This window comes from Cognatundibacterium squillarum, from assembly GCF_014652435.1.
Lineage (GTDB): Bacteria > Pseudomonadota > Gammaproteobacteria > Burkholderiales > Burkholderiaceae_D > Undibacterium > Undibacterium squillarum.
In genome coordinates, this window is record NZ_BMYU01000003.1 from 113,910 (window position 1) to 171,580 (window position 57,671).

The 57,671-nt window shown below is 53.9% G+C and carries 53 protein-coding genes (2 of these 53 cut by a window edge); 19 read left to right on the forward strand and 34 right to left on the reverse strand.

All coding sequences use genetic code 11. From position 1 onward, the window contains the following. From IE092_RS07630 to IE092_RS07650, 5 genes are all read left to right on the forward strand, one after another. A protein-coding gene (locus tag IE092_RS07630) for a peptidoglycan DD-metalloendopeptidase family protein (protein WP_189356817.1) crosses the window boundary here: on the forward strand, window positions 1-93 show its 3' portion. 1,260 nt of this gene lie to the left of the window's left edge; the window shows 93 of its 1,353 coding nt (coding positions 1,261-1,353); its start codon lies beyond the left edge, outside the window; it ends in the stop codon at window positions 91-93. Between the two features lie 14 nt (window positions 94-107). Continuing rightward, window positions 108-1,622 (forward strand): S41 family peptidase, encoded by a 1,515-nt coding sequence (locus IE092_RS07635; protein WP_189356463.1) that lies wholly within the window; start codon window positions 108-110, stop codon window positions 1,620-1,622. Between the two features lie 63 nt (window positions 1,623-1,685). Further along, window positions 1,686-2,456, forward strand: a complete 771-nt coding sequence (locus tag IE092_RS07640) for a HesA/MoeB/ThiF family protein (protein ID WP_189356464.1) — start codon at window positions 1,686-1,688, stop codon at window positions 2,454-2,456. Window positions 2,457-2,490: 34 nt separating this feature from the next. Beyond that, window positions 2,491-3,138, forward strand: coding sequence for a glutathione S-transferase family protein (locus IE092_RS07645; RefSeq protein ID WP_189356465.1), 648 nt, complete (start codon window positions 2,491-2,493; stop codon window positions 3,136-3,138). Then, entirely contained in the window at window positions 3,135-3,926 is a 792-nt protein-coding gene (locus tag IE092_RS07650; RefSeq protein ID WP_189356466.1) for a class I SAM-dependent methyltransferase, read from the forward strand. The genes IE092_RS07645 and IE092_RS07650 overlap by 4 nt, the downstream gene beginning before the upstream one ends. 29 nt (window positions 3,927-3,955) lie before the next feature. Here IE092_RS07650 and pabB read toward each other — a convergent pair whose 3' ends face one another. After that, window positions 3,956-5,815 (reverse strand): aminodeoxychorismate synthase component I, encoded by a 1,860-nt coding sequence (gene pabB, locus IE092_RS07655; RefSeq protein WP_189356467.1) that lies wholly within the window; start codon window positions 5,813-5,815, stop codon window positions 3,956-3,958. A gap of 285 nt (window positions 5,816-6,100) precedes the next feature. On the opposite strand from pabB, the gene IE092_RS07660 reads away from it, so the two are divergent. Beyond that, window positions 6,101-7,411 carry a sensor domain-containing diguanylate cyclase gene (locus IE092_RS07660; RefSeq protein ID WP_189356468.1) on the forward strand — a complete coding sequence of 437 codons (1,311 nt, stop codon included), beginning with the start codon at window positions 6,101-6,103 and terminating at the stop codon, window positions 7,409-7,411. Here IE092_RS07660 and IE092_RS07665 read toward each other — a convergent pair. From IE092_RS07665 to argB, 5 genes are all read right to left on the reverse strand, one after another. Then, complete coding sequence (locus tag IE092_RS07665) at window positions 7,408-7,863, reverse strand: Mpo1 family 2-hydroxy fatty acid dioxygenase (protein ID WP_189356469.1); 456 nt, start codon at window positions 7,861-7,863, stop codon at window positions 7,408-7,410. The two genes, IE092_RS07660 and IE092_RS07665, sit on opposite strands and share 4 nt — an antisense overlap. Before the next feature lie 520 nt (window positions 7,864-8,383). Continuing rightward, entirely contained in the window at window positions 8,384-8,959 is a 576-nt protein-coding gene (slmA, locus tag IE092_RS07670) for a nucleoid occlusion factor SlmA (protein ID WP_189356470.1), read from the reverse strand. Window positions 8,960-9,163: 204 nt separating this feature from the next. Further along, complete coding sequence (locus tag IE092_RS07675) at window positions 9,164-10,003, reverse strand: PhnD/SsuA/transferrin family substrate-binding protein (protein WP_189356471.1); 840 nt, start codon at window positions 10,001-10,003, stop codon at window positions 9,164-9,166. 232 nt (window positions 10,004-10,235) lie between these two features. Further along, window positions 10,236-10,955 (reverse strand): pyrimidine 5'-nucleotidase, encoded by a 720-nt coding sequence (locus IE092_RS07680; protein ID WP_189356472.1) that lies wholly within the window; start codon window positions 10,953-10,955, stop codon window positions 10,236-10,238. Between the two features lie 42 nt (window positions 10,956-10,997). Beyond that, window positions 10,998-11,918, reverse strand: coding sequence for an acetylglutamate kinase (argB, locus tag IE092_RS07685; protein WP_189356473.1), 921 nt, complete (start codon window positions 11,916-11,918; stop codon window positions 10,998-11,000). A gap of 100 nt (window positions 11,919-12,018) precedes the next feature. Here argB and IE092_RS07690 point away from each other — a divergent pair, with 100 nt between their 5' ends. From IE092_RS07690 to IE092_RS07705, 4 genes are all read left to right on the forward strand, one after another. Continuing rightward, window positions 12,019-12,576 (forward strand): sigma-70 family RNA polymerase sigma factor, encoded by a 558-nt coding sequence (locus tag IE092_RS07690; protein WP_189356474.1) that lies wholly within the window; start codon window positions 12,019-12,021, stop codon window positions 12,574-12,576. A gap of 2 nt (window positions 12,577-12,578) precedes the next feature. Then, window positions 12,579-12,791 (forward strand): zf-HC2 domain-containing protein, encoded by a 213-nt coding sequence (locus IE092_RS07695; RefSeq protein WP_189356475.1) that lies wholly within the window; start codon window positions 12,579-12,581, stop codon window positions 12,789-12,791. A gap of 96 nt (window positions 12,792-12,887) precedes the next feature. After that, window positions 12,888-13,595, forward strand: coding sequence for a GTP cyclohydrolase I (gene folE, locus IE092_RS07700; protein ID WP_189356476.1), 708 nt, complete (start codon window positions 12,888-12,890; stop codon window positions 13,593-13,595). A gap of 17 nt (window positions 13,596-13,612) precedes the next feature. Then, window positions 13,613-14,038: a BLUF domain-containing protein gene (locus tag IE092_RS07705; RefSeq protein ID WP_189356477.1), complete on the forward strand. Its 426-nt coding sequence runs from the start codon at window positions 13,613-13,615 to the stop codon at window positions 14,036-14,038. A gap of 102 nt (window positions 14,039-14,140) precedes the next feature. Here the strand turns inward: IE092_RS07705 and IE092_RS07710 are convergent, their stop codons facing one another. From IE092_RS07710 to IE092_RS07740, 7 genes are all read right to left on the reverse strand, one after another. After that, entirely contained in the window at window positions 14,141-14,458 is a 318-nt protein-coding gene (locus IE092_RS07710; RefSeq protein ID WP_189356478.1) for a hypothetical protein, read from the reverse strand. A 169-nt stretch (window positions 14,459-14,627) separates the two neighbouring features. Beyond that, window positions 14,628-16,910, reverse strand: coding sequence for a TonB-dependent receptor plug domain-containing protein (locus tag IE092_RS07715; RefSeq protein ID WP_189356479.1), 2,283 nt, complete (start codon window positions 16,908-16,910; stop codon window positions 14,628-14,630). A gap of 272 nt (window positions 16,911-17,182) precedes the next feature. Then, on the reverse strand, window positions 17,183-19,168 hold the full coding sequence (locus IE092_RS07720) for a M48 family metallopeptidase (protein WP_189356480.1): 1,986 nt from the start codon (window positions 19,166-19,168) through the stop codon (window positions 17,183-17,185). Window positions 19,169-19,185: 17 nt separating this feature from the next. Then, entirely contained in the window at window positions 19,186-19,776 is a 591-nt protein-coding gene (locus IE092_RS07725; protein ID WP_189356481.1) for a LemA family protein, read from the reverse strand. Window positions 19,777-19,929: 153 nt separating this feature from the next. Beyond that, window positions 19,930-20,586, reverse strand: a complete 657-nt coding sequence (locus IE092_RS07730) for a BON domain-containing protein (protein ID WP_189356482.1) — start codon at window positions 20,584-20,586, stop codon at window positions 19,930-19,932. Then, the gene (locus IE092_RS07735; protein ID WP_189356483.1) at window positions 20,579-21,172 is read right to left on the reverse strand and encodes a phosphoheptose isomerase; all 594 of its coding nucleotides are present in this window, start codon (window positions 21,170-21,172) and stop codon (window positions 20,579-20,581) included. Before IE092_RS07735 ends, IE092_RS07730 begins: the two co-directional genes overlap by 8 nt. A gap of 22 nt (window positions 21,173-21,194) precedes the next feature. Further along, window positions 21,195-21,623, reverse strand: coding sequence for a YraN family protein (locus tag IE092_RS07740; protein WP_229793090.1), 429 nt, complete (start codon window positions 21,621-21,623; stop codon window positions 21,195-21,197). On the opposite strand from IE092_RS07740, the gene rsmI reads away from it, so the two are divergent. After that, window positions 21,622-22,545, forward strand: coding sequence for a 16S rRNA (cytidine(1402)-2'-O)-methyltransferase (gene rsmI / locus IE092_RS07745; RefSeq protein ID WP_189356484.1), 924 nt, complete (start codon window positions 21,622-21,624; stop codon window positions 22,543-22,545). The two genes, IE092_RS07740 and rsmI, sit on opposite strands and share 2 nt — an antisense overlap. A 37-nt stretch (window positions 22,546-22,582) precedes the next feature. Here the strand turns inward: rsmI and IE092_RS07750 are convergent, their stop codons facing one another. The 6 genes from IE092_RS07750 to IE092_RS07775 form a co-directional block, all read right to left on the reverse strand. Further along, window positions 22,583-23,653 (reverse strand): septal ring lytic transglycosylase RlpA family protein, encoded by a 1,071-nt coding sequence (locus IE092_RS07750; protein WP_189356485.1) that lies wholly within the window; start codon window positions 23,651-23,653, stop codon window positions 22,583-22,585. After that, complete coding sequence (rodA, locus tag IE092_RS07755) at window positions 23,650-24,762, reverse strand: rod shape-determining protein RodA (protein ID WP_189356486.1); 1,113 nt, start codon at window positions 24,760-24,762, stop codon at window positions 23,650-23,652. The genes IE092_RS07750 and rodA overlap by 4 nt, the downstream gene beginning before the upstream one ends. 1 nt (window position 24,763) lies before the next feature. Continuing rightward, window positions 24,764-26,752, reverse strand: a complete 1,989-nt coding sequence (gene mrdA, locus IE092_RS07760) for a penicillin-binding protein 2 (RefSeq protein WP_189356487.1) — start codon at window positions 26,750-26,752, stop codon at window positions 24,764-24,766. Window positions 26,753-26,770: 18 nt separating this feature from the next. Next, window positions 26,771-27,289 (reverse strand): rod shape-determining protein MreD, encoded by a 519-nt coding sequence (gene mreD, locus IE092_RS07765; RefSeq protein WP_189356488.1) that lies wholly within the window; start codon window positions 27,287-27,289, stop codon window positions 26,771-26,773. Next, window positions 27,286-28,395: a rod shape-determining protein MreC gene (gene mreC / locus IE092_RS07770; protein WP_189356489.1), complete on the reverse strand. Its 1,110-nt coding sequence runs from the start codon at window positions 28,393-28,395 to the stop codon at window positions 27,286-27,288. Before mreC ends, mreD begins: the two co-directional genes overlap by 4 nt. Before the next feature lie 175 nt (window positions 28,396-28,570). Next, on the reverse strand, window positions 28,571-29,614 hold the full coding sequence (locus IE092_RS07775; protein ID WP_189356490.1) for a rod shape-determining protein: 1,044 nt from the start codon (window positions 29,612-29,614) through the stop codon (window positions 28,571-28,573). Window positions 29,615-30,016: 402 nt separating this feature from the next. On the opposite strand from IE092_RS07775, the gene gatC reads away from it, so the two are divergent. From gatC to IE092_RS07800, 5 genes are all read left to right on the forward strand, one after another. Then, window positions 30,017-30,319 (forward strand): Asp-tRNA(Asn)/Glu-tRNA(Gln) amidotransferase subunit GatC, encoded by a 303-nt coding sequence (gatC, locus tag IE092_RS07780; RefSeq protein WP_189356491.1) that lies wholly within the window; start codon window positions 30,017-30,019, stop codon window positions 30,317-30,319. A gap of 17 nt (window positions 30,320-30,336) precedes the next feature. After that, window positions 30,337-31,791, forward strand: coding sequence for an Asp-tRNA(Asn)/Glu-tRNA(Gln) amidotransferase subunit GatA (gene gatA, locus IE092_RS07785; RefSeq protein WP_189356492.1), 1,455 nt, complete (start codon window positions 30,337-30,339; stop codon window positions 31,789-31,791). Window positions 31,792-31,858: 67 nt separating this feature from the next. After that, window positions 31,859-33,319 (forward strand): Asp-tRNA(Asn)/Glu-tRNA(Gln) amidotransferase subunit GatB, encoded by a 1,461-nt coding sequence (gene gatB, locus IE092_RS07790; RefSeq protein WP_189356493.1) that lies wholly within the window; start codon window positions 31,859-31,861, stop codon window positions 33,317-33,319. A 12-nt stretch (window positions 33,320-33,331) separates the two neighbouring features. Further along, a complete protein-coding gene (gene pyrE, locus IE092_RS07795; RefSeq protein ID WP_189356494.1) occupies window positions 33,332-33,997 on the forward strand; it encodes an orotate phosphoribosyltransferase in 666 nt (221 codons plus the stop codon). An 89-nt stretch (window positions 33,998-34,086) separates the two neighbouring features. Beyond that, complete coding sequence (locus IE092_RS07800; RefSeq protein ID WP_189356495.1) at window positions 34,087-34,863, forward strand: exodeoxyribonuclease III; 777 nt, start codon at window positions 34,087-34,089, stop codon at window positions 34,861-34,863. Window positions 34,864-35,196: 333 nt separating this feature from the next. On the opposite strand, the gene IE092_RS07805 is transcribed toward IE092_RS07800, so the two are convergent. The 13 genes from IE092_RS07805 to IE092_RS07865 form a co-directional block, all read right to left on the reverse strand. Next, window positions 35,197-37,158, reverse strand: coding sequence for an acid phosphatase (locus tag IE092_RS07805; protein WP_189356496.1), 1,962 nt, complete (start codon window positions 37,156-37,158; stop codon window positions 35,197-35,199). Between the two features lie 527 nt (window positions 37,159-37,685). After that, window positions 37,686-39,365: a bifunctional metallophosphatase/5'-nucleotidase gene (locus IE092_RS07810; RefSeq protein ID WP_189356497.1), complete on the reverse strand. Its 1,680-nt coding sequence runs from the start codon at window positions 39,363-39,365 to the stop codon at window positions 37,686-37,688. Between the two features lie 90 nt (window positions 39,366-39,455). After that, window positions 39,456-41,834 carry a TonB-dependent receptor gene (locus IE092_RS07815; protein WP_189356498.1) on the reverse strand — a complete coding sequence of 793 codons (2,379 nt, stop codon included), beginning with the start codon at window positions 41,832-41,834 and terminating at the stop codon, window positions 39,456-39,458. Window positions 41,835-42,484: 650 nt separating this feature from the next. Continuing rightward, on the reverse strand, window positions 42,485-43,372 hold the full coding sequence (locus IE092_RS07820) for a M48 family metallopeptidase (RefSeq protein ID WP_189356499.1): 888 nt from the start codon (window positions 43,370-43,372) through the stop codon (window positions 42,485-42,487). Window positions 43,373-43,403: 31 nt separating this feature from the next. After that, complete coding sequence (metW, locus tag IE092_RS07825; RefSeq protein ID WP_189356500.1) at window positions 43,404-44,015, reverse strand: methionine biosynthesis protein MetW; 612 nt, start codon at window positions 44,013-44,015, stop codon at window positions 43,404-43,406. Further along, a complete protein-coding gene (metX, locus tag IE092_RS07830; RefSeq protein ID WP_189356501.1) occupies window positions 44,012-45,163 on the reverse strand; it encodes a homoserine O-succinyltransferase MetX in 1,152 nt (383 codons plus the stop codon). The genes metW and metX overlap by 4 nt, the downstream gene beginning before the upstream one ends. Window positions 45,164-45,400: 237 nt before the next feature. Continuing rightward, on the reverse strand, window positions 45,401-47,167 hold the full coding sequence (ptsP, locus tag IE092_RS07835; RefSeq protein ID WP_189356502.1) for a phosphoenolpyruvate--protein phosphotransferase: 1,767 nt from the start codon (window positions 47,165-47,167) through the stop codon (window positions 45,401-45,403). A 114-nt stretch (window positions 47,168-47,281) separates the two neighbouring features. Beyond that, a complete protein-coding gene (locus IE092_RS07840) occupies window positions 47,282-47,551 on the reverse strand; it encodes an HPr family phosphocarrier protein (protein WP_189356503.1) in 270 nt (89 codons plus the stop codon). A 24-nt stretch (window positions 47,552-47,575) separates the two neighbouring features. Then, window positions 47,576-47,974 (reverse strand): PTS sugar transporter subunit IIA, encoded by a 399-nt coding sequence (locus IE092_RS07845; RefSeq protein ID WP_189356504.1) that lies wholly within the window; start codon window positions 47,972-47,974, stop codon window positions 47,576-47,578. A gap of 124 nt (window positions 47,975-48,098) precedes the next feature. After that, a complete protein-coding gene (gene gshB / locus IE092_RS07850; protein WP_189356505.1) occupies window positions 48,099-49,043 on the reverse strand; it encodes a glutathione synthase in 945 nt (314 codons plus the stop codon). Window positions 49,044-49,091: 48 nt separating this feature from the next. Beyond that, the gene (gshA, locus tag IE092_RS07855; protein ID WP_189356506.1) at window positions 49,092-50,390 is read right to left on the reverse strand and encodes a glutamate--cysteine ligase; all 1,299 of its coding nucleotides are present in this window, start codon (window positions 50,388-50,390) and stop codon (window positions 49,092-49,094) included. 138 nt (window positions 50,391-50,528) lie between these two features. Then, window positions 50,529-50,831, reverse strand: coding sequence for an antibiotic biosynthesis monooxygenase family protein (locus IE092_RS07860; protein WP_189356507.1), 303 nt, complete (start codon window positions 50,829-50,831; stop codon window positions 50,529-50,531). 135 nt (window positions 50,832-50,966) lie between these two features. Continuing rightward, window positions 50,967-51,995, reverse strand: coding sequence for an AI-2E family transporter (locus IE092_RS07865; protein ID WP_189356508.1), 1,029 nt, complete (start codon window positions 51,993-51,995; stop codon window positions 50,967-50,969). 342 nt (window positions 51,996-52,337) lie between these two features. Between IE092_RS07865 and IE092_RS07870 the strand changes: the two genes are divergently transcribed. Further along, window positions 52,338-52,883 carry a glycine zipper 2TM domain-containing protein gene (locus IE092_RS07870; RefSeq protein WP_189356509.1) on the forward strand — a complete coding sequence of 182 codons (546 nt, stop codon included), beginning with the start codon at window positions 52,338-52,340 and terminating at the stop codon, window positions 52,881-52,883. A 327-nt stretch (window positions 52,884-53,210) separates the two neighbouring features. On the opposite strand, the gene IE092_RS07875 is transcribed toward IE092_RS07870, so the two are convergent. Continuing rightward, the gene (locus IE092_RS07875) at window positions 53,211-54,776 is read right to left on the reverse strand and encodes a methyl-accepting chemotaxis protein (RefSeq protein ID WP_308427121.1); all 1,566 of its coding nucleotides are present in this window, start codon (window positions 54,774-54,776) and stop codon (window positions 53,211-53,213) included. A 257-nt stretch (window positions 54,777-55,033) separates the two neighbouring features. On the opposite strand from IE092_RS07875, the gene IE092_RS07880 reads away from it, so the two are divergent. Next, the gene (locus IE092_RS07880; RefSeq protein ID WP_229793091.1) at window positions 55,034-56,494 is read left to right on the forward strand and encodes a sensor domain-containing diguanylate cyclase; all 1,461 of its coding nucleotides are present in this window, start codon (window positions 55,034-55,036) and stop codon (window positions 56,492-56,494) included. Here the strand turns inward: IE092_RS07880 and IE092_RS07885 are convergent. Then, on the reverse strand, window positions 56,479-57,309 hold the full coding sequence (locus IE092_RS07885) for a Rossmann-like and DUF2520 domain-containing protein (protein WP_189356511.1): 831 nt from the start codon (window positions 57,307-57,309) through the stop codon (window positions 56,479-56,481). The two genes, IE092_RS07880 and IE092_RS07885, sit on opposite strands and share 16 nt — an antisense overlap. Window positions 57,310-57,492: 183 nt before the next feature. Between IE092_RS07885 and IE092_RS07890 the strand changes: the two genes are divergently transcribed. Beyond that, a protein-coding gene (locus IE092_RS07890; RefSeq protein WP_189356512.1) for a (2Fe-2S)-binding protein crosses the window boundary here: on the forward strand, window positions 57,493-57,671 show its 5' portion. 292 nt of this gene lie beyond the right edge of the window; only the first 179 of its 471 coding nucleotides appear in the window; the start codon lies at window positions 57,493-57,495; its stop codon lies off the right edge, out of view.

The following is a 57,671-nucleotide window of genomic DNA, read 5'->3' on the forward strand; positions in this document are numbered from 1 at the left end:
AGCAGCGGCGCGAACGAAGAATCAGGTTTATACTTTGAGATCCGTCGTGAAGGACGGGCATTCGATCCTTTAAACTGGATCTCTGTTAAATAAGAATCAGGTGAAACATGGGCAGTAAATTTAAAAACTTAGGCTTGATCGGGCTCGGCATGGTAGCCGGTGTTGCTGTCTCCATGCAGTTTTCCGCGCTGGCACAAAAAGAAGCCACGCAACCTATTCCGTTGAAGGAATTGCAAAGCCTGTCCAATGTGTTCGGACTGATCAAATCGTCTTATGTGGAACCGGTTGAGGATTCCAAACTGATTTCCGACGCGATTTCCGGCATGGTGACTTCGCTGGACCCGCACTCTGCTTATCTTGATAAGAAATCGTTCAAAGATCTGAATGAAAGTACGCAAGGCCGCTTTGTCGGTCTGGGTATCGAAGTCGGTATGGAAGACGGCTATGTGAAAGTCGTTTCGCCGATTGAAGATTCTCCGGCTTACCGTGCCGGACTGAAACCGGGTGACCTGATCACACGCCTGGACTCGCAGCCAGTCAAAGGGCTGACACTGGACGAAGCCGTCAAAAAAATGCGCGGTGAACCAAACACTAAAATCACCCTGACGATCGCGCGTAAAACCGAAGACAAACCTATCGTTGTCACCATTACACGCGAAGTCATTAAACAGCAAAGCGTGAAAGCGAAAATCGTCGAGCCGGGTTACGCATGGCTGCGTATTTCTCAGTTCCAGGAACCGACCGTCGACGATATGGTGAAGAAATTGCAGGGACTGTACGCACAAGACCCGAACATCAAAGGTCTGGTACTGGATCTGCGCAATGATCCGGGCGGCGTGTTGCCGGGTGCAATCGGTGTTTCTGCCGCCTTCCTGCCAAAAGATGTGGCCGTGGTATCGACCAAAGGTCAGATGGATGATCAGAATGTGACTTACTACGCACGCCGCGAATACTACAGTGGCCGCACACTCAGCGATCCTTTGTCCAAACTGCCGGAAGCTGTAAAAAACGTCCCGATGGTGGTATTGATTAATACTGGTTCTGCATCGGCATCCGAAATCGTTGCCGGTGCACTGCAGGATTACAAACGTGCGACGATCATGGGTACGCAAAGTTTCGGTAAAGGCTCGGTTCAGTCTATCATCCGCTTCCCGGTAAACGCGAAAGAGCCGGACTTTGCAGTCAAACTGACGACAGCGCGTTATTACACACCGAAAGACCGCTCGATTCAGGCACGTGGTATTGAGCCGGATCTGCTGGTGGAAGAAACCGCAGAAGGCGATGGTCTGAATACCTTCCGTTCACGCGAAGCCGATTTGCAAAAGCATCTGAGCAACGATAAAGACAAGGAAATTTCCCGTCCGAAAGTGGATGAACAGGAAGAAGAGAAAAAACTGCTGGAACTGGCGAAAAAAGTAAAACCGCTGGAATACGGCAGCAAAGAAGACTTCCAGTTATCGCAGGCGCTGAATCATCTGAAAGGTTTGCCGGTGAAACTGGCAGAACGTAAAGAGAAAGATGCCGACGCGAAATCAGAAAAATCCGAAAAAACAGAGAAATCTGAAAAATCAGATAAAACGGATAAATCCCACGGCGGTCACTCCGAACCTAAGAAAAAATAATCACAGGGCCGCAACAGCGGCCCTTTTTCTTGACGCTTCAGCAGCGACAAAGCCTTACAGCATATGGATGATCAGCAATTACTACGTTATTCCCGGCATATTTTGCTGGAAGCCATTGGCATAGAAGGCCAGCAGGCCATTCATGATGCGCATGCGGTGATTATCGGTGCCGGCGGACTGGGATCACCGGCTGCAATGTATCTGGCCAGTGCAGGTACCGGAACAATCACGCTGGTGGACCATGATCATGTAGATCTGACTAATCTGCAACGCCAGATTATGCATAGCAGCGAAAGCGTCGGACAGCCAAAAGTCCAGTCCGGCAAACAAACACTGCATCGTATTAATCCGGATATTCAGATTCATACCATTCAGGAAAAAGCAGATCAGGAACGCCTGTATCAACTGATTTCCGGCGCAACGGTGGTGCTCGATTGCAGCGATAATTTTGCGACCCGTCATGCCGTCAACCGTGCGTGTGTCGCATACAAAGTGCCACTGGTTTCCGGTGCTGCCATTGGTTTTGACGGACAAATCAGCGTTTATGATACGCGGCGTGAAGACGCGCCCTGCTACGCTTGCGTATTTCCGCCTGATGCTGAATTTGAAGAAGTGCTGTGTTCACGCATGGGTGTGTTTGCGCCGCTGGTTGGCATGATAGGCACGATGCAGGCGGCTGAAGCACTGAAGCTGATGATGGGACTGGGTAAAAGTCTGGCCGGACGTTTACTGATGCTGGACAGCATCAGCATGGACTGGACCAGAATCACCACCAAACGTAATCCGGAATGCCCTGTCTGCAAACAGCGACACTCCGCCGCACCACAACAGTGAATTTGAAACGGCATATGCCGGTCAGGAATTAGCTATGTATACCCTGTATTACGCACCGAATACCGCCAGCATGGTTGTGCATCTGGCACTGCTGGAAGCACAGGCTGCTTATCGGCTGGAAAAAGTCGATTTCAGTCTGCGTGCACAAAAAGATCCGGCCTATCTGGCACTGAATCCGCAAGGCGTGGTGCCGACGCTGGTACATGAAGGCGTCGCTTATCAGGAAACGCCGGCGATACTGATGCTTCTGGCGGAACACTTTCCTGATGCAGGCCTGATGCCGGCTGCCGGCAGCATAGCGCATGCACGCTGCCGTGAATGGCTGTTTTATCTGAGCCACAATCTGCATGCTACCTACCGCTTATGGTTTTATCCGGAAACACTGGGGCACACTGAGCTGCCTGCAGCGTTGAGGGAAGCATTGCAGATGCGCATGGCGGGTTTCTGGGATTTTCTGGAAACCCATTTGCAGAACAATGGTCCGTATCTGTGCGGCGATCAGTTATCGGTTGCTGACTTTTATCTGACCGTACTGATGCGCTGGTCGCGCCATATGCCGCGTCCGGCTACCGGCTGGCGGGCTTTACAGCAACTCGCAGCGCGGGTGGCGCAGCGCCCCAGCTGGCAGCTAATGTGTGAACGTGAATCACCTGAGCCGTGGCATCCCGGAGCGCCTGCATGAAGTCGAAAGCAACACAGGCTTACCGCGATCAGTCTGCCGCCATTGCGCTGCCGCCGGTGAACGTGGTTGATAAACACGGCGTGCGCACGCTGCATCTGGGCTCTGAAGCGATTCAGGGCGCGATGCGGCTGGCAGTGCCGGAGCAGATCGAACTGGAGTACGTACAGCAAATGATGCTGTGGCTGCTGTTTCAGGATCAGCCGCAGCATATTGTGCAGTTTGGTCTGGGTGCAGCCGCGCTGACGAAGTTTTGTTATCACCGTTTTCCGCACGCCCGTGTAACAGCGGTGGAACTGAATCCTGCGGTGATTCAGGCTTGCCGCGCGCATTTTTTCCTGCCGGAAGATGATGCACGTTTGCAGGTGCTGGAAATGAATGCACTGGATTTTGCAGCAGACCCGCGCCGCGCAGGCAGCGCCGATATTCTGCAAATTGATTTGTACGATGCGGCGGCAGAAGCACCGGCGCTAGGCAGCATTCCGTTTTATCAGTCGTGTGCGCAATTACTGAATGAACAGGGCATGCTGGTGGTGAATATCTTCGGTACACCGGCCAGCTTCCGTCGCAACTGCGATCAGCATATTGCAATGCTGTCCGAATGCTTTGACGCCGTATGCTGGCTGCCGCTGGTGCATGATGCGAACACCGTGGTGCTCGCCTTCCGTTCCGCACCGGTGATTGATTTTGAAGCATTGTACGAACGCGCTGCAGAGATCCGCGCACAGTACAAATTACCCGCTGCAAAATGGGTTAAAGGCTTACAGCGCTGGATGCAGGAAATCGCTTAAACAGCATCTCTGGCGCAGCATGGCAAGGCTCAGCGCTGCCATTGCACCGCAAAAATACCGCGCAGTGCATTGCACAGACAAACAGCTTCTGCAGCTTCCAGATCATGCAGCGTCAGGCTGCGCTCCTGCGCCTGCCACGGCGCAGTTTCGATTGCATAACGACGCATAGTACCGGCTAACACGCCATCGCTGAGCGGTGGCGTGAACCACTGCCCCTGCAGTTTCACCAGCAGCGTGCTGCGCCCGCCTTCAGTCAGATGTCCATGCTCATTCTGAAACAAGGCATCAAACGCGCCCTGCTGCTCAGCTGCACGCCAGGCATCGTCATACACTGCCCGGAAAGTGGTTTTATGGCGTAGCAGATAGTCCCCGCTGTCCAGTATCTGACCGGCGAGGATGACGCGTGGTAAAGCGTTTTCCGGCGTACTCAGCGGTGCCAGCGGGAAAGTCTGCGCAATGATCTGACCATCCGGCTGCAACTGTATGCGCACCCGCTGCGCTTGCGAACCAGCCATCCTCACCATGTTTTCTGTCTCTTCACGCAATGCGGCAAGCTGCTGATCTGCAAACGGAATCCCGAGTGCGGCAGCGGAATTACGCAGCCTTTGCCAGTGCAATTCCGCCTGCCGGATGTCACCGCCAGCCGCCATCATGGTTTCGATCAGACCGGCCTGCGGCAGCAAGCCGGTGAGGAAGCGGGCTTTTAACTGACATTCTTCAAATTCCAGCTGCGGGTCGCTGTCGAACACAATCCCTGCGCCGACGCCCAGCACACCGCGACGGTAACGGCCTTTGGCATCCTGAATCGCAGGCTGCAATTGCAGCGTACGGATAGGCACAGCGAGACAGAAATCCGGCAGATCGCCTTCTTTGCTGACCGGATCAAACCAGCCGATCGCGCCGGTGTACACATGACGCGCTTCGGTTTCCAGTTCGCGGATAATTTCCATGGTGCGGCGCTTCGGCGCACCGGTAATCGAACCACAGGGATACAGCGCATCCATCAGCGCGCCCAGCGTCAAACCCTGACGGCAGCGCGCTTCGATGGTCGATGTCATTTGCAGCACGCTGGAAAAACGGGTGACTTCAAACAAACGCGGCACCTGCACACTGCCGGTTTCCGCGACACGCCCCAGATCATTACGCAGCAAATCGACAATCATCAGATTTTCTGCGCGGTTTTTGATGTCCTGCGACAGAGCCTGTGCTCTTGCCTGATCTTCCGCTGCATCACCGCTGGCAGCCGCCGTCCCCTTCATCGGACGTGCGCGCAATGTACCCTGCTGATGCTGTACAAACAATTCCGGCGAAAACGATAAGATGGTTTGCTGATCCGGTAAGCGGATCAGCGCGCCGTACGGTACCGGCTGGCGTTCACGCAAACGACGGTATAAATCGACCGGCTCGCCGTAAGCATCAAAATGCAGACGGTAGGTGTAATTCACCTGATACGTATCGCCGGCGCGGATGTAATCGCGGATACGCTGAATCGCGTCGCAGAATGCTTCGCGCTGCACACTGGGGCGAATCTCTGCAACACCGGACAAGGCCGGTTCACGCTTGTTCAGCCAGGCTTCAACCTGGTCACGACTCAGATGATGGCATTCGGAAAACAATAAAATCTGCGATGCCTGCTGATCTGCGCGCGGGCTGACACCCTGCAGCATTGCACCGGTTTCATAAGACAGCACGCTGACCGCATACAAACCGCGCTGCAGCGCCTGCTGCACCTGCTGCCAGCAATCCTGCCACTGCGCAGGACCGGCACATACAACGGTCCCCGCATGTCCCAGATACAGGCGCGATGCCTTACCGTCTGAGCGTGCATCATCAAGTAAAGCGAAACAGGTTTCGCCGGTCAGAACCGTTGCGGAAGGAAGATCAGACATAACACCAGATAACAGCGAGGGAAGTCCGGCAGTTTACCTGCTCCGGCGCGGCTTTGCACAAAGCGCTGTGCAGTGCGTAACACGCAACATGTGAAGAAATATGTACAGATCACCATCGCTTTCCTGCAAAATAGCGGAAATTGTGTCACCACTTCCGCAATGCCGGCAGTTTGCGGGGGATTTTCGTGGCACCGGCATCCTGTATCTGATAGCAGACTGCTGTACAAAATAAGCCGGTACAGCTGCGCCCTTACCGATTGCAGTCTGTTTTTTACGTTTGCCTCCATGAAGACGCCTTCTTTCAGTTTACCGATCAGTACCCGTTTGTATCACCAGCAATTGCGGCTGGCTGCCATCTTTTGTCTTTGTGTTTTGTGCGCACTGACACTGATCAGTACACTGTTTTTCTGGCAGCAGCGTTCCGCTGCGTTGAGGCAGGAAGTGCAGATTCTGGCCAGTAATCTGGGTGATCATTTAATTACCGGCGATTTGCGCGCCATACAGAATCAGACACTGAACGCAAGTAATTACTCACACTGGGAATCCGTCACCGTGGTCGGGCGGGAAGGAAAAACCGTGGTGGCATGGGCCAACGGCAATCTGATTGCGCCGGAATCCGTGCGCCTGACATCGGTCATGAACGGTTTGCGTCTGCGCCAGACTTTCAGCGTACAAGTGTTGCAAACGCCGATTACCGATTCCGGTGGTCTGCGCGGTCAGTTACGGGTGGAAGTCAGCATGCTGCCGGTATGGCAGTTTGCCGGCATTCTGTTTCTGGCCGGATTACCGTTTGCCGGTCTGCTGGGCTGGCTGCTGGTGCGCTGGATGGTGGCACAGCAACTGAAGCTGCTGCAACCGCTGGAAGAAGTGGTCACTACGCTGGAACAGGTCAACAGCCTGTCGAATTACAGCCTGCGCGTCACGCCGGATCGCGAGCGCCTGTTCGGTGCGCTGCAAACCAGTCTGAACCTGATGCTGGCGCGCATGGAAAGCTGGGAAACCGATACCCACAGCGCACTGCGTGAACAGCGTGCGGAAGAAAACCGTCTGGCGATTCTGGAAAATCACGACAGCCTGACCAAACTGCCGAATCGCCATTATTTCCACAAACTGATCACCAACAGCGTGGAACAGGCCATCGACACCGGAGAAATGCTCGCGCTGATGTTTATCGATCTGGATCAGTTCCGCCAGATCACGGATGAACATGGCTTTGAAACCGGCGATCTGGTGTTGCGTGCGATTGCCGAGCGCTTGCGCGAAGTGTTACGCAATACCGACACCTTGTGCCGTGTCAGTGCCGACGAATTTGCCGCGATTCTGCCGAATATTCAGGATTTGGATACGGTGCGTCAGCTGGCAGAGCGTTTATTGCTGGCGATTCGCAAACCGCTGATTCTGCAGGGACGTTCGCTGATGGTGACCGGCAGCATCGGCATTGCCTGCTGCCCTTTACACGCGGTGGAACAGCGTCTGTTCCTGCGCAATGCTGATCTGGCACTGCAATCGGCCAAAGCGGCGGGGCGCAATCACTGGAGTCTGTTCGACCCCAACCTGCATACGCCGTCCGGCACCACGCTGCCGAAAACGCCTTAATACGGTATGCGCAAACGGCGGTACAGCACGCCCAGCACAAACAGCGGACCGATCAGCAAAAAGCGCAGGTCTTCAAAAAAAGACGGCTTTTTGCCTTCGATATGGTGACCAATAAACTGACCAATCCACGCCAGCACAAACACGGCGGCACAGACCGGACGGATCAGCGTCACCGGTAACGCGCCGAGCACGCTCAGAAAACAGGCTGCCATCAGCAACATACCCAGCGCCAGCCGCGAGGATAAAAAGAAATAGTAAATCAGCGCCGTCAGCACCACGGCGTAAGCGGCCAGCGGATGCAGCGACCAGATCATGCCGAGCAGGGTAAAGACGATGGCTGGTACACAAATACAATGAATCAGTTCATTGACCGGATGCCGGTGGCTTTCGGTGTAGCGCCATAGCAAACTGTCAACAGGCCGGCGTCGCGCCGGGCTCTGCGTATTGTTCATGGTGATGTCTCCGCGATTGCCTCCTGAGGAGGTCTGATTGCTGGTGTGATGTGTGCTGAAGGAATCAGCACAGCGGGACATCATACTGCGGAAAGCGATGGTCTGAGAACTGCTTTGTTGCATGCTTGTCAGTGCATAAAAATGCAGCAGAGACAGGGCAGGCTGCCGCTGCCATACCACTGCCGTGACGGCCTGCCTTCTGCCGCTCTTTCATCGTCGCAGACCACATAAAACCAGTCAGCATTGTGCAAGTATCGTCATCTGACATTTTGTGAGGCCCGGACTTTCTGCCGACGACCGCCGGATCGCTGTGCTGAACACCGCATTTGGGGCATTTTCGGGCAATTTCAGGCGTTTTTGAGCGGCTTCAGCGCCACCCGCAGCGCAACGTTGCAGAGTGCTGCGTCCGCTGCAATGAAAAAAGCACCGCAACTAAACTCAGTGGCGGTGCTTTTCTGACTGATTGGTGAGCGGGATAACAGCGTCGTCAGCGCTGCCGCTTACTGCACAGTGATAAAAATCAGTGCAGCAGTAAAGCGATCTGCAGTGCGGCATCGTCTGCCACAGGATACTGGAAACCGGTTTTGGCAAAACGCAGCCAGCGGCCCAGTACCAGATTGCACAGGGCGGAAGAACGGGCGGAAACTTCGGATTCCTGCAACTGCCCCTGCGATGCAGCGATACGCAGCGCCTGGCGGAAAGCCATTTCGATGCGTTCGGCGAACTGGTTCATTCTGGCTTGCAGACGCTCATCTTCATTTACCAGCACATCACCGGTCAGTACCCGGGTCATGCCACGGTTTTTGTCGGCAAAATTCAGCAGCATGGCGGCAATCGCCTGCGCCTGCATCACGCCGTTTTCCTGCTGCTCAGTAATCTGGTTGATCAGCCCGAACACGGTCGATTCGATAAATTCAATCAGGCCTTCGAACATCTGGGCCTTGCTCGCGAAATGGCGGTATAAAGCGGCTTCAGACACTTCCACGCGGGCCGCTAAGGCAGCGGTGGTGATCTTCTCGCCTTTGGGATTTTCCAGCATTGCTGCAAGCGTTTGCAGAATCTGCAGTTTACGCTCGCCGGGTTTGGTACTCGCCATGTTTTTGCTTCGTAAGAGGTGATACAGAAAAAGAGGAAGGCCACCGGCTTTCCTGCGCCGGAAACCAGCGCTGCGGGGTGAGATTCTATGTGAAACCCGCCATTCCTGTGAAGCAATCTGCAAGGATTTGTGGAGAGAAACACAAAAACAGACCCGGGACTGCCAGCGCAGGCCCGGGTCTGTCTCTATTCATACCGCTGCAGATTATTTACCGAGATAGCGCTTGTAGGCATCCAGATACATTTGCGCATTCACATCCTGCACGCTCTGAATACGCAGCGATTGCAGTGTGGATTTCTGTTCCGGATTGTTCATCATAGCCTGCATAGCAACACGCAGCTGATCACGCACTTCGTCCGGCACTTTTTTGCTGGCCAGCACAACCCACGGTGCTTTCTTTTCACTTTCAGCCAGTACGATGTAACCGGCTGTACCCATTTTCGGTGTCACTGTCGCATCCGACTTCACCACACCCACGTCCGCCAGTTTGTTTTCCAGTGCGAATGGAATCGTAGCCTGCAGTTTCACGTTGTAGACCGTCATCTGGTCAGGACGCACGCCCATTTGTTCCAGCATACGCATCGCATCATGCGCCGTTTCGCTGTCTGCCGGTGGCATCGCAAAGCGCAGTTTTTTCAGTTCTTCCGGCGATTTCAGTGCGCGCTTCAGGTTCGCATTGCCCATCATCAGCACTTGTGTTTTGGTGCCGGATTCCAGACCGACGACCGGCACAAAACCCAGGCTCTGAATCGCCATACCGGCGACAGAATTCGGACGTACCAGAAAAATATCGCCCTGACGCATCGGTTCAGGATCGAACTGGCGCAGCGGCGACAAACCCACCACCTGCACTTCACGTTTCAGATAAGCGCTCAGCTGGTTCGCCAGCGGCTGGTATTTTTTGGTGCTGTAGTCAGCTTCACCGCTACTGGAAGTACCTTCCTGCACGATCAGACGCAACGCAGGCGCAGCAGCAACGGTGGAAGAAAACAGGGCAGCGGCAAGTAACAGGCAACACGAAAGCAACAGACGTAATTTCATCATAGGTCTCAGAATCAGATTGAATTGTAAAAACGATGCGCCCCGCTCAAAGGGGGGCTTTGGGCGATCCTCTGGGATCTGCTGGATCAGGACAGCCGGTGGCGAGGGAACATGCCGTCAAACCACGCGGTTTTCAGAAGCTATTTCCATAAGGAAATGAATCAGGCGGAATTCTACGCAAATTGTCGTTTTTATGCAAACCAAATTCGAAATAATTCGTTAAAAAGCTTGACTTTTACAAATTGCCAATGATTTTTCTGTAATTACTTAACCGTCTGATATCGTGTACTGCCACATCCACGCAGGTGGCGGAACGTACGCGACCATCCGGTTTGCGGCCGCTGGCGGGAATGTAATGACGCAGCAACACCGTGCGGATACCCAGTTTGCGGGCCGCACGCAGATTATCGACACTGTCTTCCACCAGCACGCAATCGCGGGCGCGCAAGCGTTCACGGGCAAGGAAATGGCGCAGGAAGCGCACGGAGGGCTTGGGTTGCAACTGGCGGTGCACCCGCATCTGCTCGACCGGCACATGCGCATCGAAATGGGTATGCAAACGCAAATGGCGCAGAACTTTACCGGCGTAACCGGCAGGGGCATTGGTCAGTAAGATTTTTTTGCCGGGCAACTGGCGCAAACGGCGGCGCAGGCCGCGCTCGGCACGGATCATGGATGTCAGGCCATCGATATCATGTGCAGCCTGCAAAAAATGTTCGGCATCCACGCCGTGATGGCGCACCATGCCCAGCATGGTCACGCCGTACTTCAGATAGTATTCCAGCCGCACCCGGTTCACGGTCTCGGCATCGGCCGGGCCGTGATCATCGCCCAGTACACGGGCGATGTAGGCATTCATCAGACGGTTAATTTCCGGGAAAATCGCATGCGACGCATGGTGCAGCGTGTTATCCAGATCGAACAGCCAGACGCGGCGGGAGCGGGAAGCTGCCATCAGACAGCACTCCCGAGGTGATGATCTGTCATGCAGTACAGATCAGTGGCTGCGGATCATGGTACCGAACGCTTGCTCGGTCAACACTTCCAGCAACAGCGAGTGCTCGATACGACCATCGATAATATGCACGGTGTTCACGCCGGATTTCGCTGCATCCAGTGCGGAAGAAATTTTCGGCAGCATACCGCCGGAAATGGTGCCGTCCGCGAACATTTCATCAATTTCACGCGCTGTCAGATCAGTCACCAGATTACCCTGTTTATCCAGTACACCCGGAATATTGGTCATCATGATCAGCTTTTCTGCTTTCAGGATTTCCGCAATCTTACCGGCCACCAGATCAGCATTAATGTTGTAAGCCTGACCATCTTCACCAAAGCCGATAGGCGAAATAATCGGGATGAAAGCGTCGTCCTGCAGCGCTTTTACCACAGCCGGATTAATCGCTTCGATTTCACCGACGTAACCGATATCCAGCATCTGACCCGGGTTTTCACGGTCCGGCATCAGCATTTTGCGGGCACGGATCAGACCACCGTCTTTACCGGTCAGACCCACTGCCTGACCACCGTAGTGGTTAATCAGCATCACGATATCCTGCTGCACTTCACCGCCGAGCACCCATTCCACCACTTCCATGGTTTCTTCGTCGGTGATACGCATACCCTGAATAAAATTGCCCTGTTTGCCCATTTTTTTGAGCGCATTGTCGATTTGCGGACCGCCGCCGTGCACGACGACCGGGTTCATACCGACCAGTTTGAGCAGAATCACATCGCGTGCGAAGCCGTGTTTCAGACGTTCTTCTGTCATCGCATTCCCACCGTATTTCACGACGATAGTTTTGCCGTGGAACTTACGGATGTATGGCAGCGCCTGCGCCAGAATTTCCGCTTTAATAAATGGCTCGACGCCGTCCAGATTGTCCGTCTCTGCCGCGTGCGCTTGTTTTTCGCTCATAATGAGGGCTTCCTGTAATCAAAAAGAAGGAAAAATGTGTGTTGTGCCGGATTTTACCCCGAAACTTTACGATTTCCCGTCTTGAAGAAAGCCTGTCCGCATGAATCTTTTTGCTGAATTGGAAAACCTGCGCCCCGCCCTGCTGCGTTTTGCCTTTTTGCAATTGCGCCAGCAAAGCGCCGCTGAAGATGCCGTGCAGGAAACCCTGCTTGCAGTACTGGAAAAACCGGATGCGTTTCAGGGCAATTCCAGCCTGCGCACCTATGTCACCGGTATCCTGAAATTCAAAGTCATCGACCACTTACGCAGCCTGCAGCGCGAACAGCCGCTGACACCGCTGGATGATGAACATGAAGCCGATGTGATCGACAGCCTGTTTCTGCAAAACGGCCACACCGTACAAATGCCGAATGCCTGGCGCACGCCGGACAGCGAACTGGAACAGCAGGATTTTTTCCGCATCATGGAAATGTGTCTGGAAAAACTGCCGGAAAAAACTGCCCGTGTTTTTCTGATGCGCGAATGGCTGGATATCACCAGTGAAGAAATCTGTCAGGATCTGGGCCTGAGTTCGTCTAATCTGTGGGTGCTGCTGTACCGCGCCCGTCTGCGTCTGCGTGAATGTCTGGATTTACACTGGTTCGGGAACAGGAGTTAAGCATGGGATTACTGATTAAATGCCGCGAGGCACACCAGCTGGTATCGGAAGGCATGGACCGTCCCTTGTCGCTGGGCGAGCGTTCGCAAGTGCGTCTGCATCTGGCGATGTGCGATGCCTGCAGCCGCTTTGAACAGCAAATGCATATGCTGCGTGACAATCTGCGCCAGCTGCCTGAGCATTTGCATACCGGACAAGATAAAGAACAGCCCTGAGCTGCTGTAAAAACCGGCCGCCGGCAACAGACAAGAAGGATTTCAGTTACCATACGCGCTCTGCTCAATCCGCTACTATTTTGTCAGGAACTCAGTATGTCCAACGAGACTTCCACCGCTTACAAGGCGGTCAATATTCCGGTGTCACAACGTATCCGCGAACGCGTCGTCGCCAGCAATACCCGTTTCCATGCCAATGACAATATTGCGGCGTTTATTGAAGACGGCGAACTCCCGGAGCTGCAAGCTGAAGTCGCTGCCAAAATGCAGGAAGTACTGCAAAGTCTGGTGATTGATACCGATAGCGACCACAACACCCAGGATACCGCGCGCCGTGTCGCGAAAATGTTTATCAACGAAGTGTTCCGTGGCCGCTATGTCAGCATGCCTTCGGTGACCGAGTTTCCGAATGCCTCGCATCTGAACGAGCTGATGATCATCGGCCCGATCACCGTGCGCAGCGCCTGCTCCCATCATCTGTGCCCTATCATCGGTAAAGTCTGGATCGGCGTGATGCCGAACGAGCATTCGAATCTGATCGGCTTGTCCAAGTATGCGCGTATTGCCGACTGGATCATGAGCCGTCCGCAGATTCAGGAAGAAGCCGTGGTGCAGCTGGCCGATGCGCTGCAGGAAAAAATGCAACCGGATGGTCTGGCCGTTGTGATGGAAGCCGACCACTTCTGTATGCACTGGCGCGGCGTGAAAGACAGCGATTCCAAAATGATTAACAGCGTGATGCACGGCTCTTTCCTGAAAGACCCGAATCTGCGCCGCGAATTTTTATCTCTGATTAAACGTTAATACGACAGGAGAGCATCATGCTAGTCCGCCTGCTGTACGCCAGCCGTCCGGCTGAACAAAATGTGTGTGATGTCGTGCAATCCATTCTGCAGCAATCGCATGCGCACAATCCGCAAAACGGCATTACCGGCGTGCTGTGCCACACCGAGCAAGTGTTTATTCAGGTACTGGAAGGCGGCCGCGAAGCGGTGAATGCGCTGTACGGACATATCCTGCGCGACCCGCGTCACAAAGATGTGGTGCTGCTCGATTACGAAGAAATTCAGGAACGCCGTTATGCAGGCTGGACCATGGGCCAAGTGAATATGAGCCGCGTGAATCCGTCTATCCTGCTGCGCTATTCCCCGCTGCCGGTGCTGGACCCGCATACTATGTCCGGCAAAATGCTGATGGCACTGCTGGATGAGCTGATGGCTACCGCATCGATTGTTGGCCGCATCTGAATTCTGCCAGCACTGAATCGTCACAAGGCTGCCTGTAGGCAGCCTTTTGTTTTAGCCAGTTGATTGGCCAGTGCGATTTACCGCAGTGATTAACCTCTGCGCTTATTCCGGATTTTCAGAACAAATATCGATCGCATCATCCTTCGCTTTTTGCCGGATACGTGCGATTTCTTTCTGCTCTTTTTCTTTTAATACCCTGAGTTTTTCTTCATCTTTTTCAGCACTGATGTCGGCTTTTATTTGCTTCAGCAGCACCGATCTTTCTTTGTGAAGTTCAGTAAAGCGCACCTCACCCACTTTTTCACATTCCGCACGCGGCCGTGCCTTACGTGAACCCAGATCGATTTGCCCGGCAGCCGAGACCGAAACACTGATCACAACAACGCCCAGTAAAGTTTTCAAAACTGCGGGTAGTGCCATGGATATCTCCTGTTTTTTCTCTGAAAGTTGTTTAACCGAAAAAATGCCTTAAATGCGGTGTTCAGCACAGAAAAAACCAGCAAAATCCCGGATGTCGGCAGAAACACTGGCGCTCCGGGCAGGTGGTTTTTCAGGTGAATGCGGACTTTTGCATAGTCTCCGCGACAAATTACAAGCTGAACTCACCGCGCAGACTGACCCGCATATTCCCGTCGGTGACGGTACGGGTATCGAGCGTACCGGCGCTGGTTTCATAGCGGCTGATACGGTTGCTGTCCTGACGCAGCAGACCGCTCATGTTCAGCACCAGCTTAGCGCGCGGATTAATCGTCCATGCGGCGCTGGCATCCAGCGTGGTCTGATGCGAGCTGTAAGTACGGCGGTTCAGGTTATTGCGCAGCCAGTCGCCAGGCTGCCAGCTGGCATTCATATCCAGTTTCACCGGTGCCGCGGCAAGTTGATATGTCATACCGAGTTTAGCGCGCCACGGCAGACTGCCATCAACACGGTTATCCGGCCCCGGCCAGTCTTTCAGTTCAGATCTGGCCCAGCCTGCACTGCCGCGCACATCCAGCTTCGGTGCATCCTGCAGCCAGTCTTTCGCACTCAGTCGCCATTCCAGATTCACGCCGGTCACATCCGCATCGCCCAGATTGGCCGGACGCTGCACCCAGCGCGGTACCGTTGCCCACGCCACCGGCATTTGCACTAACTCTGTGCCGGTCTTTCCCTGAATCTGGCGCGTGTAGGCTTCCAGCGTCAGTTTGCTGTCACCCTGCAGCGGATGTTCGTAACTGAGGTTCAGCGCCAGTGCTTTTTCCGGACGCAGATTCGGGTTGCCGGTGCTGTCCGGCGTATCTATCGTGTTGGCGCCGCAAGCTGCGCCGGGCACACACGGTGCCAGTGAATTTACCGAGGGGTGCATCAGCAGGGTGTCGGTCTCCACTTCTTTTAAACTGCGTGCCAGCGACAAACGGAACTGTTGTTTAGGATTGCCGGCCAGCTTTTTTGCGATGTGCAGCGATGGCGACACCACGCGGAAACTGACACTGGTATTGCCCGATACTTCCTGCCCCTCGCTGCGCTGCTCCGCCACCGATACACCGGCATTCACTGCCAGCAAAGGATCCGCCCGCCAGTCATCCTGAATAAACACGCGGCGCTTTTGTTCCCATTGCGAATACTGCATTCCCAGTGCCGCCAGACTGCTGTCAGCCAGACCGTTATAACGATAGGACTTTTCAGGTGTCTTAAAGTCTTGTTCCAACTGCAGTCCGGCACGAACGCGGTGCCCGCCGCTGAAGGTTTTACGCTGCGTGAACGCAATCAGCCAGCTGTTGCTGAGCTCTTCAGAGCTGTCTTCACGTAAGCCTGAAATGGCATTGCCTGAGGTACCGGCACTGATGTCATTACGCTGAGAATTATCGCTGCTCCGCATCAGCGATCTGCGCAGATTCAGCTCACTTTCGCCCCAGTCCTCATCTTCATATTGCCAGTTCAGCGGCAGCTGTATGCTGGACATCTCCCAGCGGGAACGACTGTGTGTCAGCAAACTGCCGCCGCTCTGCCACTGACGACTTGCCTGAGTTTCCGTCTGATTCCGCAACCCGCCGGCACCCGGCTTCAGACTGAGACTGCCGTGCTCCAGTCTGCGCACCAGTTCAAACGCCATCGCGACAGTCTGATAACGTTCCCAGCGGTAGCGCTGTGCCTGATACTGCGGCAGCACCAGTCCGCCCGCATTCAGGGTTTGCTGTTCGACGGAATTGCTGCGTTTATCTTTCTGACTCGAAGACAAATGCAAATTGGTGCTGAACGGACTTTCAGGATCGGACTGACTCAGATTCCATGCACCGCTGAATTCCGCTGAGCTACCGTTCAGACCCGTTTGCGCAGACACCGTTTGCCTTTGCTGGCGCATATGCTTGCGCAACACCACATTGATGGTGCCGGCAATACTGAAAGGCCCGGTTTCTGCGGTGGAGGATTTGATGATTTCAATCCGCTCCACTTCGCTCAGATCAATATTATTGATATCCCGTCCGGCTGGCGGCAAACCGTCAATCAGAATCTGGGTATAACCGGGCAATCCGAGCAAACCCAGCCTGCCGTCTTTGCCGACCGTGATGGCTGGCTCCCGCTTCAGTAATTCATTCACATTCTGTAAGCCACTGTCGCGAATCTGTGCTCGACCGATAATCACTTTTGCCGCCGCGAAATCACGCGCTGCATCTTCCGCTGCGCCGCTGACCGTGACTTTTTGCGCTGCTGGCTGAGCGGCCCTGGCTGGCTGTTCCGCGTTTGTATTGCTTGCTGCACCAACTTTAGTGACGGCAGGCGCTGCGTTTTTTTCCGGTACGGCATCTGCCGGTAAAACCGTATTTGTTTGCGCCCAGGTGCTGCCACTCAGCGCCAGACCTGCCAGCGCCCACTGCATTGTTTTCACTGCCACTCTCTCACTCCGGATCAGTTCAACCACCAATAAAAAACATTCAGAATTCAGCGACATAGACCTGATTACTTGCCGCAAAGAAAAAGCAGCATACGGTAATTTTATGCATTGATCTATATCTTTTTGAAAGATAAAAGCACAATACTATGCGTAGCAGACGATGCGCCGGAACACGTTTGCAAAGAAATGACGCAACGGAAAAAGAAACGCCATATCACCGGTGAGTGGCGATATGGCGTGCAGAAGTACGGATAAAACTATAAAGCGTTTTCTTAAGACAGATCTTGCAGCATGGCTGGCAAATCCGGTACCGGCATATCAATCGCGGCGCACACACTGCGCAGCAATTCATGGGTACGTGCCGATGACAGACTGTTCTGTGCCTGCGCAATTTGCAGCATACCGCGTATCAGCATCGGTTTTGCCAGCGGTGCCAGTTGATTCAGCTGCGCCAGTGCAGCGCGTACCGCCTGATAATCCAGCTGATCGGGATTGGTCCAGTCTGTCGCCTGTAATTGCAGATTGCGCAGCGAAGCAGCGCCCTGCATAAACATTTGCTGACGGGTCGCTGCATCGCCTTGCGGCACCAGCGATAACACCAGCGCGACTTCTTTGCGCAAAGGCACCAGATCAGCGTAGCGCACTTTCACCGCACGGGCCGCCTGCGGATTCAGCCTTTGTTCCAGAATCGCCTGCAGTACAAACTCGGTTTCACTGACGCGGCCATCGGCTTGTATCAGCGCCGCCACCACGCTCAGCAATTGCTGGCGGGTATTTTCCGGCAAACGTTTCAGCGCCGGCATCGCCAGATCCAGCAAAGGCAGACGCTGCAAGGCCGTGATACCTGCTGCAGCCCGTAAAGCAGCCTGCAGCGCCGCAGCGTCCGCCAGACCTGCGCGCAGAATCTGTTGCTGCTGTTGCTGTGCCTGTGCAGTCTGCGACTGATCACACACCATTGCACAGACCAGCAAGGCCGCAGACTGCGGTTCGCGTGCCAGCGCCCGCGCATCATCGGGCATTGCCAGGCCGGATTTGAGTAAATGGCTGTTATCAGCAGCCCGCGCCGGATTGCCTGCATGATGACCAAAGCCTTCATCGCCATGCACGCCACTCTGCGCTGCAGTAAACGCTTGCTGGGATGCAGAGCCGCCGCTGAAACTGCTGAACTGACTGCTCAGTGAAGACTGGGTATTGCCTTCATTTCCGAACTCGTCATCATCCAGTACATCCGCTTGTACAAACTGCACATCTTTGCCGTACACGCGACGCAGCCGTTCTTCCAGCGGCGGATGGGTAGCAAACATGCCGGACAAAAATGATGGCCGTGCCGCGCCCAGAAACATATGCGATAACTGCTCTGCTTTGCTGCTTTGTATCGCAGAGCCGCAACCTGTTTCGACACTGAGGCCACCGATTTTTTGTAAAGCACCACCGATGCCCTGCGGGTTACGGGTGAATTGCACCGCACTGGCATCCGCCAGAAATTCACGCTGACGTGAAATTGCCGACTGAATCAGACGTCCGAAAAAAATACCGACGTAACCGACCACAAACAGCACAATACCGACCACCAGCATAATCATGCCGAGCGATGGTCCTTTATCATCTTTGCTGCGTGAACCGCCACTGAAGCGCGCACCCCATTCAAACAGTTCGCGCCCGAACAGCGCCAGCATCTGAATACCAAATAAGACGCCGATAAGCTGGATATTCATCCGCATATCACCGTTCAGAATATGGCTGAATTCATGTCCGACCACGCCCTGCAGTTCATCGCGATTCAGGCGTTCCAGCGTACCGCGTGTCACCGCGACCACTGCCTGATTCTGTTGAAAACCGGCGGCAAACGCATTGATACCGTCTTCTTCGTCCAGTATGTACACGTTCGGACACGCGATGCCGGATGCCAGCGCCATTTCTTCAACCACATTCAGCAGACGACGCTCGTGCAGATCGGTGGAATCCGGTGACACCAGACGGCCACCGGCCATTTCAGCAACCGCATCACCACCGTCGCGTAACTGAAAGATCTGATACAGCGTTCCGAGTCCGATGAACAACAGCACACCTATCGTGATCGCAATAAAAAAGCCCTGCGGATAGCGCACCGGCCCGTGGCCGCGCATGGCATATTGCCACGCCACTGCCAGCGTGATGTTGACCACCACAACGATGGCAGTGACAGCCAGCCCGAACAAGATCAGCAACTTGCGGCTTTCACGTCGCGCATGGTCCTGTTGCTCAAAAAAATTGTTCATGACGATTCAAACCGGAATCAGAACGATACTTTCACTGCCTGACGTTCCTGCGGCGCTTCAATTACCTGCAATTGCTCTGCCTGACGGAAGCCGAACATACCGGCAATCACAGAACCCGGAAACTGTTCGGTCGCTGTGTTGTACTGCATCACCGTATCGTTATAAGCCTGACGCGCAAACGAGATTTTGTTTTCAGTGCTGGTCAGTTCTTCCGTCAGTTGCAGCATATTCTGATTCGCTTTCAGATCAGGATAGGCTTCAGACAATGCAAACAAACGGCCCAGCGAGGCATTCAGCGTCCCTTCAGCTTGCGACAGTTGTTGCACAGCAGCTGCATCACTTGGATCCGTGCTGGCTTTGGCACTGGCATTGAATGCGGAATTACGCGCTGCAATCACGGCTTCCAGTGTTTCGCGCTCATGCTTCATATAACCTTTGGCGATTTCCACCAGATTCGGAATCAGGTCGTAACGGCGTTTCAGCTGAACATCAATCTGTGCAAACGAATTTTTATAACGGTTACGCTGCGCAACCAGTCCGTTGTACACACCAATCGCCCAGAACACGACAACAGCCAGCAGGGCAAGAATAACGAGCATCGTAATCATCACATCTCCGTAAAATAAACCGGCAGGCTGCCGGTAAAGCGATTGCAATTTTATACAAAGACAATAATAAAAAAACGGTATTTGCTAGAAACTTTTACCTTTTGTCTACGTATAAAGACAAACCGCATCACGTTGGATGCGGTTTAGTGAGGATTAAGGATTTGCCGGTTGCTTCTGCGGTTCCGGCGTTGCGACCAGTCTGCGCAATTCTTCTTCGCTGATATATTCGAGTACTTTCACGACTTTACGCACACCGCCGACACTGGCAGCAACCTGCGCCGCCTGATCGCCTTCGCGCTGCGTCACACGTCCCATCAGATACACGACACCCGCTTCCGTAACGACTTTAAACGAGCCGGCGTACAAACCTTTGGTATCCACCAGCGATGCCTTCACCTTGCCGGTGATCAGCGCATCGTTCGAACGTGAAGACAAGCTGGATGTGCCTGCTACCTGAATTTCATTCGATACGGTCACCACACCATCGATTGCCCGCAATTCCTGCTCAGCCTGCTGACGCATGTTTTCGTTCCATACTTCGCCGGTCAGCAAAACATGGCGGTTAAACGAATTCACGTTCACATGCGCACCATCGCCGAGGTTTTTCGACAAACGCACTTCGCCCTTCACTTCAATCGACTTATCTTCAGTTTGCGCACCAAACGTGCGGCGATCAGTTGCTGCCAGCGTCCCCATGACGGCGCTGCCAACCACCAGTTCCACACAACCCTGCAAACTGACAGCGGCGGCACAGCATAAAGAAACCGCCAGCAAAGGACGGGCAAAACGACGGGAAACTGCTTTATTCATCCTCACCTCCGAACAGTGCGGTATCAATACCGTCACATAAACAATGAATCGTCAGCAAGTGAACTTCCTGAATCCTTGCTGTTCTGTCATGCGGTACGCAGATATGGACATCTGCTTCCGTCAGTAATTCGCCGATCTTGCCGCCGGTTTTACCGGTCAGCGCAATCACGCGCATATCACGTTCCAGTGCGGCTTCAATTGCATTGATCACATTCGCGGAATTTCCGGATGTGGAAATTGCCAGCAAAATGTCTCCGGCCTGACCAAGCGCCTGCACCTGCTTAGCATAAACGTCGTTGAACTGATAATCGTTGGCAATCGCCGTTATAATCGATGTATCGGTGGTCAGCGCAATCGCCGGCAGCGGTAAACGCTCACGTTCAAAGCGGCCAATCAGTTCTGCAGCGAAATGCTGGCAATCGGCCGCTGAGCCGCCATTACCGCAGGCCAGAATCTTATTGCCGTTGGACAGCGCAAGGAACATCAGTTCCACCGCTTCCGTGATCGGCGCTGCCAGCACTTCAGCAGCTTTGATCTTCAGTTCAGCACTTTCGCGGAAGTGCGTCAGAATTCGTTGGGTGCTCATCTACAAACTATCTTTCCGGCCCTCAGGCCATCATTGCATCGGGTAACCAGTGGATTGTACCCGCTTCTATCGCAATCACATCAAACCGGCAGGCCGGAGGTGCAGAAAACTGCACCAGATAGACCTGCGCGGCGTGCCAGAGTTTCCTTTGTTTGGCAGGCGTGATGCTGGCGAGTGCACCACCGAAGCGTGCGGAAGCACGACTGCGCACTTCGACAAACACCAGTGTATCGCGGTCACGCAGGATAAGATCAATCTCGCCGCCGGGGCAGCGGAAGTTGCGCTCAACCAGCACCATACCGCGTTGCTGCAAGTATGCCAGTGCGGCATCTTCGCCCGCATCACCGGTTTGCTGTTTGCGGGTGCGGCGGTCTGCAGGCGTGGCGGAATGCGCCCCGCCAGTCTCAGCTGGCGTACAATCTGATTTTTTCTTCCAGAACGGCATCTGCATGAGCCTCAGCGAACAATTTTCGTGGATTTCCCCGTCTTTGCCGGAAACCATAACAAGACAACAATATCCGGCCGGCACATTATATGTAGTTGCCACGCCGATTGGAAACACTGGCGACATTTCCCTGCGCGCCTTGTATCTGCTGAATCTGGCAGATGCGATCGCTTGTGAAGATACGCGCAACACCGCGCAATTGCTCAGTCTGTACGGACTGCAGAAGCCACTGATCGCAGCGCATCAGCATAATGAACGTGAAGTAGCGCAAAAAATCGCGGAGCGTCTGCAGGCCGGTGAGCGTATCGCGCTGGTGTCGGATGCCGGTACGCCGGGCGTGTCTGATCCGGGTGCAAGAATTGTCGATGAACTGCGCAATCAGGGATTACCTGTGATTGCATTGCCGGGTGCATCAGCTGCGATTACTGCCTTGTCTGCCAGCGGTTTTACCGACGACCAGTTTCAGTTTATCGGCTTTTTGCCAAGCAAAGCCGGTCAGCGCACGGAAGTGCTGCAGCGCTGCGTCAACACCAGTGCGACCCAGATTTTTTACGAAGCACCGCATCGTATTCATGACACCATCGCTGCGATGCTGGAAGTGTTCGGCCCGCAACGCCGCATCGTGCTGGCGCGCGAATTGACCAAGCTGTTTGAAGAAAGCCAGCGCTGCACATTAGCCGAAGCCGGTGCATGGCTGAAAGCAGATAAGCACCGTGAGAAAGGTGAATACGTATTGCTGATCGAAGGCTTACCACCGCAGCAAGACAATGGCATGCAGGAAGCGCAGCGTATTCTGGGTATTTTGCTGGAATCCTGCTCTGTCAGTCAGGCCGCCAGTCTGGCGGCCGCAATTACCGGCCAGAAGAAAAATGCTTTGTATCAGCTCGCGCTCAGTCTGCAGTCAGAAGACGACGAAGCAGCCGATTGATGATTGATTAAAACGCCACGAAAACAGCGCTGATTATTCAGCGCTGCACCACCACCGGCTTGCCGGTTCCCAGATCACCCGCCATTGCCAGCGCTTGCTGCGCTTCGGCGCGACTGGTGAAGGGGCCACTGACCAGACGGTATAAACTGCCCTGCTGCACGATTTCAAACGTCGGTAAGCGGGATTCCGCCTTACCTTTCAGTTGCGACATCACATTTTCTGCATTTGAGCGAATCGCAAACGCACCGAACTGCAGATAGAAACCACTACCCGCCGGAATCGCAGGCGGCGTGCTGAGCTTTTCTACCGGACGGGTATTCTGGGCAAGACCGGCATCCTCCAGAGCAGCAGGAACCGGCATTGCTTGCTGCGGAATCGGCGATGTCATCGCAACCTGCGTGTTGACTACCGGATCTGCAGACGCGCTGCGGATTGTCTGCGGCGGCTGATTTTTACGGTTTTCCGCCATGCGTTCTATGTCGGCAGGTAATAAACGCTCGACTTCAATCTGAGTACTACCTTTTCCCAGCACTTCCAGTTTCAGTGCAGCTGTATAAGACAAATCGATAATCCGGTTTCCCTGAAACGGGCCTCTGTCATTCACACGCACAATAATCTGACGTCCGTTGCTCAGATTCGTCACCCGCGCATAGGAAGGAATCGGCAGAGTAGGATGCGCTGCCGTGATTTTGTACATGTCGTAAGGCTCACCGGATGAGGTGCGCTGTCCGTGGAATTTCTTGCCGTACCAGCTTGCCAGACCGCGCTGAATAAACGGCGTGGTGTCATCGTTGATCGGGGTGAAGGTTTTTCCGAACACCACATACGGCTTACTGGCGCCACGGGCATACGGTTCAATTTTCGGAATCGGATCGACAGTGAATTCCAGGCCCGGTGGCGGATTGTCGCCGGGGCCATCATCTTTGTAATAGCCACCCTTACCTGAATTGGCTTTCGGCAGCACAGGTACAGTCACAGGCGGCTGATTCGTTGCGCGCGGTGCTTCACTGACAGGCGCTTTCGGTGTGGTGCCGCAAGCTGCCAGCAATGCAGCCAGCGTAGTTGCGGAAACAAAAGGTAAGAGCTTATTTGCAGGCAGTTTTTTCATGTCTGTATCAGCTTACGATGTCGTTGCACACTCATCAGGATGCCGGCGGCCATACCCAGCGTTACCAGCGCTGTACCACCGTAACTCATAAACGGCAGCGGCACACCCACCACGGGCAGAATACCACTGACCATACCCATATTGACAAATGCATAGGTAAAAAAGATCGCTGTCATCGAACCCGCCAGTAAGCGGGTAAACAGCGTTGGTGCGTTAGCGGCGATCATCAGGCAACGTGCTATCATTAACAGATACAGCAGCAATAAGACCAGATTACCAACAAGCCCGAATTCTTCTGAAAAAACCGCGAAGATAAAATCGGTTGTGCGTTCGGGAATAAATTCCAGATGCGCCTGCGTTCCTTTCAGCCAGCCTTTGCCTGTGACACCGCCGGAGCCCACAGCAATCGTGGACTGAATAATATGAAAGCCTTTACCCAGCGGATCGCGGCTGGGGTCGAGCAATGTCAGCACCCGGTCACGCTGGTAGTCGTGCAGCATGTAAGGCCATACGATGGTTGGTATCACTGCGGCGGCAAAGCCGAGAATACCGAGAATCACTTTCCAGGACAAACCCGCCAGAAAAATGACGGTAAATCCTGCCATACCGACCAGCATCGCCGTGCCGAGATCCGGCTGCTTGCCAATCAGTCCGAACGGAATGGCAAGGATAATGGTCGCAATCACAAAGTCCTGCACCCGCAGAGCACCTTCGCGTTTTTGAAAATACCAGGCCAGCATTAACGGCGTTGCGATTTTCAGCATCTCGGAGGGCTGAATCACCATACCGACATTCAGCCAGCGGCGCGATCCTTTTTTCACCATCCCGAACAGCGCAACGGCGATCAGCAAAGCTACACCGAGCGTATAAATCGGAATGGCAAAGCGCATCAGCGTTTGCGGCGGCACACTGGCTGCAATCCACATCACAAAAAAAGACACCACGATATTCCGCAACTGATCCTCCACCCGCCCCGGAAAATCGTAACCAGCAGAATACAGCGTCACAATGCCGCAGGACATAATCAGAAAAATCAGTATCGCCAGCGGGCCGTCAAACACGGCGAAATAACGGCGAATGGCGCGCCAGTTCATATGAAATTGGCTCATATCAGTCCTTATTCCCGGTAGTTTCTTCGCCAGGCTTAGGTGAAGGAGGTGGCTCTGCCGGATTCTTCAGTTCCTGATCCGAGCGGAACAAGGCAGGGTCACTCTGTACTTTCGGCTGCGGCTCACGATTCTCTTTCACCGGACGTTTGCCCAGCAAGTAATAATCCAGCGCCTTACGCACAATCGGCGCAGCCGCTTCAGCACCGAAACCACCGTTTTCCACGATGATCGCCACGGCAATTTTCGGCTGATCAACCGGTGCAAAGGCAATGTACAGCGAGTGATCCAGATGGCGTGCCGCCATCCGTTTGGCATCGTATTTCTCACCTTTCTTGATACTGATGACCTGCGCAGTACCGGTTTTACCGCCGGACACGTATTCCGCACCGGCAAATACGCGCGCCGATGTTCCTTCGCGCACCACACCCACCATCGCATTTTTAATGATGTCGATATTTTCCTGTTTCAGCGGAATACGGTAGCTTTCTTTTGGTACAGTCAGCGTACGCTGATGCGAAGCGGGATCTTCCGTCATTTTGACCAGATGCGGCTTCATCACCACACCGTTGTTCGCCAGCGTTGCCATCGCATGTGCCATTTGCAGTGGCGTGAAGGTATTTTGCCCCTGACCAATACCGAGCGAAATAGTGTCACCCGGAATCCAGCGCTGCTGCTGCGGTTTTTTGAAAGCACGGCGCTTCCATTCGGTCGACGGCAGAATCCCGGTACGTTCGTGCTCAAGATCGATACCGGTTTTCTGGCCGAAACCGAAAGGTTTCATGAAATCATGGATCATATCGACACCCATATCATTCGCCAGCGCGTAATAATAGGTGTCACAGGATTGTGCAATCGAACGGTATAAATCCACGCCACCGTGACCGCCCGGTTTATCGTCTTTGAACGTATGGTTACCGAAGGTGAAATAGCCCGGATCAGCGTAAATCTGGTGCGGCGTTCGTTTTCCGAGCTCCAGTGCCGCCAGCCCCATAAACGGCTTATACGTTGATCCCGGCGGATAAGCACCGGTCAGCGGGCGGTTCAGCAAAGGACGGTCTTCTGAAGTATTTAATTCATTCCAGCTTTGCTGATCAATGCCTTCGACAAACAGATTCGGATCGTAAGTAGGCTTGGAAACAAAAGCCAGTACGTCACCGGTTTTGGGTTCGATCGCCACCAGCGCACCGCGACGGTCACCGAACGCCTCTTCCACAATTTTCTGCAGTTCAATATCCACCGACAGAATCAGGTTTTTTCCGGCCACTGGCGGTGTGCGTGACAAAGTACGGACTGCGCGGCCACCGGCGGATACTTCGACTTGCTCGAAGCCGGTCTTACCATGCAGCATGGCTTCGTAACTTTTTTCCAGACCCTCTTTGCCGATGTAATCGGTACCGTTGTAGTTGGCGCCGTCTTCGGACTCTTCCAGTGCTTCAGCATCTTTCTGACTGATACGCCCGATATAACCGATCACATGCGATGCCGATTCACCTTGCGGATAATGACGGAACAAGCGCGCCTGAATATCAACGCCCGGGAAACGGAAGCGCTGTGCAATAAAACGCGCTACTTCATCGTCGGTTAAACGGGTACGGATAGGGATACTCTCAAAGCTCTTGGATTCCTCCATCAGCTTACGGAAGCGCTTACGGTGCTTGGGCTGAATATCAACCAGATCGGCCAGATCATCGATCAGCAAATCCATATCCTGCTTGATTTTGGATGGTGTGATCTCCAGTGTGTAGGCTGAATAATTCTGCGCCAGCACCACACCGTTGCGATCCATGATCAGGCCACGGTTAGGCACAATCGGTACGATATCGATGCGGTTTTCATCCGCTGCCGCCACATATTCATCATGACGTATGACTTGCAACCAGACAAAACGGGCCACCAGCAGCGAAAAACAGATCAGTACAAACAAAGCGATGACTACCAGCCGCACGCGGAACAGGTAAATTTCACGCTCAGTATTTTTAAACTCATTCATAAGACAGTGGCTGCGAGGTCAGATCGGGCGGGTATGATCTTTGTCCACCGCGCGTTTTTGCGGTGCGAGCAGAATCAGCGTAGCCAGCGGCCACAGTATTGTTGTCACCAGACTCTGACTGAATACCAGCCAGCCGGGGAAATGCGCATCCGGTGCGACAATCAGGCGGACAATAACCTGCAAGGCCTGAGCGAGTACAAACAGCGGCAAAACATGCAGGGACTGGGCAAATGGCGTAAACCACAGAACGCGGCGGTGTATTGTGATTGCAAAGTAAGACAACACCGTGAATGCCAGCGCGTTTTCACCCAGATACACTGAATCATGCACATCCATGATCAGTCCCATAGTGAATGCCAGTCCGATACCGACTTTACGCGGCTGGTGAATACTCCAGAATACCAGTACCAGTGCCACAAAATCCGGCACGCCGAGCAAACCGCCCCATGGCAGAAAGTTCAGTAAAAACGCCACCACAAAACTGAAGGTGATGAATACCGGATTGACCGGCAGCAGGATGTAATTCGGCTGCGTCATGGCGCCTCCTGAGACTGGGATGCCGTTTTACTTGCCGGCTGTGCCGCAGGCCGTACAAGCGGTGCAGGTACGGGTTTCGCTGTCTGCTCACGGGATGCCGGTACTGCCGCAGGTACAGCGGCCGGCGCTGTTACCTGCGCAGCAGATCCGGGCGCAGCATTGCTTTGCTCGGATGGCAAACGCAGATCGCTGACCGGACCGTTATCACGCGTTACACGGCGGTTAATTTTTTCCTTCTTAGCGCGGATTTCTTCGCTGTCCGGTTTCGGCAAATCACGGGTGGATACCTGCAATATCAGTAACTGACGGTTTTTTTCGACACCGGCCACCGGCATACACACGATGTTTTCAAAGGTACTGGTACCTTTGTTTTCCACTACTTCAACTTTGGCAACCGCCAGCCCCGGCGGATAAATGCCATCCAGACCGGAAGTCACCAGCACATCGCCTTTTTGCACATCGGCATTCGAGGTGACTTTCATATCCAGATACGGAGACTGTCCGCGCCCGTAGGCGACGCTGCGTAAGCCGTTACGCAAAATCTGCACCGGAATCGCCTGCGTTTTGTCTGTCAGCAACGTCACTTCCGATGTCATCGGGAACACCCGTGTGACCTGACCGACCACGCCAAGATCATCAATCACCGGTTGCCCCTGCTCCACGCCGTCTTTCAGACCACGGTCCACCACCAGTTTGCGGGTAGACGGATCACGCGCATCGTAAATAATTTCCGCCATCACGGATTTGGCCGGCATACGTTCACGCGCATCCAGCAGTTTGCGCAAATGCGCATTTTCAGACTGTAACTGTCCGCCCTGCTGCAGTAAATCTGCATGGCGTGTGCGCTGCTGTTTCAGGCGGTTGTTTTCGGCCTGCAGTTCAGTAATACCGGAAAAATAGACAGAAACATCGCGGGCCGCCTGTGCAGGCACACTGGCGACCATTTGTACCGGATACAGTACCGTGCCGATAATCTGACGCAACAGGGATAAGGATTGCAGACGGGAATCGATGACCAGCAGACAGATGGCAAAGATTGTAAAAAAGAGTGCTTTCGCCCGCGCGGAAGCACCCTGTTTAAATAATGGCGGCGGACTGTAATTCATACGAAATCCATCAACAATGCCAGATCAGCTGAAACTGTCTGCCAGAGACAGTGCACGGTTAAAAAAACAAAAAGCCGACGCAATACTGCCGGCTTCGCCCGCCGCCGGACACACCGGCTGCAGGACACGGGAGGCTGATCACCGCCGTCGGCGGCCTCAGCCCGCTAACCCGCTGTTATTCGTAAGAGAAGATGGAACCGAGTTTGTCCATGCGCTCCAGTGCCATACCGGAACCACGCACAACGCAGGTCAGCGGATCTTCTGCAACGATCACCGGCAGGCCGGTTTCTTCCATCAGCAGACGGTCCAGATCACGCAGCAATGCGCCGCCACCAGTCAGCATCATGCCTTTTTCGGCAATATCTGCACCCAGTTCCGGCGGTGTTTGTTCCAGCGCATTTTTGACAGCGGACACGATGTTATTCAGCGGATCTGTCAGTGCTTCCAGAATTTCATTGCTGGAAATTGTGAACGAACGCGGAATACCTTCGGACAGGTTGCGGCCTTTGACTTCCATTTCTTTCACTTCGGAGCCCGGGAACGCAGAGCCGATCGCTTTTTTGATCGCTTCCGCAGTCTGTTCACCGATCAGCATGCCGTAGTTACGACGGATGTAATTCACGATGGCTTCATCAAATTTGTCACCGCCAACACGTACAGAACCTTTGTAGACCATACCGCCCAGCGAGATGATGCCGACTTCGGTAGTACCGCCACCGATATCCACCACCATGGAACCGGTCGCTTCCGATACCGGCAGACCGGCACCAATCGCAGCGGCCATTGGTTCTTCAATCAGATACACCTGAGAAGCGCCCGCGCCGAGTGCGGATTCACGGATCGCACGGCGTTCAACCTGTGTCGAACCGCACGGTACGCAAATGATGATACGCGGGGAAGGCTTGAAGAATTTGGTGTCATGCACCATGCGGATGAATTGCTTGAGCATTTGCTCGGTGACCGTGAAGTCCGCAATCACGCCGTCTTTCATAGGGCGGATGGCTTCGATATTACCGGGGACTTTACCCAGCATTTGTTTTGCTTCTTTACCAACGGCCTGTATGGTTTTTTTGCCGTTCGGGCCACCTTCCTGACGAATTGCCACGACAGAAGGCTCATCCAGTACGATGCCCTGGCTGCGGGCGTAAATCAGGGTGTTTGCGGTACCAAGGTCAATTGCGAGATCGTTCGAAAAATAACTGCGTAAAGAACCAAACATGTAGAGTCCTGTGAAAACGTTATGGCTGACAGCAGCACCAGACTGCATCGCCGGAAAATTCGGTCGCCCTGAGCCCATTTCAGCAATCCTGTGTCACTGACAAAGCATTGCTGAAATGAGCCCTGTTTTATCCGCGCTGCGCTGACACTGTCTTTATGCTTGAACTGACAGGAATTAGCGCGCTATTTAGGGCATTAACCTGTCATTCTACCTTATAATCCTGTTGATTTTACCGGACACCTGTACCGAAAAATGCTGTCTGTGCCGTTCTTTTTTACGGTACTGCCCGGGCTTGCGGTGCGAGCCTCTGACAGACGGTCATCAGGCTGGTCAGACTGGTCTGATTCCGCGGTGTCCTCTCCCTTTTCTTGATAAACCTGAACGTGTTTACACGCTACCGATATGTCTCTGACACTGAATGATGTGAACCGCATTGCCAAGCTGGCAAAGCTGAACGTTTCCGACAGCGAGGCGGCCTCCACCCTCGACAAGCTGAACAGTATTTTTGCGCTGGCAGAACAACTGAATGCGATTGATACCACTGGCGTGGCACCGTTAAGTCACCCGATCGCAGCACTGCTGCCGGAACTGGCGCTGCGTCTGCGTGAAGACGAGGTCACTGAAACCAATCGCCGTGATGATTACCAGCAATGCGCGCCTGCCACGCAGGATGGCCTGTATCTGGTCCCGAAAGTCATCGAATAAGCCGGATGGAGAACCGTATGCATCAAAAAACCATAGCGCAGTTATCTGCCTTACTGCAGAGCAAACAAGTTTCCGCCACTGAACTGGCACGTCTTTACTTAGACCGCATCAGCGCCAGCAATCTGAATGCATTTCTGCATGTTGATCCTGAACTGACACTGGCACAGGCAGCGGCTGCCGATGCACGTCTGGCTGCCGGTAATGCCGGCGTGCTGACTGGTGTGCCTATCGCCCATAAAGACATTTTCGTGACCCGTGGTCTGCGTTCGACAGCCGGTTCGCGCATGCTCGGCAATTACACCAGCCCGTTTGACGCAACTGTCGTGGAAAAACTGGCCTCTGCCGGTATGGTGACGCTGGGCAAACTGAACTGCGATGAATTCGCGATGGGTTCTGCCAATGAAAACTCGCACTTCGGTGCGGTGAAAAATCCATGGGATCTGAGCGCTGTACCCGGTGGCTCTTCCGGCGGTTCGGCTGCGGCAGTGGCTGCGCGCCTGACACCGGCCGCTACCGGTACCGATACCGGCGGTTCGATTCGCCAGCCAGCGGCATTCTGCGGTATTACCGGTATTAAACCGACATACGGCAGTGTGTCCCGTTACGGCATGATCGCGTTTGCCTCATCGCTGGATCAGGGTGGCCCGATGGCCCAGACTGCGGAAGACTGCGGCCTGTTGCTGAACGCCATGGTGGGCTTTGACGAGAAAGATTCCACCTCGCTGGAACGCAAACCGGAAGATTTCAACCGTCTGCTGAACCAGTCGCTGCAAGGCTTGCGTATCGGTGTGCCGAAAGAATTCTTCGGTGAAGGTCTGGCGGATGATGTGAAACAGGCGATTCACGCAGCGCTGGAAGAATACAAAAAACTCGGCGCCAGCATCGTGGAAATTTCCCTACCGAAAACCGAATTGTCCATCCCTGTGTATTACGTGATTGCACCGGCTGAAGCATCCTCCAACCTGAGCCGTTTTGACGGCGTGCGTTACGGTCACCGTGCAGCCGAATACACCGATCTGAACGATATGTACACCAAGAGCCGTACCGAAGGTTTCGGCGATGAAGTGAAACGCCGCATCATGACCGGTGCGTATGTACTGTCGCACGGTTATTACGATGCTTACTACCTGCAGGCACAGAAAATCCGCCGTCTGATTGCGCAGGATTTCGCTGCGGCCTTCACCCAGTGCGATGTAATCATGGGTCCGGTGGCGCCAAGCGTGGCATGGGATCTGGGCGCAAAATCCGATGATCCGGTCGCTAACTATCTGGCCGATATCTTCACACTGTCCACCAGTCTGGCCGGTTTGCCGGGCATGTCGGTACCGTGCGGATTTGGTCAGGGCGAGAAAAACAGTCGCCGCCCTGTGGGTCTGCAACTGATCGGTAATTACTTTGAAGAAGCCCGTCTGCTGAATATCGCGCATCAGTACCAGCAAGTTACTGACTGGCATCTGCGCAGCCCGGAATAATCTGTGTCCCGCTGCGGCGGGCCCGGCGGGTGAGTCTGCCCCGCCCTCACTGAAACAAGGATAGCTTATGCAATGGGAAGTCGTTATCGGTTTTGAGACCCACGTACAGCTCAAAACCCGTTCTAAAATTTTCAGTGGATCTTCCACTGCTTTCGGTGCGGAACCGAATACACAAGCCAGCCCTGTGGATCTGGCTTTGCCGGGCGTATTGCCGGTGATGAATAAAGGCGCGGTCGAAAAAGCGATTCAGTTCGGTCTGGCCGTTGGCGCGCATATCGCACCGGAATCGGTGTTTGCGCGTAAAAACTATTTTTATCCGGATCTGCCGAAAGGCTATCAGATCAGTCAGTTTGAAATTCCGGTGGTACAGGGCGGCTATGTGTCCTGTATCGTGGAAAAAGACGGCAAACCGGAAGTGCGTCAGATTCAGCTGACCCGCGCGCATCTGGAAGAAGATGCCGGTAAATCGCTGCATGAAGATTATCAGGGCATGTCCGGTATCGATCTGAACCGCGCCGGTACACCGCTGCTGGAAATCGTGACCGAGCCGGTCATGCGCAGCGCCGCAGAAGCCGTTGCTTATGCCAAAGCCCTGCATGCGCTGGTAGTCTGGCTGGATATCTGTGACGGTAACATGCAGGAAGGTTCTTTCCGCTGCGACGCTAACGTGTCCGTGCGTCCTGTCGGTCAGAAAGAATTCGGTACCCGTGCTGAAATCAAAAACCTGAACTCCTTCCGTTTCCTTGAAGAAGCGATCAACTACGAAGTGCGTCGTCAGATTGAACTGATCGAAGACGGCGGCACCGTGGTACAGGAAACCCGTCTGTATGATCCGGACAAAAAAGTCACGCGCTCCATGCGCAGCAAGGAAGATTCGCAGGATTACCGCTACTTCCCTGATCCGGATCTGCCACCGCTGCGCATCGGCAGCGACTGGATTGAAAAAGTCCGTCAGAACATGCCGGAACTGCCAGCCGCAATGCGCGCGCGTTTTGTCGAACAACTCGGCTTGCCGGAATACGATGCGACTGTGCTGACACAATCCAAAGGTATGGCGACTTACTTTGAAGCCGTGGTGCAGGCCGCAGGTGCTGCGCAAGCCAAACCGGCAGCGAACTTTATGATGGGTGACGTGGCATCGACACTGAACCGCGAAGGCACCGATATCAGTGCGATTCCGGTCTCTGCGGCGCAGCTGGCATTGCTGCTGCAGCGTATCACCGATGGCACGATTTCCAACAAGATCGCCAAAGAAGTATTTGCGGCAATGTGGGAAGCACCGTCTGACGACGTCGCGCTGGCGGACAAAGTAATTGAATCCAAAGGCCTGAAGCAGATTACCGATACCGGCGCGCTGGAAGCGATCATTGATGAAGTGATGGCAGCGAATCAGCAATCCGTGGATGAATTCCGTTCCGGTAAAGAAAAAGCCTTCAACTCGCTGGTCGGTCAGGCAATGAAAGCCACCAAAGGTAAAGCGGCACCGGCACTGGTGAATGAATTACTGCGCAAAAAACTCGCAGGTTAATCAGGAGTCTCTATGAGCAATTTACGTCAGGAATTTATTCAGTTTTCGGTAGAAGCCGGTGTTCTGCGCTTTGGTGAATTTGTGACCAAAGCCGGCCGTCTGTCGCCGTATTTCTTTAACGCCGGTCTGTTCAACGATGGCGCGAATCTGGGTCGTCTGGCAGCGTTTTACGCTGACACCCTGATCGCTTCCGGCGTGGAATTCGATATGCTGTTCGGCCCGGCCTACAAAGGCATTACGCTGGCCAGCGCAACCGCAGTGGCACTGGCAGCACGCGGCCGTAACGTGCCGTTTGCCTACAACCGCAAAGAAGCCAAAGACCACGGCGAAGGCGGCACCATCGTCGGTGCGAAGCTGGAAGGCCGCGTCGTGATTATTGATGACGTGATTTCTGCCGGTACTTCGGTACGTGAATCGGTCGATATGATCCGCGCTGCAGGTGCCACACCGGCGGCGGTGCTGATCGCACTCGACCGCATGGAACGTTCCGGCAAAGACGATGCCCTGTCCGCGCATTCCGCTGTGCAGGAAGTCAGCAATACGTATCAGATGCCGGTGGTGTCTATTGCCAATCTGAATGACCTGTTCGAGTACCTGAACGCCGGTAACGGTGGTGCAGAGCTGGCACAGCATAAAGATGCAGTGGCAGCATACCGCCAGAAATACGGCGCAGTCTGAACCCTGCCTCACGCACTCAGCCGCCGCAGGGCGGCTGATTTGTTTGCGGAACCGGAAACACGGTTCCGCTGTTTTCTTCCCGGATTCCCATGACACTCATCATTTCCGCCAATCTGAACGGTATCCGTTCTGCCGCTAAAAAAGGTTTTTTTCCGTGGATGCAATCCACCGGCGCTGACTTCATCTGCGTACAGGAACTGAAAGCGCAGGAAGCCGATATGAGCCCGGAATTTCTGCAACCCGAGGGTTACCACGGTGCTTTCCATTACGCAGAAAAAAAAGGTTATTCCGGCACCGGTGTCTACAGCAAACAAAAACCGGATGCGGTGCAGATCGGTTTCGGCAGCCCCGAATTTGATGCTGAAGGCCGTTATGTGCGCTGCGACTTTGGCAATCTGACCGTGATTTCGGTGTACTGCCCGTCCGGCTCTTCATCGCCGGAACGTCAGGAAGCCAAATTCCGTTTCATGGATGTGTTTCTGCCGCATCTGGCCGCGCTGAAAGCCGAAGGCCGTGAAGTGGTGATTTGCGGCGACTGGAATATCGCACACAAAGAAGCTGATCTGAAAAACTGGAAAAGCAATCAGAAAAATTCCGGTTTCCTGCCTGAAGAGCGCGCGTGGATGACGCGGGTATTTGACGAGCTGGGCTGGGTCGATGCCTACCGCCGCCTGTATCCGGACACCACCTCTGAATGCTACACATGGTGGAGTAACCGCGGTCAGGCATGGGCCAACAATGTCGGGTGGCGTATTGATTATCAGGTCGCCACACCGGGCATCGGTGCCACCGTGCAGGCTGCCAGCATCTACAAAGAAGAACGCTTCTCTGATCACTCGCCGCTGCTGATTCAGTATCAGCTGTAATCCGGCGTGATCGCCAGAGTCACCGCGTTTGCGGTGTTTCAGCTGGCGCAAAAAACCAGCACAAAGGCAGCAGGTAAACCCTGCTGCCTTTGTGCTTTTCAGCCTGCCATTATCTGATCAGCTTCCGACCCGTGCTGCGCAGGCCGGAAAATGCCCGAAACCGACCATTTTGCGGACTTCAGCACAGCGATCCGGCGCTCGTCGGCAGAAAGTCTGGCTGTCCGGAAATCGCGAATGCGGATAGCTGCACAGTCTCTGCGTACTTCCGCCTCCGTCAGCTGCACCGGCAAGCCGGAAACTGGCTTGCCGGTACAGTGTGTGCGAATACAGAACTCAAGCGTTAAAACGCAGAGTCAGCGTGTTCGCCGAGTAGACTGGCTCCACATTCGTAAAGCCGTCTGCAGTAATGGCGACGAAGCGGCCTTTCAGGCTGCCAGCGGAAATCACGGTGATGACATCACCGGCTTTTGGCTTGTAGCCGCTGGCAAAACTGATACGCAGGCTGCCACCGGCGATGGTTGCCGTCCCCGCAACTGTCAGCGTGCCCTGCCCCGGATTGCTGCCGAGACTGAGATTCAGCGCTGTCGTGCCGCTGAGCTGGGTATATTTGCCGGACAACTTCAGCCCGTTCGCTGCGCTGACCAGCAGCGTGCCGCCGCTCACATACACATCACCATTGCCCAGTGCTGCGGACGCATCTGCCTGCAGGCTGCCGCCTTTCAGTTCAGTGCCGCCGGTCCAGCTGTTGTTACCGGTCAGTTTCAGCGTGCCCGTACCATCTTTGACCAGCTTGCCACTGCCGCTGATATCGTTACGCCATGCGTCAAATGCATGAAAACCGCCCTTCGCCGCATCCATCGTGATCATGACATTCCCGCTGAATGCGCCGTAACCATCGGCAGCGGCGAACAGATTCAGACGGCCATAACCTTCTGCATCGTCCAGCAGCACATAACCGGATGGCAGGGCTGTGGTCTTCAGAACTGCGCGGCGCTGTGCATCACTCAGATAGGGCTGACGGGTTTCGAGCAACACTTCCGCACCTTTCGGAACCGGCGCAGGAATGCCGGTGGTACCGGTCTGCGGCATACCGAAGGTCAGGCGGCGCAGGTAATTCGCTTTATTGCTGGCGTAATCTGCGAAGCGGTCATTCGCTGTGGTACCGGACTTGGCAAATGCGCCGAAGGTGTCACTGTTAGTGCCGGTGCTGGCCATCAGCGTGGCATGTGCCTGTGTCACCGCTGCAGATTTTTTGGCCGCATTGGCCGGATCTGCCAGATTGGCAACAGCCGACGCCTGCCCGAGCAAACGACCACCCATCACATCTAAAGGCGAATGCATACCGGCAATGATCCGCATTTCACCAAGCTCCAGTCCGCGCGTCACCAGTTCCTGAAAACGCTCAGGCAACACATAGGCCATCGCAACCGCATCGCGCACCGCTTCTGCTGAATGGCCGCTCGGGAAGCCGCCATCGGTGGCCGGCGTTGTGCTTCTGGCCGGCATCAGTGCGGGCAGCACCTGTACATTCGTGCTCCAGCGATAAGGACGCGCGTACTTATAAAAACGCTTGGCAGGTTCGGTGGAAGCATTATTGCCGACCAGATTGACCAGATCGACCACATTGCCGAAGGCTGCATTGGTGCTGCCACCAACGCCGGTGTTATTACCGCTGTCGTTGTACAGCACGGTGTTCGCATCCGCTGCCACACTGGTAATACTGGTGACTTGCTGCGCAGCGGTGCGCCATGCGGCAGTCAGCGGTCCCAGGCCTTCTGTCACGCTGTAACCCTTACCACGGCGATCATCCAGATACGCCTGCACTGCCTGCTCCGGCGTTCTTGCTGCGGTGGCTTTCACCACGTAATCGATGTTCGCTGCATGCGCAGTGCTGCTGGCAATTGTCCCGTCCGGCGTGCCGTCATTCGGCACACCAGTCCATGTTGATGCGACAACAGCCGGAAAACTGCCGTTGGCAGGTGCGGTGACACCGGCATCCACAATTTGCGTCAGCGGTTTCCAGACATTCAGATAGGTTGCGAGGACGCGCACACCGGCATTGGTGTCCAGCGTGGCATAACGGGCATCGCCGCGCTGATTCGTCGCAGCATTGTCAGCAAACGCAGGAACCGCAGGAAGCGGTACGGTTTCCGCAGCGCCCTGATCCGCAGGCGCGGCAGGGATGATGAGTGGCTCAGTGACAGCATTGTCTGAGGAACCGGAAGAACCACAACCCCAGAGTGCCAGCGCAATACTGGCGGCAAGTACGGAACGGATTTTTTGCATGATCAGCATGAAAAGTGAGAAAAGGTGCTTCATGCTAGCCATGTTGTATGACGACTTAATTACACAGAATCTGCCTATCGTCAGGCTCAGTGTGGGATCTGATGGTGTTTTTCGCAGAAAATTTGAAGCGTTCTACCGAGATTAAGTTCAATATTTACCGATACATTTCCTTATTCGGCTGTAACATTTTCAGAAGACATCCTGCAACGTGACGGTGGTGATGATTTCTTAATTTAGAATATTTGTTCAGTCGCCTGATGTTTTATATTTTTGTTGTACGATGTCATCAGAAACAAAACATTGCTGAATTCCCGAGCAGACCACTTTTTCGGCCTGAAATTCCCTGTTTTGCGGACTTCAGCACAGCGATACTGCGGTCGTCGGCAGAAAGTCTGGCTGTCCGGAAATCGCGAATGCGGATAACTGCACAATGAACGGCGCGGGACAAACAAAAACGCCCGGACTTCTCCGGGCGTCTGAAGCACGTCGTCAGCCTGCATGCACAGGCTTTCCGCGCTCAAAATGCGAATGACAGCTTACTGATAGTGGACGCGGTCCGTCGCGATGCTGTCGATCTGTTTGCTGTGTTCGCGGATATAGCTTTCCATCGCATCCAGATCACGACCGAGCAAGGCACGGTCACCGGCTTTTTTGAACACGGTGAAACCATCGCCGCCTTCCGCGAGGAAGCTGTTCACGATCACGGTGTAAGTGTGCTCAGGGTCCAGCGCTTTGCCGTTCACCTGCACATCGCGCAGTGTCGGATCGGCTGCCGGATTGCGTTGCCAGACATAGCTGAAGCCTTGCGACACAAACAGTTTTTTGACTTCGCCGGCAGGACGGTTTTTCCATTGCTGTTGCAACACATCCAGAATTTGCTGACCGGTCATTTTCAGACGCACCAGACCATTGCCGAAAGGCTGTACCGCATACAGATCACCGAAGGTCACCTGAATATCGCTGCCCTGTGCGCCGGATGGCAAATCGTTGCGGATGCCGCCGGAATTCATAAATGCGATGTCGGCATCGGCCATGTGCTGCGCAAAGTGCAGCTGGGAATCTGCAATCAGATTGCCGAGCGAGCTGTCAAATGCATCGCCTTCACTGAAGCGCAGTAAGGGTTTGCTGAGTTTAATCACAGGACGGGAACGCAGGTCGCCGGTCAGACGCGCGACTTCTGCGACCAGTGTTTGTGCTTCTGCATCCGGTGTGATGTTTTGCTGATCGATCAGATGATTCACAGCATCGGCCTTCACCACTTTGCGGCTGTCTTTATCCACGGTCAGCGTGGATTCAGTCAGATAAGCACCGTAGCTGCGGCCCTGCACTACCAGTTTGTCACCGATCTTGCAGGTGTAACCCTGATGCGAATGGCCGGAAACGATCAGGCTGACGGCAGGATCAATCTTATTGGCGATATTGATAATCGGGCCTTGCAAACCTTCGCACTGATACGTCGGATCGCTTTCCGGGCCTTTGAACATCGCGCCTTCATGGATCAGCACCACAATCGCATCCACACCCTGTGCTTTCAGTTCCGGCACATAGCGGTTAATTGTTTCGGCTTCATCGTCAAAACGCAGCGCTTTGACGGCATCACCTGCCACCAGATTCGGTACATCTGCGGTGACTGCGCCGATAAAACCGATTTTCAGATCACCGACCTGGCGCACCACGTATGGTGTCAGCCACGGTTTGCCGGTCGATTTATCAATCACATTCGCGCCCAGATACGCGTAGCTGGCACCTTTGAAACCCTGAAATGCGCAACCGGCCTCAGGACAAGTGCCCTGAATACGGCGCATCAGATCGGCGGTGCCGTTATCAAATTCATGATTACCGACAGCGGTAATATTCAGTTGCATCCGGTTCAGTGCTTCCACTACCGGTTCGTCTTTCAGCAAAGCAGAACCCATCGGCGACGCGCCCATTAAATCGCCGGCACCGACCAGAATGCTGTCACCCACCGCAGCACGGCGCTCTTTCAGTTTGGTCACCAGATAGGCATAACCACCGGCTGCGCCGTTGACGGCTTTGCCATCCTGCATACGCGGGAACTGGTAAGGCACAGGCTGGCTGGCCTGCAGATTGCCGTGAAAATCATTGATACTGAAAATGGTGACGGTGCGTAAGGTTTCCGCCAGCGCACTGGCAGTCACGCCCAGTTGCAGCGCAGCGGCCAGCAGCGGGCTCAGAAATAAGGGACGGAGTTTCATGCTTTTTTCCTGAAAGACAAAAGGCCTGCGACCCGGTGAGGATCGCAGACCTTTATAAGGTACAACGAACTTACGTGATATTCACACTGATCAGAAATCAGCAGAGAAAGTCACGGATGCGAAACGTGGTGCGCCCATGTAGTAGAACACAGTTTTCGCGCCTGCTGTACCGTAAGCTTTTGCATTCGTCACGTTGAAGCTGGACGGATTGCGGTACTGACGGTCTGTCAGGTTGCTGATGCTCATACGCAGTGTTGGTTTTTTCAGGAAACCAGTGTTAGGGAACTGATAACCTGCATCCAGACCAACCAGTGTGTATGCCGGTACTTCTTCGTCATTGGTCATGGTTGCCCATTGTTTGCCTGTGTATTTGACTTTAACACGGGTGTACCATGCGCCGGTTTCGTACTGAGCGCTCAGACCTGCTTTGTATTTCGGCGTCAGCGTCATTTCTTTGCCAGCGGTTGGCAGAGTTGCTGTTTTGCTGACTGGCAGATCTTCCTGAATTTCACTCTTCGCGTAACCGATAGAGCTGTAGAAAGACCAGCCGTTGACTGGTGTGTTACCCAGTTCAACTTCGAAACCTTTAGTCTTTACTTTACCTACGCTGGTCAGGCTGCTGGTGTTAGACACTGCATCATATGCTGTTGCCTGACGATCACGGAAGTCAACTGCGTACACGGTAACCTGACCGGTCAGCAAGTCGCTTTGGTGACGGTAGCCGATATCCAGGTTGTAAGAAGTTTCTGCTTTTACATCCACTGGCATTGTTGGCTGACCATTGACCAGCACAACGTTGTTGCTTGTGGAGTATACGAAGTTTGGCGGTGCTTTCATGTTGCGCGCCAGACTTGCGAATACCTGGTTGTTGTTATTGATCTGATAACGAACGCCCAGTTGCGGCAGAATTTCAGAGTACTTCTTCTCGATACGGTAAGTTGTACCGGAGTTAGAACCTTCGTTCGCGTAGTTAGTGAAATCGCGCTTCATGGTCGGAGCACGTACACCGAAGTTCACGGTCAGCTTGTCATTCATCAGGCTGACGGTGTCTTGTGCGAAGAACTGATAACCAGTGGAAATTGTTTTCCAGTCACGGGATTGGTATGGTGTGCCATCCGGACGCAGAATACGGCCATCTTTCAGCCAGATGTCTGCGGATTCACCGTTGGCGTCCACAGCAACCATAGGACCGTATTGTTCGTGGGTAGCACGTTCGTACCAGAAACCTGCCAGCAACTGGTGGTTGTCCAGCTGGTGGCTCACAGATGCTGTGATACCAGGACGGTTAGTACGGGTTACGCTGCTGTTAGCAACGATCACTTTATCCAGTGTGTCGCCGTCACCGTTCAGGTCTACACCTGCAGTGTTTTTGCCGGTTGTTTTGTCCAGGAACTGGCTTTCAGTCATCAGACGTTGCTGATTGCCACCTGTACCGTAGCCGTACCAGTAGTAAGGTACAACTTTCAGGTCTGTGCTTTCACCGAAACGTGCTTTGATGATGGTGGAAGCGATCACGTTTTCAAACGGATTCTGGGTCAGCTTGAAGTAAGAGTCGCCGAATGCCTGGTTAGCATCGCTGTCAGCTTTACCTTTGGTTGGTACGACGTGACCAATGAATTTGGTCGAATAGTCGTAGTAGTAACCGTATTTGTTCAGATCAGCCAGGCTGAATGTAGCGATGTTCTGGTTGATTGCACGGTTGTACAGGATAGTACCGGAGATCGAGTTGAAACGATCGAAGTCGGTACGGAAGCCCATATCCACGTGATCACGGCGCGCACCACCGTCACCCTTCCATTTGTCGGAAGTCGCGTTGGAGTAAGAAATGAAGAAACGTGCTTTGTTATTCAGCACCATACCTGTGTCGTAACGCAGGTAAGTTTTCTTCAGGTTCAGGCCACCCAGCGTCTGCATTACGCGGAAGCGTTTTTCTTTGGACGGATCGCAAGTAGTGATACCGAAGTTACCGCCAGTTGCACCGATTTGCGGGGAGTCTACGTCAGTCGAACCCTGAGTCACGAACTGAGTACAGGTGTTTTCCTGATCCACGTATTCTTGCGGATACACTGCAAAGCTGCCGGAGTCATTGACTGGCACGCCGTTAACAGTTGCACCGATCTGGTCGCTGTTGAAGCCGCGCAGTGTCAGACCGCCACCGAACAGACCGGTAGAGTCGTAGTTGTAGCTGTTAACCGCAGGCATCAGTTCCAGCGCTTCATAGGCATTGCCTGTAGGACGCTGTTTTGCCAGTTCTTCCGCAGTAATAGTGCTGCGTGCTTTTGGCGCGTTTTCCTGCACCATCAGACCCATACCGACTTTTTTGCCGGTAATGGTGACTTGTTTAGTATCGGTTGGCTGGTTGTCTTTCTCGTCCGCATACGCAGAAGAGATGCCCAGGCATGCCAGTTGGCATGCGACTGCTACCATCGTCAGACGGGATGGAATTGCAGAGGCTTTCTTGAAGTTCATGAATGCTCCTGATCAGATTACAAAAATAATTGTTTCAAACTCGTTTGCTGCGCCGGAATCGACATGTCCCGGTGGGTCTCCGCCATTACTTATTGTTCTGACCATTGCTGGTCATATAAAAGCTTCAGGCACAACTATGTTTCCCTCATGATGCTGGCTATCCCTGTGCGCTGATCATCTCCGCGCAATCGATTGCTATACTGACCGCACAACTCGTGGAAAGAGTGCGCAAACGATTGCTTTTCGGACAAAAAAATGAGACGAAAGCAGATTCGTCTTATTTTTTCAGATAATCCGGCACAGAACCGGCATCAAATATTCGGGAAATCGGGTATTCAGGTATGTGAAATCAGTCTATCACATTACTTTTTTTAATATTACAGAGTGTTACATCCAAATATGAAAGCTGTATGACAGCGTGGCGTAAACCACGCAAAACTGTCACAAAGCTGCCACACCTTGCAATATTATTCACATTTCAACGTCATCAGCGCTGATTAAGGCGTGATTATAGACATTTCACTTCAGCGAGTGAAAAGATTTTTTCGGGGATTAATACCAAAACGTCAGAAAATCCGACAATTTTTTACAAATGCCGGATCAACTGCACTTTCAGAAAAATTATCTGATAAACAATTTTAATGGTTGTTTTAAGGATAGGTGACAGGGGAAATACCCTTCACATTTGGCTGATACGGCGGCAGTGCAGACAACTGTGCCGATTTGGCTTTTGCGTATAAAGGCATGACTTCCGGTAAATGGCGACGGATTTCTTCAATCCGGCTGCTGCCCGACGGATGCGTCGATAACCATTGTGGCGGCGCATTCTTATTCACCATGCCCATTTTCTGCCATAGCACGATACCGGCACGCGGGTCGTATCCGGCACGCGCAGCAATATCGAGGCCAACAATATCTGCCTCGGTTTCGTCGTCACGTGAAAATTTCAGCATCGTCATATTGGCAGCGCCGCCTGCTAACTGGCCGGCGACATTCGGATCATAGCCTTTCGCAGCAGCAAAAATTTCTGCGCCTTTCACAAAAATATTCGCAATCGTCGCTTTACCTGCGCGTTCCGCGCCGTGTTCACGCAACGCATGGGCGATTTCATGGCCCATCACCATCGCAATTTCATCATCTGTCATGCGCAGCGTGGTCAGGATGCCGGTGTAAAACGCGATCTTGCCACCCGGCATACAGTAAGCATTGACTTGTTTGGAACCGAGCAGATTGACTTCCCATTTCCAGTCTTTGGCGCGCGCGTTCCACGGTAATGCAAAAGGGATAATCCGCTTTGCAATCGCGCGCAGGCGCTGCAATTGCGGATCGTTCTCAGCAGCCAGCGCATTTTGCTGCTTCGCCTTACTCAGGGTTTGTGCATATTGCGCAGCAGCCTGCGGTTCCAGCGTACCGGCCGGCACAATTTTTCGCAATGGCGACATTTGTCCGACCTGCACACCATCCTGTGCGAACGCGGCCGGCCAGGCCAGCATCAGCGCCAGCAACCCTGTATTCAGACCTGTGCGAAAAAGCTTCATCCCTGTTTCCTTATTTCCAAGCAGACTATGTTCAGACCGGCTGTCGACGGCGCAAACGGAACACCGCTAAACTGCCGCGCCAGTTCGGTAATATGCGGACGGGGCGGCCTTCATGCAAGGCCACGCATTCCAGCACTTCCAGACCGACTTCACGCGCCAGATCCGCGAAATCATAAATCGTGGCGCAGCGTACGTTCGGCGTATCGTACCACTGATACGGCAGAGACTTGGACACCGGCATCCGGCCGCGCAGTAAAGCGGTACGATGCGGCCAGTAACCGAAATTCGGAAACGAAACGATCGCTTCCTGACCAACACGGGCGATTTCACGCAGCGTGTCTTCCACATGTTTCATCATTTGCAGCGATGACAGGCATAGCACGGTATCAAAGCTGTTATCGGTGAACATGCCAAGCCCCTGATCAATATCCTGCTGGATCACACTGACCTGACGCTGCGCACAAGCCAGTACTTTGTCATCCGCAATTTCGATACCGTAACCGTGGCATTGTTTCGCTGTTTGCAGATAGTCGAGCATTTCACCGTCACCACAACCCACGTCAAGGATTTGCGCGCCCGGTTTAATCCAGTCAGCGATAAATGCCAGATCGGGGCGTAACTGATTCAGTTCAGAAATGGTCATGCGGATTCTCCCTTCAGCTCCGCATCAATGCGGTCGTAATATGCGGCAACTAAATTCAGGTAACGGCTGTCATCCAGCAGGAAGGCATCGTGGCCATGCGGCGCATCGATTTCTGCGTAAGTCACAGGACGGCGGCTGCTGACCAGTGCGCGCACAATTTCGCGGCTGCGTTCCGGTGAAAAACGCCAGTCTGTCGTAAATGAAGCAATCAGGAATTTCGCTTTGGTCACCGCCAGTGCAGCGGCCAGATCACCACCGGTTTCACGCGCCGGATCAAAATAATCGAGCGCCTTGGTGATCAGCAGATAAGTATTTGCATCGAAATAATCCGAGAATTTATCGCCCTGATAACGCAGATAAGATTCAATTTCAAAATCGATGCCGTATCCGAATTGCAGACTGCCGGTTTTCAGGTCGCGGCCAAATTTTTCCGCCATATCATCATCGGACAAATACGTGATGTGACCAATCATGCGCGCCACCCGCAAGCCGCGCCGTGGTATCGCCTGATGTGCATAAAAGTGTCCGCCGTGGAAATCCGGATCCGTCAGAATCGCCTGACGCGCGACATCATTGAACGCAATATTTTGCGCAGACAGTTTCGGCGTGGAGGCAATCACAATACAGTGACGCAGGCGATCCGGAAACAGGATGCTCCATGCCAGCGCCTGCATGCCGCCAAGCGAACCACCCATCACCGCCGCAAACTGCTGAATACCGAAACGGTCTGCCACCCGGGCTTGTGCCTGCACCCAGTCTTCTACCGTAACCACCGGAAAATCCGCACCATACGGTTTACCGGTGGCGGGATTGGTATGCATCGGCCCCGTAGAGCCAAAACAGGAACCGAGGTTATTGATGCCGATCACAAAAAAACGGTTGGTATCCACCGGTTTGCCGGGACCCACCATGTTATCCCACCAGCCCGTATTGTTCGGCTGATCTGCATACACACCCGCGACGTGATGTGAGGCGTTCAGCGCATGGCAGATCAGCACGGCATTCGATTTATCTGCATTCAGTTCGCCATAGGTTTCCACCATCAGCGTGTAATCTGAAATACTGGCACCGCTTTTTAAAGGCAGGGGTTCGGCAAAATGAAACGCTTGTGGCGTCACGATGCCGACAGACTGAGGAGACACAGACATATACTCTTCCACCGGGTGTAAACCCGTCAAAAACACATTTGAAGGAAGGCTAAAAGGGGGGCTGAATGGAGGGGAAAGGAGACATTCAGGCTCGCTTTAGCCGTATTTATTTTCCGGAGTGACCGGAAAGCGCCCGCAAGCTGAAACTCAAATCGGCGCTTATTCACTAAGGGTATAAGGATAAACAAGTCAGCGGATGCCGTCAAACATCCGCTGCGTTTTTCTGCATAGCGGCAATCAGTGCATGACGACGCCTGCCTGCTCCATGGCAGTCAGGGTTTCACGTATCGATTGCGGGTCATAACAGCGCAGAATTTTTTTCAGATGAGGCTGCAATAAGTCCAGTTGCGTATTCAGAATCGTCTGTTTGATTTCCGGTATTAAAGCAGCAGGCATCGACAGTTCGCGGAAGCCCATCGCAATCAGCAAACGGGTCAGACGGATATCACCGGCCATACCACCGCAAATCGATACCGGGATGTCCGCTTTCACCGCCGTCGAAATAATGCTGTGCATCAGTTGAATAATCGCCGGATGCAGATCATCGTACAAATGCGCGACTTCATGATCTGCACGGTCAATCGCCAGCGTGTACTGAATCAGGTCATTGGTGCCGACTGACAGGAAATCGAGCTTGCGTACAAACATCGGTAACGACAACGCCGCCGCCGGTACTTCTATCATTGCACCGACTGGCACTTGCGGATCAAACTTCATACCTTCTGCAGTGAGCTCAGCCTTCGCCTGCTCCAGCATTGCCAGCGTTTGTTCGATTTCATGGTAATGCGCCAGCATAGGAATCAGGATTTTGACTTTACCGAACGCGGATGCACGCAGAATGGCGCGCAGCTGTGTCATAAACAATTGCGGCTCAGAAAGGCAATAGCGAATCGCACGCAAGCCCATCGCCGGATTCAGGATATTGTGGTCTGAGCTGTCCAGCGGTTTATCCGCACCGACGTCCAGCGTGCGTATTGTCACCGGACGGCCTTTCATGCCCTGCACTGCCTGGCGGTAAGCTTCGAACTGTTCTTCTTCGGTCGGCAAACGGTGTTCCTGTCCGCTGCGCTCCATAAATAAAAATTCAGAGCGGAACAGACCAACGCCGCTGGCACCGGCATCCAGTGCGTGCGCCGCATCTTCCGGCAACTCAATATTGGCCAGCAGCGTGATTTCGACACCGTCCTGTGTGACTGCCGGTGTTTTGCGCAAACGTGCAAGTTTCTTTTTCTGACGCGCCAGTTTGGCTTGTTTGTCGCGGTACTGTTCCAGTACGGCATTATCCGGTGCGACAATCACGACACCGGCATCGCTGTCGATAATTAACCAGTCATCCTGTGCAATCAGATGGGATGCGTTTCCCATACCGACGACGGCTGGAATGCCAAGGCTGCGCGACACAATCGCGGTATGCGAGTTCTGCCCGCCTTCGTCGGTGACAAAGCCGGTAAATGCATCATCGCGCAACTGCATCATATCGGCAGGAGAAATATCACGTGCCACCACAATCATATTGGCGGTACGTTCATCTATCCCTTCAGAGCGCACAACCTGATGCACGGTGCCGGTCAGCACTTTCAGTATCCGTTCTGCCACCTGCTGAATATCGGCTTTACGTTCACGCAGGTATTCATCTTCGATTTCATCGAACTGGGCGGAGAGTTCTTCGACCTGGGTTGCCAGCGCCCATTCGGCGTTGTAATGGCGGGTGCGGATGATATCCAGCGGTGCTTCGGAGATCATGGGATCAGCCAGAATCAGTGCATGGACGTCGATAAACGCGCCTAATTCTGTTGGCGCATCCTGCGGCAGTTCAGACCAGAGTGTCTGCAGGTCACGGTTGACCTGCGCAATGGCTTCCTGCAGGCGCAGCACTTCCGCTTCCACCTGTTCCTGTGCCACCAGAAAATGTTCGACGTCGAGTGCCGCAGGGTGCAGCACATGGGCGCGGCCGATCGCAATACCACGCGATACCGGAATGCCCTGCAAAGTAAACGATGCCATGCCTAGTCTCCCTGTTGAATTCTTATCTGCCACGGCGACAGCAAGTCGCCCGGAGGCAGCGGGCAGCGGCTTTGCTGACGCAGTTTGTAAGAGGCTGGTCCGTTGCGGACCTTCTTATTCGCCTTCTCCGAAGCGATCCTGTATCAGTGCGCACATGGCGTCAAAGCAGGTTTGTTCATCTTCACCGTTGATTTCGAGTTGAATTTTGCTGCCTTTACCTGCGGCGAGCATCATGACACCCATAATGGATTTGCCATTGACGCGGCGGCCGTTGCGGGCCACCCATACTTCAGAACGGAATTTTCCGGCGAGCTGGGTGAATTTTGCAGAGGCACGTGCATGCAGTCCCAGTTTGTTGATGATTTCAATTTCCTGCTGAATCATAGTTTTACCTGTTTGAATAATGCTTCAGATCCGGGTACGGCAATCGATCCGCAATGCGCCGTTTTGTCCGCCTGCCAGCGCCATTTCCACCACAACGTCCAGTGCGTCATTGCGGTAAGTCAGCGCGCGCAACAGCATAGGCAGACTGATGCCGGCAATCACGGCCACCTGATCGGGATCACCCAGACTGCGGCAGCAATTGGACGGCGTACCACCCATCATGTCTGTCATCACCAGTACACCGGAACCATTGTTCAGGCGCTGCACAGCGGCGGCGGCCAGCTTGTGGACCTCGTCTGTATTCTGATCTGCCACCACGTCGATGGCTTCCAGCCGCTCGGGCATGCCACGGAAAACGTGGGCTGCTGCCTGTAAAAACGCTGACCCCAGCGGTGCATGGGTCATTAAAAGAATTCCAACCATAATCACCTGTTTGCCAGCGCACTGCCCGACTCTGGCCCGGAATGTCCGGAGGGGGGAGTATCCCCGATTTCGGGCTGCACGCCTAAGTAAATTGCAGGGTGTTACAAATACCCCCGGGGGTATTTCAGGCCGCTACTGCAGCTTCCAGCGCATCCACAAACATCTCCGCCACATCAAAACCAGTTTGTGCCGTGATTTCCTGGAAGCAGGTCGGGCTGGTGACATTCACTTCGGTCAGATATGAACCGATCACATCCAATCCTACCAGCAACAAACCGCGTTGCGCCAATTGTGGTGCCAGCGTCTGCGCGATCTCAAGATCCCGTTCAGACAAAGGCTGAGCAACACCCGTGCCACCCGCTGCCAGATTGCCGCGCACCTCACCCTGCTGCGGGATGCGCGCCAGTGCAAACGGCACGACTTTGCCGCCAATCAGCAAAATCCGTTTATCGCCGTGCACAATTTCCGGGATGTAGCGCTGCACCATAATGGTACGGCTGCCCAGTTGCGTCAAGCCTTCAATCACGCTTCCCAGATTTAAACCGTCTTCGCGCACGCGGAAAATACCGGAACCGCCCATGCCATCCAGCGGTTTCAGAATGATGTCGCCATGCGTCGCATGAAAAGCGCGGATACGCGCTGCATCACGTGTCACCAGCGTCGGTGCAGTGAACTGGCTGAACTGCGCAATCGACAGCTTTTCGTTATGACTGCGGATTGCTGCAGGACGGTTAAACACGCGTGCGCCCTGCTGCTCTGCCAGTTCCAGCAGATAGGTGGCGTACACATATTCCATATCGAACGGCGGATCTTTACGCTGCAGCACCGCATCAAACTGTTGCAGCGGCGTATCCTGCTGCGCATCGGCCTGATACCAGTGCTCACTGTCGCCGGTCAGCCGGATTTCACGGCTGCGCGCCACGACTTGTCCGTTTTCCAGCGCCAATTCTTCCGGCCCGAATGCAAACAAGCGATGTCCGCGCGATGCGGCTTCGCGCATCATCGCAAAGGTAGAGTCTTTGTAGGTTTTAAAGCTGTCGAGCGGATCAGTCAGAAAGGCCAGTTTCATCGTTTCTCTCTTATTCTGTGATGTCGGACAGCGGCATTCCGCTGCCGCTCAGTAAATTTCCGGATCAGGATCAGTGCGTTCCAGTTCCAGCGATGCCGCCAGCAGGGCCAGCCTTGCCACCACACCGTACATATAGAAACGGTTCGGTGCAGCGGTTCCCGGCTGGGCGCGCATATCCGGCACCGCATGCTGCTGGGCAAACGCCAGCGGCATTGATTGCATGCCCGGCGCATTCAGATTTTCATCCACGCCGCGTTCCTGATGGAAGCGGTAATAACCACCGACCACATAGCGGTCTATCATATACACCACCGGCTCGGCCACGGCTTCGTGTACTTGCTCAAAAGTGTACACACCTTCCTGCACAATCACATCGGTGACGGTCATACCATCTTTGACCACCGCCATCTTATTACGCTGTTTGGCATTCAGTTCGCGGATTTCAGAGGAATGATGCACCGTCATCACGCCCATGCCATACGTACCGGCATCGGATTTGACGATCACAAACGGTTTCTCTTTGATCCCGTACTCTTTGTATTTCTTGCGGATCTTCGCCAGCACGGTATCCACCGCCGCCGCCAGCGCATCCTCGCCGGTACCCTGATGGAAATCTACGCCCTGCACTTTCATAAAGTAAGGGTTCAGCATCCACGGGTCGATATCGACCATTTTCGAGAATTTTTTGACGACTTCGTCATACGCTGAAAAGTGATTACTCTTGCGGCGCAGCGCCCAGCCGGCATGCACCGGTGGCAACAGGGTTTGTTCGTTCAGTTCTTCCAGAATAGCGGGAATACCGGCAGACAAATCATTGTTCAGCAGTATCGTGCACGGATCAAAATTATTCAGTACCAGACGGCGTCCGTTGGCGGAACGTTCCAGCGGTTCCAGCAATAATTCCTGACCATCCGGCAGCAGTACCGGCGTCGGCACTTTGATTTCCGGTGACAGCGAACCCAGACGCACATTCAGGCCAGTCTGGCGGAAAATCTGCATCATGCGCGCAATGTTTTGCAGATAAAACGCATTGCGGGGCTGGCTTTCCGGAATCACCAGCAAATTGCGGGCATCCGGGCAGTATTTTTCAATCGCGGCCATTGCAGCCTGTACTGCCAGCGGCAGCATTTCCGGTGCCAGATTATTGAAACCGCCGGGGAACAGATTGGTATCGACCGGTGCCAGTTTGAAACCGGCATTGCGCAGATCGACAGAGCAGTAAAACGGCGGCGTGTGTTCCTGCCACTCGAGACGGAACCAGCGCTCAATTGCGGGAGTCGCTTCGAGAATTTTCTTTTCGAGATCCAGTAACGGACCATTCAGGGCGGTAACGAGATGCGGAACCATAAAGACCTTTTGGAATGAACAGCACGAAAGCAGCATTCATAACAAAAAAGCATGAATTCCCGCCGCTTTCTAGACGAACGGTCTAGCTTGGGATGAAACGGCAGGAATCAAGGGTAAAACTGAATACCCTTACAGTATTCAGGCCGATTCAGCCAGCAAATCAAAGTGTTCAACCACCGGCGGTGCGGCAAAAAACGGGCCGACTATCGCACGCCACTGAATAAATGCCGGCGATTCACGGAAATCGACCGTGTGATTTTCCAGCGTTTCCCAGTAAATCATCAGCAGATAACGGTCGGCAGATTCAATCCCTTTCTGTACTTTGAATCCGCGGAATCCTTTGGCTTTGGAAATCACTTCCTGCAGGCCGCGCTGTATGGCCTGATCAAACGCGTCTTGCTGTCCCGGCTGAATCCGGATATCGGCTACCTCAAGTATCATAGTTCGCTCACAGGTGGGTCATCAATCTCTGCATTATGACAGTTTGTGCCGCACCGGTCAGGAAACGCATAAGCTTTTCATCTTTCCGGCGCTGCGCTGAACTTTGTTCATGTCAGCCAGCGCCGGAACGCATGCTCAGATCAGTGCGCGCTGGCTGAGTTCCGCTTTGATATAGGCGTAAAACACCGGTGCCGCCACCAGCCCGGGCAGACCGAACAGGGTTTCCATGATCAGAATGGCGGTCAGCAATTCCCAGGCTTTGGCATTGATCTGTGCACCGATAATGCGGGCATTCAGGAAATACTCGGCTTTGTGTATCAGTACCATAAATAACAGGGAACCCGCCGCCACATGCACTGAATGTGACAAGGCCACAATCACCACCACGGTGTTCGAAATAATATTACCCGCCACCGGAATCAGACCGGCGATAAAGGTAATGGCGATCATGGTTTTTACCAGTGGCAGATGGATGCCAAGCAAAGGCAGTACCAGTGCCAGATATATCGCAGAGAACACCGTGTTAATCAGAGAAATCTGTACCTGTGCAAACACGATTTTATGGAACGCCGTCGCCAGATTCGCGATCCTTTCACTGAGCGCAACTGCCAGCGGCCCGGCCGGCTGATCCGGATTGGCGCGTGACACTGCCACCATTGCACCGATCACCACGCCCAGAATCAGATGCACCAGCAAATGTCCGGCTTCCGGCAACAGGGTTTTGGCTTCGCCTGCATGTTCGCGCAGCCAGTGAATCAGCAAGTCCTGCAGCGCTGCCACGTCTTCCGGCAGATTATTCGCCAGCCAGTCCGGCACTTGTGAGCGCGAAGCTTCGATGATGTCGGCCATTTTTTGCAGCAGGGTATGCAAATTCCCGCCATCGCTGCGCAAAAATGCATGAATGCCCCAACTGCCGGCAAAAATTGCTGTGCTGAGTATCAGCGCCAGTACGATCAGCGCCAGCATGCGCGGCTGACGGTGGCGGAAACGCGCTGCAATCAGCGGTTCCATGCGGTGTATCAGCGAAAAAATCAGTAAGCCGGAAAACAGCGCGAGCACCAGACCGGCTTTCAGCACCATCCACAAGGCCAGACCTGCCAGTACTAGTGATGCCAGTTCGCACCAGGTTTGCTTTTGTTGATCAGAAAAATTCAGTGGCGGCATGGCATTCCTTATGGTTGATCTGCTAATGCAAAGCAGGCATTGAATCACACTGGCGCTGCCTGCGCGACGGTAATATCGCAGATTTTTTATCATCAGTCTGTGGATGACGGTTGCGGCCAGCTGCCGAAAAAGGCGCGTTTAACGCACCTTTTCCTGTTTTCATTGTGAATGAAGGCGCATATTCCTATCCTGACCACATGCCGACTTGTTTTGAAACCGATACGCAGCCTGCGCAGCCGGTGGCTACAAAGTGAAACAAGTCATTACATTTTCACTGTCAGCGTAATGTCCATATCGTGCGTTAATACTGTTACTACGCTGTTTATCTGTTACGAGGCTATTATGAAATCTGTTCGCCAACCCGCTCTGTTCCTGATGTCTGCCATTGCACTGGGATTTGCCACACAGGCATCCGCTGCAGATTACGATGACTTTGCCCGCGTGATCAGTGTGACGCCGCAAGTCGAGCAAGTGAATTACCCGCGTCAGGATTGCCGTACCGAATACGAACAAGTACCGCGTCACCAGCAGCAACGTCAGGCTGAACGCAGCAATGGCGGCGCCATCATCGGCGGTATTGCCGGTGGTTTGCTCGGTAGTCAGGTTGGTGGCGGCAATGGCCGTCTGGCAGCCACCGCTGCCGGTGCGATTACCGGTGCTTTAGTCGGTGACCGCATGGATAACAACGGTAATAACAACAATTACAACAACCAGCCAAGCTACGAAACCCGTCCGGTCCGTCAGTGCCGCAACATGGACAGCTGGGAAACCCGTACTACCGGTTATGCAGTGACGTATGAATACATGAACCGTACCTACACTACGATCATGCCTTACGATCCGGGTTCACGTCTGCGTCTGCATGTATCGCTGACACCGCGTCCTTAATTCCCGGCGACAGCCATCTGGCCGTTATTGCAAACGGCCACAAAAAAGCACCGCTGACCTTGTATGGTCCGGTGCTTTTTGTTTTGGTCTGCGGCATCTGCGCTGACTGCATTGCGAAGAGATGCCGGTGCGGAAGCGACGCCTCGGTGAGCAGCTTGCGCACAGAAGTCCCGGCAGCGCTGTTTTAGCCCCAAATTGGCCCTGAAATGCCCCGAATGCGGTGTTCAGCACAGCGATCCGGCGGTCGTCGGCAGAAAGTCCGGGCCTCGCAAGTTCACGAATGACGATAGCTGCATACTGCGACGACCGTTTCTCAGCTTAACAGCGTCATGAATAAGCGCGCCGGTGCAGTTTGAAGCTGCCCACCAGCCGCCGCAGACTGTCGGCCTGATCCTGCAGCGAGGTCGCCGCTGCCGCTGCTTCTTCTACCAGTGCCGCATTTTCCTGCGTGATCTGATCCAACTGAATCACCACCTGATTCACCTGCTCAATACCGGTCGTCTGTTCACCACTGGCATTACTGATTTCCGCGATGATATCGCTGACTTTTTGTACGCTTTGCATCAGTTCCTGCATGGTATCGCCTGCCTGACTGACCAGACCGGAACCGCGTCCGACTTTTTCCACGGAATCATGAATCAGTTGCCGGATTTCCTGCGCCGCCGTTGCCGAGCGCTGGGCCAGCGTCCGTACCTCCGACGCAACCACAGCAAAACCGCGTCCCTGCTCACCGGCCCGTGCCGCTTCCACTGCCGCGTTCAGCGCAAGAATATTGGTCTGAAACGCAATACTGTCGATGACGGCGATGATATCCACGATTTTTTTCGAAGATGCATCGATATCGCCCATGGTGGTGACGACTTCCTGCACGACGTCGCCACCTTTTGCAGCAACAACATTCGCATCACGGGCAAACTGATGTGCTTGTCTGGCGCTCTCACTGTTTTGCCGTACCGTCGCCGTTAATTGCTCCATTGACGACGCTGTTTCCTCCAGCGCGCCTGCCTGACTTTCGGTACGCGCCGACAAATCCATATTCCCTTTGGCAATGTCTGCCGTCGCATCCGCGATCAGCTCCGTTCCCTGCTGCACCTGACCAACCAGTGTTTGTAACTGGCCGTTCATTTCCCGTAGTGCGGTCAGCAATTCGGCCGTTTCATCCTTACCGCGCACTTCGATCACGCTGGTCAGGTCACCGGAAGCCACGGTTTTGGCGACATCCACGGCGCGCCGTAAAGGCTGAGAAACCCGCTGTGCGATCAGGTAAGCCAGCACGCTGCCAATGATGAAACTGACCAGTATCGCTGCCATTATCCAGTAGCGCGAACTCTGGTAAATCTGCTCGCCTTCCAGAAACGCATCGTGGGCGCTTTTGACATTCATTTCGAGTACCTGATCCGCAATCTTCAGCATTTCTGCGTTCAGCGCAGATGATTCGGCGCGAAGTACCTTGCGGGCCCCGTCGGCATCACCGGTACGTGCCAGTGTAACAATGTTGTCGGTCTGTGCGGCGTACTGTGTCCATAAGCTTTGCGCACGGTCCAGCAATTGTTTTTCTTCTTCTGACACCGGCAGATTCAGGAAGGTCTTTTGATAGGCATGCAACTGTTCTGCGTATTCTTTCCAGTGCTGGAAATATTTATCGATGCTTGCCTGATCACCGGCAGACAACACAATCTGCATTTCCTGCGTGCGCAAGCGTGACATTCTTTCCTTGATTCCCATCGCAGCATTTACGCCGGGCATCAGATCATTGCCAAGCTGGTAAGCCGTATGATTGACTGCACCAAGTTCCCTGACGGAAAACACCCCCAGCAAAACGGTAATCAGCATCAGCACGCCAAACCCCGCATACAGCTTGGCTGCAATTTTCATATCACTAAATGACAGCATATCCCCCCCGAATGGCGCACACGCGATAACGCGATCAATAGTTAAAAATTTAACGAAACAGCCGATACAAGAATAAATTTGCTTACAGAATAGAAAAAATTTCAGCAACAGCCAGTAAAAACCACAAAATTCCACTTTTTTCACATTTTCATTTTGAGCTTGATACCGGGTCGGCATAAAGTTTGCATCTGGCGCGAAGCGCAATATAGTATTATCGGCTGGCAACTTTTTTGCCTTGTCTACAGTTCATGAACAACATGTTTAAAAAATATGGTCTGCTGGTCTGGCTGACGTTTCTGCTGGCCGGAGGTTTCATTTTTACATCGGTTGCGGGCTATCTGACGTCCAAAAATACCCTGCAGCAAAGTCTGGCGGAGCAGACGCTGCCGATCACCGGTGATAATGTCTATTCAGAAATTCAGAAAGATATCCTGCGGCCGGTGTTTGCCTCGTCGCTGATGGCGCATGACACCTTTGTGCGCGACTGGATGCTGAACGGGGAAGAAGATCAGGAACTGATCACCAAGTACCTGAAAGAAGTCAAAATCAAAAATAATGCCGTGACCAGTTTTCTGGTGTCGAACCAGACTTTGCATTATTACCATGCCGATGGCTTACTCAAAACCATCAAAGAAGGTGAGCCGCGCGATGTCTGGTTTTACCGCGTCAAAAACCTCAAGGCTGATTACGAAACCAATGTGGATGTGGATCTGGCCAATCACGATGCCGTCACGATTTTCGTCAATTACCGTATCAAAGATTATCAGGGACAGTTTCTCGGTGTGACCGGTATCGGCCTGACGCTGGATACGCTGCGCCAGCTGATCGATTCTTACCAGAAGCGTTTTGCACGCCGCATTATGTTTGCCGATGCCAGCGGCAAAATCATGCTGGCCGGTTCCGGTCACAGCCTGAAAGCCCAGCGTCTGCAGGAGGTACCGGGGCTGAATACGGTGACTCCAGCCATTCTGGCGAATAAAAAAAGCCAGTCGCTGCATCTGGAATATGCGGGTGAAAAAGGCACGGTGCTGCTGAATTCCCGCTTCCTGCCGGAACTGGGCTGGCATTTGCTGGTAGAGCAGGAGCTGGATACCGAACTGCGTCCGGTACAGAACATGCTGCTGGTGAATATCGCAATCAGTGCAGGCATTACGCTGACGATTGCCATCATCATGCTGTTCATGGTGCGCCGTTATCAGCAACGACTGGAACGCTCTGCTTCGACTGATGCACTGACCGGTTTGCTGAATCGTCAGGCTTTTGATTTCGTGTTCAAAGCAGCGATTCTGGATGCGGAACGGTCACGCCAGCCGATGTGCGCGGTGCTGCTGGATATCGACTTCTTCAAAAAAGTGAACGATAAACACGGCCATCTGGTCGGTGACCATGTGCTGAAAGAAATCGCCGCTATCGCACGCCGCTCTCTGCGTGAAAGCGATGTACTGTGCCGCTGGGGCGGCGAAGAATTCCTGATTCTGCTGAAAAACTGCACGCTGGAAAAAGCCACATCGATTGCAGAAAATCTGCGCGGCACCATTGAAGGCAATGATTTTTCCCGCACCACAGACTTACTGAAAACCCGCATGAATGTGACTGTCAGTATGGGTGTGGCGCAATGCAAAGAAAACGAAAGCGAAGACAGCGTCTTTGAACGTGCTGATCAGGCGCTGTATCAGGCGAAAGAAAACGGTCGTAACAGCGTTTATTTCGCCGAATGATGACGGGCGGCCAGCGCCGCCGTCAGCGTCACCATCGCATCGTATAACTGTCCGGCTTCCGGTTGCCAGCCATGAACAGCCGCCGATTGCTGGCGCACCAGCGCCCAGTCGCCGCGCGCTACCGGCCCGGTCAGCGCTTTTTCCGTACCGATACGGAATACATTGTCCATCGTCAGTCTGGCCAGCGGTTCCGCCATTTTCTGTGCCATATCGCGCGGAATCCCGGCCGCTTCATACGCCGCCAGCGCGGTATCCATCAGCGTGACCAGATAATTGCTCGCAAACACCGCTGCTGCGTGATACACCAGCTTATCTTCGGCGCGGATGCGCACGGTTTCAGCTGCAATCGCATGCAGACAACTTTCCAGTATCTGCAGCGCCCCCTCATCCCCTTCCAGACTGCAGACCGTCCCCGCAAATGCAGCTGCACAGGCATCTTTATCCGCAAAACTGCGCACCGGATGCAGACTGGCGATCAGTGCTCCGCAGGCCTGTACCGGCGCCAGCACTGCAGAAGCTTTGGCACCGCTGCAATGAAACACCACATCGCCGGGACGTAAGACCTGACTGTCCGCCAGTTGCTGTGCGACTGCCGCAATCTGATCATCGCTGACACTCAGCATCCACAATGAAGCTGGCGGAAAAGGCTGATCCGCAGCTTGCGGCGCACCGGCACCGATCCATGCTGCTGCCTGTGCTGCACTGTCTGTGCTGCGGTTCAGAATACGCTGCGGCTTCGCCACACCGGCCTGCCACCAGCAACGCGCCAGCACTTGTCCGACTTTACCGGCACCGATCAGATTCAGTTCACGCACAGAAACTCCTTTGATTGCAGTTGACGTGGCATTGTATGCAGTCTGCGACGCCCGAAAAAGCGATTGCCGCACCTGAGAACAAAATTTGTCCTATAGTTGTGGCAATCTGCAGTGTTGCCGGTCATTTTTTCGATTCATTATCCTGCGCCGGCATCCGCACCCATTCCCGGAGGAGATCCCGATATGAGCACAAGCAAAGTCACGCTCAGCGTGAATCAGAAACAACATCAGTTAGACATCGATCCGGCCACGCCGGTGCTGTGGGCGCTGCGCGATGCGCTGGGCATGACCGGCACCAAATTCGGTTGTGGTCAGGCTTTGTGCGGTGCCTGCACCGTGCATCTGAACGGGCAGGCGATCCG

Coding starts and splice junctions, on each gene's coding strand:
- gatC (WP_189356491.1), top strand. CDS start 30,017: ATGTCTCTGACACTGAATGATGTGAACCGCATTGCCAAGCTGGCAAAG.
- metW (WP_189356500.1), bottom strand. CDS start 44,015: ATGACCATTTCTGAACTGAATCAGTTACGCCCCGATCTGGCATTTATC.
- IE092_RS07810 (WP_189356497.1), bottom strand. CDS start 39,365: ATGAAACTCCGTCCCTTATTTCTGAGCCCGCTGCTGGCCGCTGCGCTG.
- IE092_RS07650 (WP_189356466.1), top strand. CDS start 3,135: ATGAAGTCGAAAGCAACACAGGCTTACCGCGATCAGTCTGCCGCCATT.
- IE092_RS07720 (WP_189356480.1), bottom strand. CDS start 19,168: ATGAACAATTTTTTTGAGCAACAGGACCATGCGCGACGTGAAAGCCGC.
- gatA (WP_189356492.1), top strand. CDS start 30,337: ATGCATCAAAAAACCATAGCGCAGTTATCTGCCTTACTGCAGAGCAAA.
- pyrE (WP_189356494.1), top strand. CDS start 33,332: ATGAGCAATTTACGTCAGGAATTTATTCAGTTTTCGGTAGAAGCCGGT.
- IE092_RS07815 (WP_189356498.1), bottom strand. CDS start 41,834: ATGAACTTCAAGAAAGCCTCTGCAATTCCATCCCGTCTGACGATGGTA.
- argB (WP_189356473.1), bottom strand. CDS start 11,918: ATGAGCGAAAAACAAGCGCACGCGGCAGAGACGGACAATCTGGACGGC.
- gshA (WP_189356506.1), bottom strand. CDS start 50,390: ATGGTTCCGCATCTCGTTACCGCCCTGAATGGTCCGTTACTGGATCTC.
- IE092_RS07870 (WP_189356509.1), top strand. CDS start 52,338: ATGAAATCTGTTCGCCAACCCGCTCTGTTCCTGATGTCTGCCATTGCA.
- IE092_RS07750 (WP_189356485.1), bottom strand. CDS start 23,653: ATGAAAAAACTGCCTGCAAATAAGCTCTTACCTTTTGTTTCCGCAACT.
- rsmI (WP_189356484.1), top strand. CDS start 21,622: ATGAGCCTCAGCGAACAATTTTCGTGGATTTCCCCGTCTTTGCCGGAA.
- IE092_RS07840 (WP_189356503.1), bottom strand. CDS start 47,551: ATGATTCAGCAGGAAATTGAAATCATCAACAAACTGGGACTGCATGCA.
- IE092_RS07675 (WP_189356471.1), bottom strand. CDS start 10,003: ATGATGAAATTACGTCTGTTGCTTTCGTGTTGCCTGTTACTTGCCGCT.
- mreD (WP_189356488.1), bottom strand. CDS start 27,289: ATGACGCAGCCGAATTACATCCTGCTGCCGGTCAATCCGGTATTCATC.
- IE092_RS07695 (WP_189356475.1), top strand. CDS start 12,579: ATGGGATTACTGATTAAATGCCGCGAGGCACACCAGCTGGTATCGGAA.
- IE092_RS07860 (WP_189356507.1), bottom strand. CDS start 50,831: ATGATACTTGAGGTAGCCGATATCCGGATTCAGCCGGGACAGCAAGAC.
- IE092_RS07805 (WP_189356496.1), bottom strand. CDS start 37,158: ATGCTGATCATGCAAAAAATCCGTTCCGTACTTGCCGCCAGTATTGCG.
- pabB (WP_189356467.1), bottom strand. CDS start 5,815: ATGTCTGATCTTCCTTCCGCAACGGTTCTGACCGGCGAAACCTGTTTC.
- IE092_RS07690 (WP_189356474.1), top strand. CDS start 12,019: ATGAATCTTTTTGCTGAATTGGAAAACCTGCGCCCCGCCCTGCTGCGT.
- mrdA (WP_189356487.1), bottom strand. CDS start 26,752: ATGAATGAGTTTAAAAATACTGAGCGTGAAATTTACCTGTTCCGCGTG.
- metX (WP_189356501.1), bottom strand. CDS start 45,163: ATGTCTGTGTCTCCTCAGTCTGTCGGCATCGTGACGCCACAAGCGTTT.
- IE092_RS07705 (WP_189356477.1), top strand. CDS start 13,613: ATGCTAGTCCGCCTGCTGTACGCCAGCCGTCCGGCTGAACAAAATGTG.
- IE092_RS07640 (WP_189356464.1), top strand. CDS start 1,686: ATGGATGATCAGCAATTACTACGTTATTCCCGGCATATTTTGCTGGAA.
- ptsP (WP_189356502.1), bottom strand. CDS start 47,167: ATGGCATCGTTTACTTTGCAGGGCATTCCGGTATCGCGTGGTATTGCG.
- IE092_RS07710 (WP_189356478.1), bottom strand. CDS start 14,458: ATGGCACTACCCGCAGTTTTGAAAACTTTACTGGGCGTTGTTGTGATC.
- IE092_RS07725 (WP_189356481.1), bottom strand. CDS start 19,776: ATGATTACGATGCTCGTTATTCTTGCCCTGCTGGCTGTTGTCGTGTTC.
- IE092_RS07775 (WP_189356490.1), bottom strand. CDS start 29,614: ATGTTTGGTTCTTTACGCAGTTATTTTTCGAACGATCTCGCAATTGAC.
- rodA (WP_189356486.1), bottom strand. CDS start 24,762: ATGAGCCAATTTCATATGAACTGGCGCGCCATTCGCCGTTATTTCGCC.
- folE (WP_189356476.1), top strand. CDS start 12,888: ATGTCCAACGAGACTTCCACCGCTTACAAGGCGGTCAATATTCCGGTG.
- IE092_RS07820 (WP_189356499.1), bottom strand. CDS start 43,372: ATGAAGCTTTTTCGCACAGGTCTGAATACAGGGTTGCTGGCGCTGATG.
- IE092_RS07735 (WP_189356483.1), bottom strand. CDS start 21,172: ATGAGCACCCAACGAATTCTGACGCACTTCCGCGAAAGTGCTGAACTG.
- IE092_RS07730 (WP_189356482.1), bottom strand. CDS start 20,586: ATGAATAAAGCAGTTTCCCGTCGTTTTGCCCGTCCTTTGCTGGCGGTT.
- slmA (WP_189356470.1), bottom strand. CDS start 8,959: ATGGCGAGTACCAAACCCGGCGAGCGTAAACTGCAGATTCTGCAAACG.
- IE092_RS07665 (WP_189356469.1), bottom strand. CDS start 7,863: ATGAACAATACGCAGAGCCCGGCGCGACGCCGGCCTGTTGACAGTTTG.
- gshB (WP_189356505.1), bottom strand. CDS start 49,043: ATGAAACTGGCCTTTCTGACTGATCCGCTCGACAGCTTTAAAACCTAC.
- IE092_RS07680 (WP_189356472.1), bottom strand. CDS start 10,955: ATGGCAGCTTCCCGCTCCCGCCGCGTCTGGCTGTTCGATCTGGATAAC.
- IE092_RS07875 (WP_308427121.1), bottom strand. CDS start 54,776: ATGCTGTCATTTAGTGATATGAAAATTGCAGCCAAGCTGTATGCGGGG.
- IE092_RS07865 (WP_189356508.1), bottom strand. CDS start 51,995: ATGCCGCCACTGAATTTTTCTGATCAACAAAAGCAAACCTGGTGCGAA.
- IE092_RS07880 (WP_229793091.1), top strand. CDS start 55,034: ATGTTTAAAAAATATGGTCTGCTGGTCTGGCTGACGTTTCTGCTGGCC.
- IE092_RS07740 (WP_229793090.1), bottom strand. CDS start 21,623: ATGCAGATGCCGTTCTGGAAGAAAAAATCAGATTGTACGCCAGCTGAG.
- gatB (WP_189356493.1), top strand. CDS start 31,859: ATGCAATGGGAAGTCGTTATCGGTTTTGAGACCCACGTACAGCTCAAA.
- IE092_RS07800 (WP_189356495.1), top strand. CDS start 34,087: ATGACACTCATCATTTCCGCCAATCTGAACGGTATCCGTTCTGCCGCT.
- mreC (WP_189356489.1), bottom strand. CDS start 28,395: ATGAATTACAGTCCGCCGCCATTATTTAAACAGGGTGCTTCCGCGCGG.
- IE092_RS07645 (WP_189356465.1), top strand. CDS start 2,491: ATGTATACCCTGTATTACGCACCGAATACCGCCAGCATGGTTGTGCAT.
- IE092_RS07845 (WP_189356504.1), bottom strand. CDS start 47,974: ATGGTTGGAATTCTTTTAATGACCCATGCACCGCTGGGGTCAGCGTTT.
- IE092_RS07635 (WP_189356463.1), top strand. CDS start 108: ATGGGCAGTAAATTTAAAAACTTAGGCTTGATCGGGCTCGGCATGGTA.
- IE092_RS07660 (WP_189356468.1), top strand. CDS start 6,101: ATGAAGACGCCTTCTTTCAGTTTACCGATCAGTACCCGTTTGTATCAC.